The 57671-nt window shown below is 36.3% G+C and carries 54 protein-coding genes, 5 tRNA genes and 1 riboswitch (1 of these 60 running past the window's edge); of the genes, 29 read left to right on the top strand and 30 right to left on the bottom strand.

Annotation, left to right across the window (positions count from 1 at the left end):
• On the top strand, window positions 1–1521 hold the 3' portion of the coding sequence (locus ACYIAM_RS08550) for a carbohydrate porin (RefSeq protein ID WP_483747961.1). Its footprint begins 198 nt before the window's first position; the window shows 1521 of its 1719 coding nt (coding positions 199–1719); the start codon falls outside the window, past its left edge; the stop codon is at window positions 1519–1521.
• Between the two features lie 126 nt (window positions 1522–1647).
• On the opposite strand, the gene ACYIAM_RS08545 is transcribed toward ACYIAM_RS08550, so the two are convergent.
• A complete protein-coding gene (locus tag ACYIAM_RS08545) occupies window positions 1648–1869 on the bottom strand; it encodes a hypothetical protein (protein ID WP_483747960.1) in 222 nt (73 codons plus the stop codon).
• 113 nt (window positions 1870–1982) lie between these two features.
• Here ACYIAM_RS08545 and ACYIAM_RS08540 point away from each other — a divergent pair, with 113 nt between their 5' ends.
• The 6 genes from ACYIAM_RS08540 (at window position 1983) to ACYIAM_RS08515 (ending at window position 4370) form a co-directional block, all read left to right on the top strand.
• Entirely contained in the window at window positions 1983–2594 is a 612-nt protein-coding gene (locus ACYIAM_RS08540) for a TIGR04211 family SH3 domain-containing protein (RefSeq protein WP_483747959.1), read from the top strand.
• A gap of 2 nt (window positions 2595–2596) precedes the next feature.
• Complete coding sequence (locus tag ACYIAM_RS08535) at window positions 2597–3694, top strand: tRNA nucleotidyltransferase/poly(A) polymerase-related protein (protein ID WP_483747958.1); 1098 nt, start codon at window positions 2597–2599, stop codon at window positions 3692–3694.
• Between the two features lie 116 nt (window positions 3695–3810).
• Window positions 3811–3887: transfer RNA gene (locus tag ACYIAM_RS08530), tRNA-Met, on the top strand.
• Window positions 3888–3924: 37 nt separating this feature from the next.
• Window positions 3925–4009 (top strand) — tRNA-Leu (locus tag ACYIAM_RS08525).
• Between the two features lie 25 nt (window positions 4010–4034).
• Window positions 4035–4109 (top strand) — tRNA-Gln (locus ACYIAM_RS08520).
• A gap of 186 nt (window positions 4110–4295) precedes the next feature.
• A tRNA-Gln gene (locus ACYIAM_RS08515) sits at window positions 4296–4370 on the top strand.
• Window positions 4371–4662: 292 nt separating this feature from the next.
• Here ACYIAM_RS08515 and ACYIAM_RS08510 read toward each other — a convergent pair.
• Together ACYIAM_RS08510 and ACYIAM_RS08505 are read right to left on the bottom strand one after the other, a co-directional pair.
• Window positions 4663–5463 (bottom strand): YdgH/BhsA/McbA-like domain containing protein, encoded by an 801-nt coding sequence (locus ACYIAM_RS08510; RefSeq protein ID WP_483747957.1) that lies wholly within the window; start codon window positions 5461–5463, stop codon window positions 4663–4665.
• 353 nt (window positions 5464–5816) lie between these two features.
• Window positions 5817–6419, bottom strand: a complete 603-nt coding sequence (locus tag ACYIAM_RS08505; protein ID WP_483747956.1) for an NUDIX hydrolase — start codon at window positions 6417–6419, stop codon at window positions 5817–5819.
• A gap of 101 nt (window positions 6420–6520) precedes the next feature.
• On the opposite strand from ACYIAM_RS08505, the gene ACYIAM_RS08500 reads away from it, so the two are divergent.
• The 9 genes from ACYIAM_RS08500 to ACYIAM_RS08460 all read left to right on the top strand — a co-directional run bounded on the left by ACYIAM_RS08500 (window position 6521) and on the right by ACYIAM_RS08460 (window position 17818).
• Window positions 6521–9025, top strand: a complete 2505-nt coding sequence (locus ACYIAM_RS08500) for a class I adenylate cyclase (RefSeq protein ID WP_483747955.1) — start codon at window positions 6521–6523, stop codon at window positions 9023–9025.
• A gap of 220 nt (window positions 9026–9245) precedes the next feature.
• Window positions 9246–9818, top strand: a complete 573-nt coding sequence (gene rpoE / locus ACYIAM_RS08495) for an RNA polymerase sigma factor RpoE (protein ID WP_483747954.1) — start codon at window positions 9246–9248, stop codon at window positions 9816–9818.
• 50 nt (window positions 9819–9868) lie between these two features.
• On the top strand, window positions 9869–10429 hold the full coding sequence (locus ACYIAM_RS08490; RefSeq protein ID WP_174797575.1) for an RseA family anti-sigma factor: 561 nt from the start codon (window positions 9869–9871) through the stop codon (window positions 10427–10429).
• A 6-nt stretch (window positions 10430–10435) separates the two neighbouring features.
• On the top strand, window positions 10436–11419 hold the full coding sequence (locus tag ACYIAM_RS08485) for a MucB/RseB C-terminal domain-containing protein (protein WP_483747953.1): 984 nt from the start codon (window positions 10436–10438) through the stop codon (window positions 11417–11419).
• A gap of 167 nt (window positions 11420–11586) precedes the next feature.
• On the top strand, window positions 11587–13383 hold the full coding sequence (gene lepA, locus ACYIAM_RS08480; protein ID WP_085247418.1) for a translation elongation factor 4: 1797 nt from the start codon (window positions 11587–11589) through the stop codon (window positions 13381–13383).
• A gap of 47 nt (window positions 13384–13430) precedes the next feature.
• Window positions 13431–14432: a signal peptidase I gene (gene lepB / locus ACYIAM_RS08475; protein ID WP_483747952.1), complete on the top strand. Its 1002-nt coding sequence runs from the start codon at window positions 13431–13433 to the stop codon at window positions 14430–14432.
• Window positions 14433–14440: 8 nt separating this feature from the next.
• A complete protein-coding gene (gene rnc, locus ACYIAM_RS08470) occupies window positions 14441–15118 on the top strand; it encodes a ribonuclease III (RefSeq protein ID WP_446718901.1) in 678 nt (225 codons plus the stop codon).
• Complete coding sequence (era, locus tag ACYIAM_RS08465; protein WP_483747951.1) at window positions 15115–16020, top strand: GTPase Era; 906 nt, start codon at window positions 15115–15117, stop codon at window positions 16018–16020. The genes rnc and era overlap by 4 nt, the downstream gene beginning before the upstream one ends.
• A gap of 1036 nt (window positions 16021–17056) precedes the next feature.
• A complete protein-coding gene (locus ACYIAM_RS08460; protein WP_483747950.1) occupies window positions 17057–17818 on the top strand; it encodes a hypothetical protein in 762 nt (253 codons plus the stop codon).
• A 419-nt stretch (window positions 17819–18237) separates the two neighbouring features.
• Here ACYIAM_RS08460 and ACYIAM_RS08455 read toward each other — a convergent pair.
• A tRNA-Ser gene (locus ACYIAM_RS08455) sits at window positions 18238–18325 on the bottom strand.
• Window positions 18326–18518: 193 nt separating this feature from the next.
• Here ACYIAM_RS08455 and ACYIAM_RS08450 point away from each other — a divergent pair.
• From ACYIAM_RS08450 to ACYIAM_RS08425, 6 genes are read left to right on the top strand one after another with little or no spacing between them, the layout of a single operon-like run.
• Window positions 18519–18836: a TusE/DsrC/DsvC family sulfur relay protein gene (locus ACYIAM_RS08450; RefSeq protein ID WP_174797581.1), complete on the top strand. Its 318-nt coding sequence runs from the start codon at window positions 18519–18521 to the stop codon at window positions 18834–18836.
• A 21-nt stretch (window positions 18837–18857) separates the two neighbouring features.
• Window positions 18858–19154, top strand: a complete 297-nt coding sequence (gene ftsB, locus ACYIAM_RS08445; RefSeq protein ID WP_174797582.1) for a cell division protein FtsB — start codon at window positions 18858–18860, stop codon at window positions 19152–19154.
• On the top strand, window positions 19154–19867 hold the full coding sequence (gene ispD / locus ACYIAM_RS08440) for a 2-C-methyl-D-erythritol 4-phosphate cytidylyltransferase (RefSeq protein ID WP_174797583.1): 714 nt from the start codon (window positions 19154–19156) through the stop codon (window positions 19865–19867). Before ftsB ends, ispD begins: the two co-directional genes overlap by 1 nt.
• Window positions 19868–19871: 4 nt before the next feature.
• Complete coding sequence (gene ispF, locus ACYIAM_RS08435) at window positions 19872–20357, top strand: 2-C-methyl-D-erythritol 2,4-cyclodiphosphate synthase (RefSeq protein ID WP_483747949.1); 486 nt, start codon at window positions 19872–19874, stop codon at window positions 20355–20357.
• Window positions 20358–20378: 21 nt separating this feature from the next.
• The gene (truD, locus tag ACYIAM_RS08430; RefSeq protein WP_342354078.1) at window positions 20379–21401 is read left to right on the top strand and encodes a tRNA pseudouridine(13) synthase TruD; all 1023 of its coding nucleotides are present in this window, start codon (window positions 20379–20381) and stop codon (window positions 21399–21401) included.
• Window positions 21402–21406: 5 nt separating this feature from the next.
• The gene (locus ACYIAM_RS08425) at window positions 21407–22033 is read left to right on the top strand and encodes a protein-L-isoaspartate(D-aspartate) O-methyltransferase (protein ID WP_174797585.1); all 627 of its coding nucleotides are present in this window, start codon (window positions 21407–21409) and stop codon (window positions 22031–22033) included.
• Between the two features lie 103 nt (window positions 22034–22136).
• Here ACYIAM_RS08425 and pnuC read toward each other — a convergent pair whose 3' ends face one another.
• Window positions 22137–22826 carry a nicotinamide riboside transporter PnuC gene (pnuC, locus tag ACYIAM_RS08420; RefSeq protein WP_174797586.1) on the bottom strand — a complete coding sequence of 230 codons (690 nt, stop codon included), beginning with the start codon at window positions 22824–22826 and terminating at the stop codon, window positions 22137–22139.
• A gap of 6 nt (window positions 22827–22832) precedes the next feature.
• Window positions 22833–24065, bottom strand: coding sequence for a multifunctional transcriptional regulator/nicotinamide-nucleotide adenylyltransferase/ribosylnicotinamide kinase NadR (gene nadR / locus ACYIAM_RS08415; RefSeq protein ID WP_483747948.1), 1233 nt, complete (start codon window positions 24063–24065; stop codon window positions 22833–22835).
• Between the two features lie 244 nt (window positions 24066–24309).
• Between nadR and ACYIAM_RS08410 the strand changes: the two genes are divergently transcribed.
• Entirely contained in the window at window positions 24310–25893 is a 1584-nt protein-coding gene (locus ACYIAM_RS08410) for a mucoidy inhibitor MuiA family protein (RefSeq protein WP_483747947.1), read from the top strand.
• Between the two features lie 25 nt (window positions 25894–25918).
• Window positions 25919–27769 (top strand): exodeoxyribonuclease V subunit alpha, encoded by a 1851-nt coding sequence (gene recD / locus ACYIAM_RS08405; RefSeq protein WP_483747946.1) that lies wholly within the window; start codon window positions 25919–25921, stop codon window positions 27767–27769.
• Window positions 27770–27871: 102 nt separating this feature from the next.
• On the opposite strand, the gene ACYIAM_RS08400 is transcribed toward recD, so the two are convergent.
• The 9 genes from ACYIAM_RS08400 to rsfS form a co-directional block, all read right to left on the bottom strand.
• Complete coding sequence (locus tag ACYIAM_RS08400) at window positions 27872–28597, bottom strand: amino acid ABC transporter ATP-binding protein (protein WP_174797590.1); 726 nt, start codon at window positions 28595–28597, stop codon at window positions 27872–27874.
• The gene (locus ACYIAM_RS08395; protein WP_483747945.1) at window positions 28594–29295 is read right to left on the bottom strand and encodes an ABC transporter permease subunit; all 702 of its coding nucleotides are present in this window, start codon (window positions 29293–29295) and stop codon (window positions 28594–28596) included. Before ACYIAM_RS08395 ends, ACYIAM_RS08400 begins: the two co-directional genes overlap by 4 nt.
• A gap of 1 nt (window position 29296) precedes the next feature.
• The gene (locus tag ACYIAM_RS08390; RefSeq protein WP_483747944.1) at window positions 29297–30031 is read right to left on the bottom strand and encodes an amino acid ABC transporter permease; all 735 of its coding nucleotides are present in this window, start codon (window positions 30029–30031) and stop codon (window positions 29297–29299) included.
• 149 nt (window positions 30032–30180) lie between these two features.
• Entirely contained in the window at window positions 30181–31089 is a 909-nt protein-coding gene (locus tag ACYIAM_RS08385) for a glutamate/aspartate ABC transporter substrate-binding protein (RefSeq protein ID WP_483747943.1), read from the bottom strand.
• A gap of 227 nt (window positions 31090–31316) precedes the next feature.
• A complete protein-coding gene (lnt, locus tag ACYIAM_RS08380; protein WP_483747942.1) occupies window positions 31317–32858 on the bottom strand; it encodes an apolipoprotein N-acyltransferase in 1542 nt (513 codons plus the stop codon).
• Entirely contained in the window at window positions 32851–33723 is an 873-nt protein-coding gene (gene corC, locus ACYIAM_RS08375; RefSeq protein ID WP_483747941.1) for a CNNM family magnesium/cobalt transport protein CorC, read from the bottom strand. Before corC ends, lnt begins: the two co-directional genes overlap by 8 nt.
• 100 nt (window positions 33724–33823) lie before the next feature.
• The gene (gene ybeY, locus ACYIAM_RS08370; protein WP_483747940.1) at window positions 33824–34291 is read right to left on the bottom strand and encodes an rRNA maturation RNase YbeY; all 468 of its coding nucleotides are present in this window, start codon (window positions 34289–34291) and stop codon (window positions 33824–33826) included.
• A gap of 13 nt (window positions 34292–34304) precedes the next feature.
• A complete protein-coding gene (gene rlmH, locus ACYIAM_RS08365; RefSeq protein ID WP_174797597.1) occupies window positions 34305–34775 on the bottom strand; it encodes a 23S rRNA (pseudouridine(1915)-N(3))-methyltransferase RlmH in 471 nt (156 codons plus the stop codon).
• Window positions 34776–34779: 4 nt separating this feature from the next.
• On the bottom strand, window positions 34780–35097 hold the full coding sequence (rsfS, locus tag ACYIAM_RS08360) for a ribosome silencing factor (protein WP_065585972.1): 318 nt from the start codon (window positions 35095–35097) through the stop codon (window positions 34780–34782).
• A 1141-nt stretch (window positions 35098–36238) separates the two neighbouring features.
• Here rsfS and ACYIAM_RS08355 point away from each other — a divergent pair.
• Window positions 36239–37195: a hypothetical protein gene (locus ACYIAM_RS08355; protein ID WP_483747939.1), complete on the top strand. Its 957-nt coding sequence runs from the start codon at window positions 36239–36241 to the stop codon at window positions 37193–37195.
• Between the two features lie 403 nt (window positions 37196–37598).
• On the opposite strand, the gene ACYIAM_RS08350 is transcribed toward ACYIAM_RS08355, so the two are convergent.
• The gene (locus ACYIAM_RS08350; protein ID WP_483747938.1) at window positions 37599–38630 is read right to left on the bottom strand and encodes an AI-2E family transporter; all 1032 of its coding nucleotides are present in this window, start codon (window positions 38628–38630) and stop codon (window positions 37599–37601) included.
• A 653-nt stretch (window positions 38631–39283) separates the two neighbouring features.
• Between ACYIAM_RS08350 and ACYIAM_RS08345 the strand changes: the two genes are divergently transcribed.
• Window positions 39284–40669 carry a hypothetical protein gene (locus ACYIAM_RS08345; protein WP_483747937.1) on the top strand — a complete coding sequence of 462 codons (1386 nt, stop codon included), beginning with the start codon at window positions 39284–39286 and terminating at the stop codon, window positions 40667–40669.
• A gap of 1515 nt (window positions 40670–42184) precedes the next feature.
• Here the strand turns inward: ACYIAM_RS08345 and ACYIAM_RS08340 are convergent.
• On the bottom strand, window positions 42185–43123 hold the full coding sequence (locus tag ACYIAM_RS08340) for a hypothetical protein (RefSeq protein WP_483747936.1): 939 nt from the start codon (window positions 43121–43123) through the stop codon (window positions 42185–42187).
• Between the two features lie 143 nt (window positions 43124–43266).
• On the opposite strand from ACYIAM_RS08340, the gene ACYIAM_RS08335 reads away from it, so the two are divergent.
• Window positions 43267–43470 (top strand): heavy-metal-associated domain-containing protein, encoded by a 204-nt coding sequence (locus tag ACYIAM_RS08335; protein ID WP_174797602.1) that lies wholly within the window; start codon window positions 43267–43269, stop codon window positions 43468–43470.
• Between the two features lie 177 nt (window positions 43471–43647).
• Window positions 43648–44106 carry an STY0301 family protein gene (locus ACYIAM_RS08330; RefSeq protein WP_483747935.1) on the top strand — a complete coding sequence of 153 codons (459 nt, stop codon included), beginning with the start codon at window positions 43648–43650 and terminating at the stop codon, window positions 44104–44106.
• 72 nt (window positions 44107–44178) lie between these two features.
• Here ACYIAM_RS08330 and thiD read toward each other — a convergent pair whose 3' ends face one another.
• The 13 genes from thiD to ACYIAM_RS08265 form a co-directional block, all read right to left on the bottom strand.
• The gene (gene thiD / locus ACYIAM_RS08325) at window positions 44179–44973 is read right to left on the bottom strand and encodes a bifunctional hydroxymethylpyrimidine kinase/phosphomethylpyrimidine kinase (protein WP_483747934.1); all 795 of its coding nucleotides are present in this window, start codon (window positions 44971–44973) and stop codon (window positions 44179–44181) included.
• Between the two features lie 11 nt (window positions 44974–44984).
• Window positions 44985–45626, bottom strand: coding sequence for a thiamine phosphate synthase (thiE, locus tag ACYIAM_RS08320; protein WP_483747933.1), 642 nt, complete (start codon window positions 45624–45626; stop codon window positions 44985–44987).
• 12 nt (window positions 45627–45638) lie between these two features.
• Window positions 45639–46424, bottom strand: coding sequence for a hydroxyethylthiazole kinase (gene thiM / locus ACYIAM_RS08315; RefSeq protein WP_483747932.1), 786 nt, complete (start codon window positions 46422–46424; stop codon window positions 45639–45641).
• A gap of 54 nt (window positions 46425–46478) precedes the next feature.
• Window positions 46479–46580, bottom strand: a riboswitch (TPP riboswitch).
• A gap of 39 nt (window positions 46581–46619) precedes the next feature.
• Complete coding sequence (gene trkA / locus ACYIAM_RS08310) at window positions 46620–47981, bottom strand: Trk system potassium transporter TrkA (RefSeq protein WP_483747931.1); 1362 nt, start codon at window positions 47979–47981, stop codon at window positions 46620–46622.
• A 108-nt stretch (window positions 47982–48089) separates the two neighbouring features.
• Window positions 48090–49085 (bottom strand): tryptophan--tRNA ligase, encoded by a 996-nt coding sequence (gene trpS, locus ACYIAM_RS08305; RefSeq protein ID WP_174797609.1) that lies wholly within the window; start codon window positions 49083–49085, stop codon window positions 48090–48092.
• 23 nt (window positions 49086–49108) lie between these two features.
• The gene (locus ACYIAM_RS08300) at window positions 49109–49804 is read right to left on the bottom strand and encodes a phosphoglycolate phosphatase (RefSeq protein ID WP_483747930.1); all 696 of its coding nucleotides are present in this window, start codon (window positions 49802–49804) and stop codon (window positions 49109–49111) included.
• A complete protein-coding gene (rpe, locus tag ACYIAM_RS08295; protein WP_174797611.1) occupies window positions 49797–50474 on the bottom strand; it encodes a ribulose-phosphate 3-epimerase in 678 nt (225 codons plus the stop codon). Before rpe ends, ACYIAM_RS08300 begins: the two co-directional genes overlap by 8 nt.
• A 38-nt stretch (window positions 50475–50512) precedes the next feature.
• Window positions 50513–51334 carry a Dam family site-specific DNA-(adenine-N6)-methyltransferase gene (locus ACYIAM_RS08290; protein ID WP_174797612.1) on the bottom strand — a complete coding sequence of 274 codons (822 nt, stop codon included), beginning with the start codon at window positions 51332–51334 and terminating at the stop codon, window positions 50513–50515.
• A gap of 48 nt (window positions 51335–51382) precedes the next feature.
• A complete protein-coding gene (locus tag ACYIAM_RS08285) occupies window positions 51383–52216 on the bottom strand; it encodes an SPOR domain-containing protein (protein ID WP_483747929.1) in 834 nt (277 codons plus the stop codon).
• A gap of 67 nt (window positions 52217–52283) precedes the next feature.
• Window positions 52284–52805 carry a shikimate kinase AroK gene (gene aroK, locus ACYIAM_RS08280; RefSeq protein WP_065638066.1) on the bottom strand — a complete coding sequence of 174 codons (522 nt, stop codon included), beginning with the start codon at window positions 52803–52805 and terminating at the stop codon, window positions 52284–52286.
• A 186-nt stretch (window positions 52806–52991) separates the two neighbouring features.
• On the bottom strand, window positions 52992–53954 hold the full coding sequence (gene gutQ, locus ACYIAM_RS08275; protein ID WP_483747928.1) for an arabinose-5-phosphate isomerase GutQ: 963 nt from the start codon (window positions 53952–53954) through the stop codon (window positions 52992–52994).
• Window positions 53955–54151: 197 nt separating this feature from the next.
• On the bottom strand, window positions 54152–54775 hold the full coding sequence (locus ACYIAM_RS08270; protein ID WP_483747927.1) for a LysE family translocator: 624 nt from the start codon (window positions 54773–54775) through the stop codon (window positions 54152–54154).
• A 9-nt stretch (window positions 54776–54784) separates the two neighbouring features.
• A complete protein-coding gene (locus tag ACYIAM_RS08265) occupies window positions 54785–56227 on the bottom strand; it encodes an LTA synthase family protein (protein ID WP_174797616.1) in 1443 nt (480 codons plus the stop codon).
• A gap of 571 nt (window positions 56228–56798) precedes the next feature.
• On the opposite strand from ACYIAM_RS08265, the gene ACYIAM_RS08260 reads away from it, so the two are divergent.
• A partial coding sequence (locus ACYIAM_RS08260; protein WP_483747926.1) for a type VI secretion system Vgr family protein occupies window positions 56799–57671 on the top strand: 873 nt, incomplete at its 3' end.

The raw sequence follows: 57671 nt of genomic DNA, 5'->3' as shown, positions 1-57671 counted from the left end.
AATAAACAGCTTGCTCAACTAAATAATCATCTTCAACAACAACAAATTGTTATCAATAATCAGAAAAAAGCGCTTAAAAATAGTCAAAAAGCAACAATTACAAAGCAACAGACGCCTGTTAATGCAGTACAAACAATTAATAATCAACAAATTGTACTTATTAACACACCAAAAGCCGAAACCAGACAAGGTGAAAGCGCTCCAGAAAAGACATCATTTACTTTAGCTGAATTTAAAGACTATATTAAAGATGAAATTGGATTTTCTTATAACGGCTACTTCCGTGGTGGTTGGTCAACTTCAAGTAATGGCAAACCTAAAAATTATGCTGAAGGTGCATTAGGTCGATTTGGTAATGAATATGGCGGTTGGTATGATCTTATCTTTAAGCAAAAAGTCTATGATCAAGAGGGCAGAAGAGTTGATGCCATTGTTATGATTGATGGAAACGTGGCGACCAATAAAGCTGCGGGTTTATTTAATACTCAAGATGATAATCTTATGCAATTTTCAGATATCTATCTAGAAACTAAAGGTTTTGTACCACGTTTTCCTGATGCGAAATTATGGGTTGGTAAACACTCTTTACCTTATAATGAAATACAAATGCTTGATTGGAAAACGCAAAAAACGCCAGCAGGCGGGGGAGTTGGTTTTGAAAATCTTAAATTCGGAATTGGTTCTCTTGATTTAGCTTTAGTTAGAGCAGATGTAAATGTAAAAAATAAACAAGATGTCATTAAAGATGATGGTAATGGAAATAAAATTACCCAATATAAAAAAGAAGAAGTTGATTTAAACGAACTAGAAATCCGCTATCGGGATATTCCATTATGGAAAGATGCAACGCTTGGTGTTAATGCACGTTATTCAGCGCCAAATAAATCTAAAATCCAAGATAATGTATCTGTTAAAAATGCTTGGCTTGGTAGCTTTGTTTTGCGACAAAATCAGTTTTTTGGTGGATTTAATCAGTTTACATTACAGACAGCAACCAATTCTGTAGCTTCACAGTTAGCTAACATTAATACTAATAATCCAGAGTTTGCCAGTAATTCGGATAATGACTATATTGGAACGCATACTGGCGGTAAAGCTTATCGCTTTGTATCAGAAGGTGAAGCCTATTTAAGTGATGATATTATTGTTGCTCATGCTTTGGCGTTAACTTCGGGCAATGATGTTTATTCTTATGATCTTCATCTTGCTCATACCGATTTTACGAGTTTTAAATCAGCAATAAGACCTGCTTATATATGGGATACTTACAATCAAAGCGGTATTGAACTAGGTTACTTTAGGCAAAAAAATAAAGTCAAAAGTAAAACTTATGTTGAAGAGGGCTACAAAACAACACTTTATCATTCATTCAAAGTTGGAAAAAGTATTTTGTCTTCAAGACCTGATATCCGTTTTTATGTTTCTTATATAGAAGCGTTACAAAATGATATTAGTCAATTTGATTTTAATGGTAAAGATCATCAAATTAGTTTTGGTGTACAAACAGAAGTTTGGTTTTAAGTGCAAATTCATAAATATAATATCTAAACTATATTATAGGTGTAAGGTAATACCACTTACCTTACTTAGTTTAGATGTAAAATGAATATTTTGTTGATGTTTACCTACGTTATTCAGTAAATATTATTAATTAATCCTGTTTACTGAATAACACTTAGTTAAGATTGGTATATAGACATTCATTAAATTTGGTGGAATATTTTCTTCTTTAGCAAGCTTTAATAATTTTGCAGCCAGTTTTGCTATTGTCGGTGATGGATAACGGGTGGTGACTAATTTAGGGTGTAAATAACGTGAATAATCCCTACGGTAATTAATATCCCATAAATTGTAAACGATTTCACCCATAAGTAGCTTAATTCTATTTCAAGCTTTAAAACCATTTATTATAAGATCAATATGCGAATTGCCATTTTTTTATGTTATTATGTGATTATTTAAGGGTAATTATTGGTAATATAATGAAAAAACAAAATATTATTGGGCTAATTTCGCTTTTTGCCATTTCGTGTGATGGTTATGCTATAGACAAATATGTGACTGATAATGTTGATATCTATTTGCGACGTGGCCCAGGCTCGCAATATGCGTATTCTAACTCTGTTAAAGCCGGTGAAAAAGTTGTTGAACTTGAAAAAAGTGCGGATGGTAAATATACCCGCATTCAACTTAATAATGGCAGTGCTGCTTGGATCGAAACGATTAAACTAAATGAGCAGCCTAGCTATAAAGAACGCTTTCCTGCGTTAGAAGCAAAACTGGCAGAATACCAAGATAAAATTGATAATGCCGAAGCTAATCAACAAAAATTAGTGAGTGATTATATCCAAAAATTGCAATCGGCTGAAAAATCCATTGAAACACTTCAAACTAGAAATCAAGCTTTAGAACAACAAGTCAAAGAGCAGGGAGCACAAATTGAATCAATGCTAAATCAAGTGGATGATAAACGTCGTGATCTTATTGTAACTTGGTTTACTTATGGTGGTCTTGTTGCGGGCGGTGGTCTTATTTTAGGGCTTATATTGCCAAGAATTATACCTAGCCGACGTAAAAAAGATCGTTGGATGTGATTGTGAGTAAAATCTATCTTGTGGGCGGAAGTGTACGCGATAGATTATTGCATCTGCCCGTTGCTGACCATGACTGGATTGTTGTTGGCGCTACGCCAGACGAGCTTTTGGCGTTAGGGTATCAACAAGTTGGTAAAGACTTCCCAGTATTTTTGCACCCCGACACAAAAGAAGAATACGCATTGGCTCGCACTGAGCGAAAATCAGGTAAAGGTTATACAGGATTTATTTGCGATTTTGGTAAAGAAATCACATTAGAACAAGATCTGATTCGCCGTGATTTAACCATTAACGCCATTGCCATGGATGAAAATGGTAATATCGTCGATCCTTATCATGGTGTTGATGATATCAATCATAAAATCTTGCGCCATGTCTCACCTGCCTTTCGAGAAGATCCACTACGTATATTGCGTGTGGCACGTTTTGCTGCACGTTTTCACCAATTGGGGTTTACAATCGCGCCACAAACGCTAGCATTAATGAAACAAATGGTATCAGACGGTGAGGTTAGTTATCTAACACCAGAGCGAGTATGGAAAGAAACAGAAAAGGCATTGTCCACTTCAAATCCTCAAATCTATTTTCAAGTGTTAAAGCAATGTGGAGCGCTTATGTTACTGTTTCAATCATTAGACTTATCAGCCAATATTATTGATGCACTAAAAAAATCTACTTTGTTAACTGACGATTTAACTATCCGCTTCGCTGTTCTGTGTGCACTGTTAGCTAACAAATCAACGGTTGAAGCGTTATGTAGAAAAATTAAAGCGCCAAACAACTACACTAAAATTGCCATCATGGTTCAGCAATATCATAGCGATTTTGAACGAGTGCAGACACTCACCGCTGAGCAAATTGTTACTTTGCTAAATAGTCTTGATGTATGGCGCAATCCTTTACACCTTGACCAATTAATTATCGCAAGCGAAGCGTTTGTCAAAACAACCTCATTTGCACAAGCAAATTACTTGAAAGAAGCTTATAAAATTGCCAATAATGTCAATGTACAACACATTATTGCGGAAGGTTATACGGGAAAACAAATCCATGTTGAGTTACAAAAAAGGAGAATTGAAGCGTTATTAAACTGGATTTGATTGCATCTTAATCAATCATCACTTTTTTTCAAAATATCTTAAAAAAAGAGTTGACGATTTGGCGTAACACAAGCATAATGCGCCTCGCAGTGTTGCTTACGACGTTGCGAATGAATGGCTACGTAGCTCAGCTGGTTAGAGCACATCACTCATAATGATGGGGTCACAGGTTCGAATCCCGTCGTAGCCACCATTAAGATTAGGTAGTACTTTTACCGAAAGTGTTCAGTGCGGGTGTGGCGAAATTGGTAGACGCACCAGATTTAGGTTCTGGCGCCGCAAGGCGTGTGAGTTCAAGTCTCTCCACCCGCACCATTTAATCTTAATATCTATCCTTTATTGGGGTATAGCCAAGCGGTAAGGCAGCGGGTTTTGATCCCGCCACGCCCAGGTTCGAATCCTGGTACCCCAGCCATTCCAATATGCATAATTTTGGTATTTCATCCTTTGATTTGTATCAATGTTTGGTGTATTAATTATTCACTATTTTTATGTGAGCATAATGGAATTGGTGGACGCACTAGATTCAAGGTCTAGCTTAGAAATGTGTGCGAGTTCGAATCTCACAGCTCGTATCAAAAGTGATTTTCACTTTCTATAGTGGGGTATAGCCAAGCGGTAAGGCAGCGGGTTTTGATCCCGCCACGCCCAGGTTCGAATCCTGGTACCCCAGCCATCCAAAACACTCAAACAATGTAATAAAATCAATAATATTTCTAGCTAAATATTTTTCGACGTGATAAAAACGCGGTCTTGAATTAAAACTAGAATATCAATTAGTCTTTACTGAGTAAGATTTGCGAGATGAGCTATGGTTAGCTTACTGTTGTAGTATAAATGATTGATTTTAATTGAAAATGGTAAAAAAAGACCTAAAAAAGTCAATATTCCACCTGAAGCGATTTTAATCAGAAACCCATGGGGCAAACGAGTTGCCCACATGGGATTTATTTTAGCAATGTACAAGCTTATTTATATAAGTTAACAAAAACAGTTTGTGCTGTGCTTGCTGAGTTGGATGATACTTCTTTTACATAATAAAAATGTGCACCATTAGCAATGGCATGTTTTTGTGCTGCAGCGCTAATGTCGGCAGTATTGTTAAATACACCATGGAAGCTAATCATGTTATATGGGGTCATGTGTTTAAACGCTTCACTACTGATTTCGTAGGCATCTTGACCTTCTATTGCAGTTGTTACAATATAATTCCTAACAGGTGCATCTTGTTTGTATAAAGAAACTTCGATATCTTCTGCTTGGTTTTTGATATCAGCAGGCGATATTGAATCGATATAAAACGCATAGGCATTTTTTTCAGCGGCTAATTTACTCGCTGCTTCGGTAATTTCAGAAGTGTTATTGTAATTACCTTTAAATTTAACAATTTCAAATGGTAAATAGTAAAGGGCTTTTGAACGTTCATAAGAAACCACCCCATTATATGTAGTTTCATCTTTCTGTACGGCTATTGGTGCGTTAGATTGATAAATATTGGCATAAACGATAGCGCGATCAGACGAAGTCCCATTAGCCGGGCTTTCCATTGCTGTAATATGATAATATTTAGCACCTGCTTCGTCGGCAGCACGCGAAATATCATCAGCAGCATTATCGGCTTGTAAATAGCTCCCAGTCACCGAGATTTCTTTAAGTGGTACTAAAAGACTGCTTTCTTTAGCTGTTAACGGCTGAGCAGCATAAAGGTTGGCAACAGGTAAAGATAATAATACAGCTAAAGCAATAGATGTTTTGGTAAAACGTTTCATGATTGAGTCCTTCACTTTTTGATTATTAAAATAGAAAATCACTGTTTAACGCTTATTTAATTCGCAGATTAGTGGTATTGCTTCGAGATTATTCGAACTTGTGGAGCTCCAGAATGCCTTGTCCTTGTCTACTTGTTAAAAGCGTTAAGACATCATATAGTTGTTTTGGCAGGAATGAATTGTAAAACAACTAACTACCTTTATAAGACGTTCCGTAATAATCCTCAAGAGCTTTTAATCAAATGGCAGATTGTCTAGCACAAATTGCTTAAAATGAAATAAATTGTCAAAAAAAGTGTTAATTTCGTATTGATTGAATCTGTTATCATTTTTTAATTATTTAGTCGATATAATTATTCGCCAATTGTTTCGATAAAACGTTTAAGGATCTGTGCGGTTAATCCCCAAATAACCCAATTATGATACTGATAAAAATAGATGGAATGTTCGGATCTTTTTTGCCAATTTGGTGAACGGTTAGTTATGATATCAAAAGGGAAATCATCGGCAGGTTTATGTCCAACAAACATTGTTGCACACTGTGGTGGATTATGAATAAACCACTCGATGGGCACGGTAAAAATTTGTTCAACTTCGGCATGGTTTAGTTGTAAATCATCCAGTGAGTTGATTGTACCTACAAATGGATAAATAATCATGCCTAATGTGGCAATGAATTTGGGTAATTGTCCTAAAATTGTTATTTGATTAAGGGTTATACCTAATTCTTCAACGGTTTCACGTTTGGCGGTGTATTCAGGGGTAATATCAGCTAATTCAACTCGCCCTCCAGGGAAACAAATATCTCCCGGTTGCCATTTTAGTTTTTTCGATCTCACTTGGAATAAAAGATGCAATTGATGATCAATATCCACGATAGGCAATAACACAGCCGCTTTATTATCGACAAACTTAGTGCGTTCTTGTTTTTTAATCTGTTTAACTATATTTTCCATTGTGATCATCATTATTCATTTTATTTAGGGTTTAAAATTTTGTTCTATTTACCTTACACTAATAACATGCTAGATTTACCAAAGGCGTTAGTTTAATACGCGTGTTTTACCTAATTGAAGCTATGCAATATTATATCAATAACATTAAAAAAGAACTTGAAGATCTTGCCAATTTAAAACGTGAGCGTGCACTTATTGGAATGCCTGATGAATTTCAACAGGTATTTTTGTTACTTCCTGCTCTTTTTCATTATCATACCCCTGAATTACCAGGATATATGGAAGGGAATATACCTTCAGGTATTGCTTGTTATCAATTATCTGCTGATGCGAATAAACTGCTTAAAAGCAAATTCAATTTTTTAGCAACTAAAAACGAAACTACAGCCATCGCCTCTCCAGCAATATCAGCTTTATATTCGATGGGCAGTACTTGTTCTATTGGGCAATCGGTTCAATCTGATCTTGATATTTGGATATGTATTGAGAACAGTTTAACCGATCAACAAAAAAAAGTCTTACAACAAAAATGTCGTTTAATCGAAAACTGGGCTGCCAATTTGCAAGTCAAATTAACGTTATTTGTGGTCGATGCTGATCGTTTTATTAATAAGCATCATGAGTGTCTAATGGGCGAAAATTGCGGATCTGCGCAGCATATTTTGTTGCTTGAAGAGTTTTACCGTTCAGCAAATTTATTAGCAGGTAAGTTTTTACTGTGGTTTGCGGTACCTTACAATTTCACCGTGAATAACGTCACTTATCCTACTTATGAAAAGTGTGTTAATGCCATGGTTGATCTTAAGTTAATCGAACGAGATCAATGGATTGATTTTGGTCCGCTAACCAGTTTATCGGCTGAAGAGTATTTTGGCGCAAGTTTATGGCAACTTTATAAAAGTATCGATTCACCCTTTAAAGCAGTTCTTAAAACCCTGTTATTAGAAGCGTATTCATGGATTTACCCACAAAATAAACCAGTTGCTTATCAAATGAGAGAACTTATTCAAAACGGTGAAATACATAAAGGCATGTATCTAGATTCGTATTACATGCTGTTAGACAGAATTAGTAAATATCTCATTGAAATTAATGATTTTCAGCGACTTGAGTTAATCCGTAACTGCTTTTATTTAAAAGTGAATGAAAAACTGTCCATTCCAATACAATCACCGTCATGGCGTCGCACTATTTTGAGTGATTTAGTGAAAGAGTGGGGATGGAATGAGCAACAAATTGCAAAATTAGACGCTTGTCAAACGTGGAAAATAGGGCAAGTACGAGAAATACACGAGATCTTATTGCATACCATGATGACAGGTTATCGAAATTTACTCAATTTTGGTCGTCGTAATAATTTAGATTCATTGATTAGTCCTCAAGATCTGGCGATCTTAACGCGTAAGCTCTATGCCGCTTTTGAAGTATTACCAGGCAAGATCACAACGTTAAAGCTTAATATATCTGATAATTTGCAAGAAGATGCATTAACATTTATTCATGTGTCTGAAGATCGCATTAATCGATCGGGGTGGTATGTTTATAATCAAAAACCCATAATGCAAACAATTATTGGTCATCAATATTTAGAATATAGCAAATACTTAGTAAAACTGGTAGGGTGGTGTTATTTTAATGGCTTAATTGCGAATTCTACCGTATTTTATTATCACGACGGCGAAAATCGTAATAACGCAAAAATTAATCAACTGATCGCAGATCTCAAAAATTACTTTCCTATTGACGTGCCAGCAGCAACTGAAGAACAGTTATATGGTCCATGCGAAATCCGTCACTTAGCCATTATTTTAAATATAGAAGACGATCCGACAGTTAACATTGAATTAGATGATGAAGTGGCCAATAGTGTTCTTAATTATGGCAAATACGAACGAAGTTTGGTAGGATCGATTGATCTTCTGTATCGCAATTCATGGAATGAAATTCGCGTACTCCATTTTAGTGGCAAACTATCGGTACTTGAAGCTATTAAGGCATTATTAAATCGCATGCACAAAGATGCAGACTTGCCCAATTCAATCGAAATTTTTTGTTATAGTGAACATTTAAGCGGTGAAATCAAACAGCAAATGAAAAAGCTTATGGATGAATGTATTGATCTACGTTTAACGACGACCGAAAACAACTCAACGCAAGTCAAACCATTAAGAATAGGGGGCTTTTCGTGGTATCTATTTTTTGAGCGATTAGGCGTTTCATGTCATCAATTTGAAAATGCGATCGATTTTTATGGAGCGGTGTCAAATAACAAAGTACAAGGCAGACCGCTGAACATTTTAGACGAAACCAATGAATTACCGACAGAAATTGATAGCATTGCCTATGCAGGGATCATTCAATTCTTTTTTGAAGATACTGAGTCAGGTTTTGATCTTTACATCCTGAATGAACATAACCAAGTCGAAATTTACCGTAACTGCAATGGATCAAAAGACAACATGGTTAAAGATATCAATGAATTTTATGCTTTATCAGACGATCGCTTTACATTTACGACTAGTAGCTCGGTGAATTTTAATCTACCTCAATTTTATCAAATTACTTATAATAGCTGCAACGAACGTGAAATCATTCCGCTCAATTAAAAGATCGAAAACGATCTTATTTGAAAATAATCATGTCAAAAAGTTTCAGGAAAGTATGTGTTTTAGTATAAAAAGAGTAAAAATTTACAATTAATAAGTAAAATAATTAAATTTTTATTAAAATAATGGGAACTTTTTTTTAATTTAAGAATCTAACTGTATGTCAGCGCAAATTTTGAGGGCGATTGACAGTTATTAACATAATAAGGAAAGGCCTTTAATGGGGGAGCAAATAACAGACCAAGTATTAGTTGATCGCGTCCTTAACGGAAATAAAAACGCATTTAATTTGCTTGTGGTTCGTTATCAAAATAAATTGGCTCATTTGGTTTCTCGTTATGTCTTAGCATCTGAAGTCCCCGATGTTGTGCAAGAGACTTTTATTAAGGCCTATCGGTCATTAAGTCTGTTTAAAGGTGAAAGTGTTTTTTACACATGGCTGTATCGAATTGCGGTAAATACGGCAAAAAATTACTTGACCTCTCAAGGACGAAGGCCTCCATTATCAGATATTGATGCTAGCGAAGCTGAAAGTTACGAAGGTGCGGATTCATTAAAGGATCTTGATAATCCCGAAAATTTAGCACTTTCAGATGAAGTAAAAAAAACCGTATTTGCAGCGATCGAAGCGCTACCTGATGATTTAAAAACCGCAATTACCTTGCGCGAAATCGACGGTTTAAGTTACGAAGAAATTGCTGAAATTATGGATGTACCCGTTGGAACAGTGCGATCACGTATTTTTAGAGCACGTGATGCGATAGATGAAAAAATTAAACCATTACTCAGTTGATGGCTACAAAATCATTGATAAAGAGTAGTCATAAATTTAAGGTATTTACTATGCAAATAGAACGCAAAGAACAACTTTCATTACTTATGGATGGCGAGTTTACAAACGATCATATTATCGATGAAATATCGCATGATGAAAGTTTGCAATCATACTGGCATCGTTATCATATTGTAAGAGACACAATGCGCGGTCAGTTGCATAGTAGTTCATTAACTATAGATATCACTAATCAAATCGCACAAGCGATCGCAACCGAGGATTTATACAATCAACTTGCTGATCAACCTGATATTAACACAACCACGCCACCAAAAGCTGAAAATCTAATTTGGATTCACGTTAAAGATTTTTTTGCCAAAGTAAGCCAAGTCGGACTTGCAGCGTGTGTAACGCTTGGCATTATTGCAAGTGTACAATACCATCAAGGTCAAACAGATAATACCAGTACAAGCCCTACACTAAATACCGTACCTGTTGGTGTGAATGTGGCTCCGGTGGGGGGGATTCATCAACAAAACGATCAGCAATTACTTGAAAAACGACAATATGACAAAATCAGATTGCTGGTGCAAGATTATGAATTGCAAAAAAGATTAAATGCTCGCTAATTCGAAATGAAATTACCCAATTATTTCGTTGAACATTTTATAAAACAGAGTAGAAATATTATATTCGCTCTGTTTTTTGCGTTTTTTTCAGTATCCATTTATGCTAACGATACTGAGGATGCCTTAGCGTTATTAAACAAAATGAATCATGCCGTACAAACACAAGATTATCGAATTTATTTCTTGTCGCAAGATAAAAATCAGTATGCAACCACATTCGAATATTACCATTTAGGTGCTACCACAAAGGAAAATATTAACGCCTATTTGCGCTATCTTGAAGGTTCTGATAAGGAGATCATTTTGCATAATGGTGCAACTAGTTACTTTCAACCTGACAGTCCTGCATTTTCTATTACTAGTTCGCGCATTGTTGAGGCTTTTCCTGATGTTATTTATAATAATTTTAACGAACTTAAAAAGATTTATGACTTTATTACATTGGGCAAAGCAAGAACCGCTAATCGCAGCGCGCAATTGGTCAAAATCATCGCTAAAGAACAGGATCGTTATAGCTACGTGATTTGGATTGATGATGACACCTATTTACCGATCAGGATCGACTTATTAGATCAAAATAGCGATATTATCAACCAGACAAAAGTGCTCAACCTTGACAAAAATTTTGACAAAAAAGGTCTGATGAACAACATCAATAGCCGAACGTACCCGATTTTATTATCGATTGAAAAACAAAATAATGCCCTCGACCAATGGCGACTAGCTTGGTTGCCTAAAGGATTTAAAGAAATAGCCGCCTATAATTTAAATTTTTACAGTTCTGACATTGCGACTAAACTATTTTCAGATGGTGTATTTTCGTTTACAGTTAACATCTCGTCTGAACAAGCTAAGCAATCTCACCAAATTATTCAACAAGGTGGGCAGACCATTTATTCAACTAACTTAGGTCACAAAAATATTATCGTCATTGGTAATTTACCACGTAACACGGTTGAACGTATTGCACAAAATATCATCCAGAAATAAGCGCAAACTTCTCGATATCGCTATGCTTAGTTGCGATAAATGTGTAAAATGTTCCTCTTTCTGACTATATAATTATTTGCAATGCTGGTAATAACCAAAAGGCATTTTAGGTAGTTAATTAGATAGTTAACCGTTAATAACCAAGATACTAATTATAATTTATTAATATGAATAAAAATATCCGCAATTTTTCAATCATTGCCCATATTGACCATGGTAAATCAACGCTTTCAGACCGCATAATTCAGATTTGTGGTGGACTGTCAGATCGCGAAATGGAAGCCCAAGTGCTCGACTCAATGGATCTCGAGCGTGAGCGAGGGATCACCATTAAAGCACAAAGCGTGACGCTTGATTATCATGCTAAAAATGGCGAAACCTATCAGCTCAATTTTATCGACACGCCAGGTCATGTTGATTTTTCGTACGAAGTCTCGCGTTCACTAGCTGCTTGTGAAGGGGCATTATTAGTTGTGGATGCAGGGCAAGGCGTTGAAGCGCAAACACTAGCAAATTGCTATACTGCGTTAGATATGGATCTTGAAGTTGTCCCTGTTCTTAACAAAATTGATTTACCCGCTGCCGAACCAGAGCGGGTAGCGGCCGAAATTGAAGACATTGTTGGCATTGATGCAAGCAATGCCGTTCGCTGTTCGGCTAAAACTGGTGTTGGTGTTATTGATGTGCTTGAACAATTAGTTAGCGACATCCCTCCACCAGAAGGTGACTCAACAGCGCCATTACAAGCCCTCATTATTGATTCATGGTTTGATAACTACTTAGGTGTTGTCTCATTAATTCGCATAAAAAATGGCGAATTAAACAAAGGCGATAAAATCAAAGTTATGAGCACAGGCATGACTTATAACGTTGATCGACTTGGCATTTTCACGCCTAAACAAGTTGACAAACAATGCCTACATTGCGGTGAAGTGGGCTGGGTTGTTTGTGCTATCAAAGATATATTAGGCGCCCCAGTCGGCGATACTTTAACCTTGGCAAAAGCACCTGCACAAACCCCATTACCGGGATTTAAAAAGGTCAAACCGCAAGTTTATGCTGGGTTATTTCCAACCAGTTCTGACGATTATGAAGCTTTTCGTGACGCCCTTGGCAAATTAAGTTTAAACGATGCTTCGTTGTTTTATGAACCTGAAAATTCTGGCGCTTTAGGTTTTGGATTCCGCTGTGGTTTTCTTGGCTTACTGCATATGGAGATCATCCAAGAACGTTTAGAGCGTGAATACAATCTTGATCTCATTACCACTGCACCAACGGTAGTTTATGAAGTGCTAACCACATCGAACGAAACAATTTATGTTGATAGCCCGGCAAAATTACCTGCAGTGAATAACATTCAGGAGTTACGTGAACCGATTGCCGAATGTAACATATTAGTTCCGCAAACTTATTTGGGTAACGTCATCACACTATGCGTTGAAAAACGCGGTGTACAAACCAACATGGTTTATCATGGTAATCAAGTTGCCTTAACGTACGAAATTCCAATGACTGAAGTTGTATTAGACTTTTTTGATAAACTAAAATCGACTTCGCGTGGGTATGCCTCATTAGATTATAGTTTTAAACGATTCCAAGCTGCTGACATGGTAAGATTGGATGTATTAATTAACGGTGAGCGAGTGGATGCATTAGCCTTAATCACCCATAAAGATAACGCACCCTATCGAGGGCGGGAACTAGTTGAAAAGATGAAAGATCTGATCCCTCGTCAACTATTTGATATCGCCATTCAAGCGGCTATCGGTAATCATGTCATAGCACGATCAACCGTAAAACAGCTACGTAAAAACGTATTGGCCAAATGTTATGGTGGTGACGTAAGTCGTAAAAAGAAACTTTTACAGAAGCAAAAAGAAGGTAAAAAACGCATGAAACAAGTGGGTAATGTTGAATTACCACAAGAAGCGTTTTTAGCGATTTTGCATGTAGGAAAAGATTAACTAATTAAAACAAATCCATAAAAAGATTTATATAAAGAGGAAAAAAAATGGCTGGAACATTTGCCATCATATTAACATTAGCAACTTTCATTACGGGTATCTTCTGGTTTTTAGAAAAGTTCAAATGGAAACCAGCAAGACAGCGCAAGGTTGAAGAAATTCGCACCCAAAGTAATGGCGAAGTAGATGGAAAAATACTTGCCGAAGTTGGTAAACCCAAAGGTTGGGTTGAAAACTTAGCGTCGTTTTTTCCCGTTTTGTTTGTGGTATTTGTTATTCGCTCATTTATATATGAACCGTTTCAAATTCCATCGGGGTCAATGATACAAACACTATTAATCGGTGACTTTATTGCGGTTGAAAAATTTTCGTATGGTATGCGTGATCCTATTACCAATACCGTTATCATTCCAACAGGACACCCCAAACGTGGTGATGTGGCGGTATTTAAACACCCAACTATTCCCCAAATGGATCTGATTAAGCGTGTTGTTGGTCTGCCCGGCGACAAAATTGTCTATCTGATAAAAGAAAAGCAAATTTTAATCTATCCAGCGTGCCAAACAACGGATAGCAATTGTATAGGGCAACAATCACAGCCACTTGATTTACATTACAGCGAACCCAAGCCAAGTAACTGGAAAGAAGTTCACGAACAGTTCAAATCAAACCCAAGTTTTTATACTTTAGACCAATATGCCGACAAAGGCATTGTTGATTCTAACTCTATTGTGACATTGAATATGAACATTCAACAAGAAACCCTAGGCGACACACAGCACGATATTTTAACAACTCAAGGTTCGCAAGAAGATCCAAGATATTATTATCATCAAGAAGGTCAACCTATAGCGACTTGGGTTGTACCACAAGGTCATTACTTTATGATGGGTGATAACCGCGATAACAGTGGCGACAGTCGATACTTTGGTTTTGTGCCCGAAGGTAATTTTGTTGGTAAAGCAACAGCGATTTGGATCAGTTTTGAAAAGCAGCCCAACGAATGGCCAACTGGAATCCGTTTTAGTCGTATTGGCGGCATACATTAATAACTATAATCATGAAAAAATTTAGTCAAATTCAACAATCAATCGGCTATCAGTTTCAAGATATTTCCCTACTTGAATTAGCACTTACTCATCGAAGTGCTAATAAACTGCATAACGAACGTTTAGAGTTTTTAGGGGATTCTATTTTAAGCGTTGTCATTGCCGACGAACTCTATCACCGTTTTGTCAAACAAGACGAAGGTGATTTAAGTCAAATGCGAGCAACGTTAGTTTGCGGGCAAACACTTGCCGAAATTGGTAAAGATTTCAAATTAGGCGATCACCTTATTTTAGGGCAAGGTGAGCTAAAAAGTGGCGGATATCGTCGCGAATCAATTATTTCTGATGCCGTTGAGGCCATTATTGGTGCCATTTACTTAGATAGCAACATCGATACTATTCGTCCGCTAATTTTATCGTGGTATCAAAGTCGCTTAAACCAAATCCAACCAGGCATTAAACAAAAAGATGCCAAAACAAGATTGCAAGAATATTTACAAGGAATTCATCGTCCACGCCCATGTTATTTAATTGTCGAAGTAACTGGTGATAACCACGAACAAGAATTCTTAATTCAATGTAAAATCGACAACGATAGCCACGAATATTTAGGTCGTGGTTTAAGTCGCCGAAAAGCAGAACAAGCAGCTGCACAAGAAGCTCTCAACCAATTAGGTATAAAATGACAGAAACAATACAACATTGTGGATTTGTCGCCATTGTTGGGCGACCAAATGTAGGTAAATCAACACTATTAAACCAATTACTTGGTCAAAAAGTCTCGATTACATCACGCAAGGCACAAACGACTCGTCATCGTATCGTCGGTATCGACACACAGAATAACGACCAAATTATCTATATCGACACACCTGGGCTCCATATTGAAGAAAAAAGAGCCATTAACCGCTTAATGAATCGTGCTGCAAGCAGTTCAATTGGCGATGTGGAGCTAGTGATTTTTGTGGTTGAAGGAACTCATTGGAATGACGATGATGAAATGGTCGCCAACAAACTAACAGACTGCAAAAGTCCAGTTTTGCTAGTCATTAATAAGATTGATAATGTCAGCGACAAAACACAATTATTACCGCATATTCAAGCGATAAGCCAAAAAGTTAACTTTCTAGATGTTGTGCCAATTAGCGCTGAAAAAGGAGAGGGTGTTGAGATTATCAAAGATATCGTCAAAAAACACTTACCTGAAGGCGAACACCATTTTCCTGAAGATTACATAACCGACCGCTCGCAACGCTTTATGGCATCGGAAATCATCCGCGAAAAACTTATGCGTTTTTTAGGCGATGAATTACCTTATTCCGTGACCGTTGAAATTGAACAATTTAAAGTTGACGAACGTAACGGAATGTATCGTATTAATGGATTAATCTTAGTTGAACGCGATGGACAAAAGAAAATGGTCATCGGCAATAAAGGCGAAAAAATCAAAAAAATAGGCATAGAAGCCCGCAAAGATATGCAGTCATTTTTTGACAATAAAGTGCATCTAGAGCTTTGGGTAAAAGTCAAAGCTGGTTGGGCGGATGATGAGCGAGCATTGCGGAGTTTAGGTTATAGTGATGATTAAAGATCTTATTTGATCTTTTGTGATTAATCAGGCATATTTATGCCTGATTTTTTAATTCTATTTTAAAATTTTGTGAAAATTAAATAAAATTAATATGTTGATTGGTTTTTCTGTTTTTCAAAGCTTTTAAATCTAGCCTATGTTTTGTCAGGAACAAAGCAAAAATGGTGCGTTAAAATTGCATCCAAATAGACTTTAAACAAAATATCAAATCCGTGAAAATATCTTATAAGCACTTGGTTTTACTAAAAAACTATTAAATAAAAACTTTAATAAAATAAACATTATAACTGAATGATTTTTGAAAGTTCTTCAGGTCTTTCTACAAAGCTATTTGGGACTTTATTATTGTTGCTATTTATTTCATCAAAAGGTCAAAATCTTTGAAAACCTTCTGCTGCAAAATTATTTCTATCAAAACAGAAAATTTTTCAATCCTTTAAACCTTTGCGCAAAGCTTAACAAAACAACCCTTAAAAAATCTTTAAAAAAATTCCTCCAAAAAACTAGCCAAGCTTTTTTTAAACGGTTATACTTTCACCAATTTAAAACAACAGCTTATTTAGTAAGCAAGAAAATACATAAAAGACAAATAAAACAATAATTTACTTGACAGGTGAACCATAATGCATTATCATTTTAAACACCAAACACCAAACACCAGCACTGGCAAACCTATGTCTTGAATTTCGTAAATAATCACATTAGACGAGTTTTTTCTCTCATCTCGTTGATATCCTCGAAGTTATCCTCTAAACAATTATCTAAATTATCTTCAAAAGTTCCGTTGGCATTGTTCTTGTTCTTGTTCTTGTTCTTGTTCTTGTTCTTGTTCTTGTTCTTGTTCTTGTTCTTGTTCTTGTTATTGTCGTCTTCATGGCATTCACAGGCATTGGTCGCCAAAAAAGGAAATCGTAGTGATGCAATAATATTATCGCCATCACCATTTATCAACTTCGTTAGGCCAAATCTGATTTGGTGCGAAGGTGAAAACGCTGGCCCCATTGATATATGGAATCCAAAGAAAGGATTTTTTGTGAAATCAATCAATCCCTCATCATATGCGCTTAATTTTCCGACCACGGGTGCTGATGGATTATATTTTGATTTAGATATAGAGGGCATTGATGCAAGTCAATTGACTTGGGAACCTGTTACGCATGAGGGCATAACTGCCACAGTAAGATGGGAACATATAACAAATGGGTGGGATATGTGGATGGATGGTCCAGAAGATGTGACACGAGTTACCCTAGCAGGTCCTAATCTGCATGATTCGTTGCTAGCAGAGAGTCCATCATACCTAGGTCTAGTTTATAAGCCAAATTTACCGCAGACATTCGAATTAGTGGGTAAAGATAGCGAGGGCAATGGGGTTGTAACATATGGATTTGTATTACAGCAATGGTATCTTGGCCGCGATGTAGACGACAGACCAGATAATATTCCAACCCACGCAGAGTGGTGTGATGGTTTAGGCTATCGACTTCCGAAAGTGAAAGATCTCACCAATGCAGTCTGTCGTAATAACGATCCAGACAACAGTGATTGTTATGGTGCCGTTGGTGCTACGCCGTCATCAGAAGGTAATTATTACCAGCGTCGAATTGGAGCTGGATTCTTCACAGAATGGGGAAAATTGTATTATTACTTCGGAACAACAAGATACAGTAACGATGGCTACCCAGCAAGCGATCCTACTGGTGACAATACGTACTTTGCCGTTGCCCCGTTTGACGGTCAAGTGATGCACACCCCTTTGAATATTGGTTATGAGGGGCTTTGCGTCACGCCTTAGCTTTTGTTTTTTATTCTTAATTTTTAGTCATGGTGCTAATCAAGAATAATCTATCAAAGATCAAAGCTCCTGCGTTATGCGGGGCGCCGAATAGGTTAGAGCCTGCTAGCCTGCACTTTAATGACAGAAAGTCACAAAATGCTCATGACTTTTAACAGCTCTGATTCAGGGTTACCTTCTATTCTTGATTAAAAAGCCGTTAAATCGGCACTAGTGCATCTTGATAATCTTTTTCGTTCTTAGTTGATTTAATTAGTAGCTTTAGCATACCATCAATACATAAGCAAAATTAACTAGTAAATAATTTAGATTAGCTAGCAAAGTACTATTAGCTGTTTGAATGATATATCATATTATATGGTATACTAAGAAATATTTATTTTCTATCTTGTGGAGTTTTAATTGATACATAAAGAAGATGGCGGAAGCGCAGAGATTCGAACTCTGGGAGGGTCGCCCCTCGCCGGTTTTCAAGACCGGTGCTTTCAACCGCTCAGCCACACTTCCGCAATGGCTGTGAATATTAAAGGAGACTTGCTGATTTGTAAATAGCTATTTTAAGATTTTTTATCGTTTGCTTTAAATTTCATCAAATTTTATGGGAATTAAGCAATCGATGAGGTATTTGCCTGCAAAATTAGTGTTGGATTTTGATTAATTGGGTATAATACAACATAAATTAAATAGCGTACTTTGAAAAATGTTAGAACAGATAGAAACCGATGATAAAGGTTATTTAAAAAATTGGCAGGATTGGAGTGTTGATTTGGTTCCTAAATTGGCAGCCAAAGAGTCCATTGAATTAACCGATGCACATTGGGAAGTGATTTTATTTGTTCGTGATTTTTACTTAGAATATAAAACCTCACCAGCTATACGCGCGTTAGTTAAAGCGATGGAAAAAAAGTTTGGTGCAGAAAAGGGTAATAGTCGTTATTTGTATAAGTTATTTCCCGAAGGCCCAGCTAAACAAGCGACTAAACTTGCTGGCTTACCAAAACCAGTTAAATGTATATAGATAAGGGATAAGACTAAATTCATGAGAAGATGGAAGCTCCCTTTATTGCTATTGGTTATACTAGGTTATCTACAGTATTCTTTATGGTATGGAAAAAATAACGTGTACGACTATCAAGGCAATGTAGAAATGTTAGTCAATTTGCGAGCTGATAACGAGAAGTTAAAGGCTCGTAACGAACAGATGTTTGCTGAAATTGATGATTTACAACGTGGCTATGAAGCAATAGAGGAGCGTGCGCGTAGCCATTTAGGGATGGTTAAATCTAATGAATATTTTTATCGAATTATAATTGATTCGGATACAAAAAAACGATAATGCATAACATAAATAATCTTCATGATATCATCGCTATTGTGCCGGCAGCAGGAATTGGTTGCCGTATGAATAGCCAAACCCCCAAACAATATCTAGAAATTGGTTCAAAGACGATTTTAGAACATACGCTGAATAAATTATTAACGCACCCTCAAATTGCGAAAGTTATTGTTGTAATCAGCCCGGAAGATAACTTATTTAATACCCTTTCGATCGCCTTACACGATAAGATTAAAGTTACTTTAGGTGGCAAAACTCGCGCTGATTCTGTGTTAGCCGGATTACAACTGTTAAATGATCAGCAGTGGGCTTTAGTTCATGATGCAGCAAGGCCTTGTGTTGATCATGATGATATTACGCGCCTAATTGAAATGGTAACAAATAAAAAACAAGGTGGCATATTAGCCACCCGTATTAGTGATACGATAAAACGAGCGTATCAAAATAATGACACTGTTATTGATTATACTGAAGATCGAACTTATTTATGGGGCGCAGCAACGCCTCAACTATTTAATGCCGGTGAATTAAAATCATGTTTGCAACAAGCTTTAAATCATCATGTTGCCATTACAGATGAAGCTTCAGCGATTGAATATTGTGGCGGGCATCCTTTATTGATTGAATGCCGCCGAGATAATATAAAAATAACGCGTCCTGAAGATTTAGCATTGGCTACTTTTTATTTGACTAAGCAGATTCCAAATAGGTGAAAATATGAGAATAGGTCATGGATTTGATGTTCATAAGTTTGGTGGTGAGGGGCCAATAACTCTTGCTGGCGTAAAAATTCCTTATCAATATGGCCTTGTTGCGCATTCTGATGGAGATGTCGTATTACATGCAATAACCGATGCCTTAATTGGTGCATTAGCATTAGGTGATATTGGTAAGCTATTTCCAGACACTGATCCTAAATATAAAGGCATAGATAGCCGTATATTATTGACAGAAGTATACAGCCTAGTTCAAGCTAAAGGTTATGAACTTGTGAATCTGGATACTACTATCATCGCACAAGAACCCAAAATGCGGCCTCATGTAGATCAAATGCGGGTTAATATCGCTGAAGATCTAAAAGTGCATTTTGATCAAATTAGTGTAAAAGCGACAACGACTGAGCAATTAGGGTTTACAGGACGTAAAGAGGGCATTGCGTGCCAAGCGGTTGTTTTATTAACCAAAAAGTCCACAGCAGATTAAATTTAAATATAGGCAATACAAGTGTTAGCAAAACTTAATTATTTATATGGAAAACCAACCACGACAGGGCAGTATAAACAGCAACATGAAGATTTTATGGTTACAGAAGATCTTGGTTTTGAGTTGACTGGCGATGGTGAACATGTTTTAGTTTTTTTGCAAAAACGTGATTGTAATACTATTTTTGTGGCTGAGCAGTTAGCTAAATATGTTGGTATTTCAGCCAAGCTTGTGAGTTATGCTGGATTAAAAGATCGTCAAGCGATAACTACGCAGTGGTTTAGCTTACATATGCCTGGTCAGCAAACGCCTGATTTTTCGGCATTTGATTTAGCCGGTTGCCAGATACTAAAAGTCACTCGGCATAATAAGAAATTAAAAATAGGTGCATTAAAGGGTAATTATTTTAAAATTAGATTAAGAAATTTAAATACCCAATCTGAAATCGAATCTAAATTAGTCTTAATCGAACAACATGGCGTGCCTAATTATTTTGGTGAGCAGCGTTTTGGTCGAGATGAAAATAATATTACCCAAGCCATAAAATGGGCTAGTGGCGAGATTTCGGTTAAAGATCGTAAAAAGCGTAGCTTTTATCTTTCTGCTGCACGTAGTGCGATTTTTAATGATATTGTCAGCCAACGAATAGCTCAAAATTTACATCAAATTGTGTTAGATGGCGATATATTACAACTAGCACAGCGTGGTAGCTGGTTTGTTGCACAAGAAGATGAACTCGATTTATTACAGCAACGACTTGAAAATGGTGAAATTAATATTACCGCACCAATGGTGGGAGATTCACCACTCGGAACACGCTTTAAAGCATTTGATTTTGAACAAAAATGTTTAGAAAGTTGGTCTGAATTTAATAATCTATTCAAAAAAGAACGTGTCGAAACAGCAAGACGGTCAATATTATTACGAGCAGATCAGCTTAATTGGCAATGGTTGGATGATAGCACTCTTGAGATCGATTTTTATTTGCCATCAGGTTGTTATGCAACAAGTGTGATACGTGAATTAATAATGGAAAATGAGTAGCCCAAATGCAAAATCTAAAAATGCAATCCCTAATTAAATTCTTGCGTCAGCAAGGAATAAAAGACGAGTATGTTTTAGATGCTATCGCTTCAATTCCACGGGAGCATTTTGTTGATGAAGCCCTTTCGCATCAAGCTTATGATGATCGTCCACTTCCAATAGGCAATGGTCAAACTATTTCTCAACCCTATATTGTAGCGAAGATGACGGAACTATTAAAATTAGAGCCTAATTCTAAAGTGCTTGAAATTGGGACTGGCTCTGGGTATCAAACCGCTGTTTTGGCAAAGTTAGTTGAGCATGTTTGTTCAGTGGAAAGAATTAAAAGCCTACAGTGGAATACGAAACGTCGTTTAAAGCAACTTGATATTCACAACATTTCAACGCGTCATGGTGATGGCTGGTTAGGTTGGCCTGAACGAGGACCCTTTGATGGCATCATCGTTACCGCAGCTGCATCCGAAGTGCCACAAAGCTTGTTAGAACAATTGGCAGATAAAGGACGATTAGTTATTCCTGTTGGTAAAAATACACAGGCTCTACAATTAATTGAGCGTGATGGCAATAACTTTGTAGCCAAAAATATGGGCAAGGTGATATTTGTACCTTTGGTTAAAGGCGATATAGAATAATTGCTGTTGATGTCAAATAAAAAATAGAAAATAAAATACTTATTTTCTATTTTTATACTGAAACATAGTGTTTTCTGAAACTTTTTGACAAAATCTGGTATATTTATTCTTCCTGTTCAGAACGTTTCCATTCACAAATCCCATAAATAGCATTAAACAGATAAATTAAGTACTGTGTTGCGATAATGATATTGTCGGTATAGATATTTAAACCAATCACCAATACGTTTAATATGACCCATAAATACCAGTTGAAATAGTATCTCAACATTAATAATAACTGAGCAACAACGCCTAATCCAAAAATGAAACAGTTAGCCATGAGTTGGTAGCTTGTATTGGTTGCACCTATTTCATTGGTTAAGTAAATATTGAAAAAAGCAGCAACAATCAAAAAGATGAGTGCATATAAAAATGCAGTTTCATTGAGTGAACGGACTTTAACATTTTTATGGTTATCAAGATTTTTTTGCCAAGTGAATAAACCGTAGATGTGTGAACAAAAATAGTAAACAGGCGGTAGTCCTGCACCAATATTGCCTCCAAGAACATTAGCACAACATTCTGCAACTACGGCAAACATACCTAATACATTGCCCATATTTTTACGTTTTGCTAATAAAATGACACAGAGTAGGCCACAAAAAGCGCCTATGTAAGAAGCCGTATAGCGTAAATTAAATTGAGTAAATGGATCGGTGTATAAGAATGCTAGCGTGACACATAATATACAAAAAAATGGATAAAATTTATTGCGTCCGATTGAAATGGTAAGATCGTTTAATTTATTCATAATTTATTACTCTTCATCGTTGATAAGTTGATTAACTAGTTCAATACAGCGTAAATAACGCACTTCGTAATCAGGAGAATCTATTTGTATATAGTTAATGTTGTTTTTTTCTAATAATGTTATCAATAACTGTTGAAAATCTTTGCGCTGTTTGGGACTGCCTAAATGGCGTAAACCATCGGCAACCCATGGTGTGTTATTACCTAACAAAATAACCAAATCAAAACGATAATTATTGATCATCGCCTGTAAAAAAGGATGTTCTTTACCCTCGTATTTTTTACAAAAAGCTTGAGTTGTGACAAAATCAGTATCAATAAACGAAACTTTATTGGCATGTTTTATCGCAAAATCAATATATTGAGCGTGTCCTAGTGCAATTTTGTCATAGTCGGCATATTGCAAGGCGCGCTCATCACCGCCTAAGTGTGAAAATACATAATCGCGTCCATATTCCCACGCACTAGTAGTATTAAATACGTTCGCTAGTTTATTTACTAACGTCGATTTACCGCTAGACTCACCACCTAAAATGGCGACAGTTCTGACAAAAAATGGTCTAACTTCAGTTGGAATGTACTGCCAGTTTTTCAGGGGTGCTTGGCGAATTTGAGTGCCACTGACTTGCATAAATTGTCGTTTTGGATCAATGAGCATTGTGTCTAAATCAAATAAATCTTTATACATCTTAACGTCTTGTGGTTCACTTGAGTAAACACAATCCGGTTTGATGCCTTTTTCTTGGAACAGTTTTTTAACTCGTTCACTCCACTCATGCCACCCATTAGGATAAGTAGGAATGCCGTCTTCTTCTAATAATTCAATATGGATATTTTTTTGATATTTAAAGGTTTGCAGTAGCCAGCGAATTCTATCATTGATTGTGGGTTGGCGAGACATCGCACTTTGTTCAAATAATGCCATATCACGAATGGTATCGGAACAAAGCACGACATACAGTTCATCAACTTGGCTAATTGCGCGCTGAATAAGATAGATATGTCCAGTATGTAAAGGATAAAATTTGCCAAAAATGATGCCTACTTTCTTATTTTTGGTGGATTCTTCGATTTGTAAATATTGGTGGAGCGATTGTAATTTTTGTGCGCTAGGGTTTTTAATTTTATCATTAATGAGCTGACTTAAGTAACCCTTAGTCATTTGGCAAGCATCGGCAACTGTCTGCAATGACATATTTTTCCGTTTTATTGCTTTTTTTAGATAACTGAAGCTATTCATAATAGTCTCCTTATTTTGGTGTTTTTTATTTTAAACAAAATATAAACTATTTTAATTTATTGTTCAATATGTTAAACATAAAATAATTTATTTTTATTTAGCTTTATTAAAATTTATAGCAATTAAGCTGAAAATAGTGAATACTCTTTTACCATTAATGATTTTAGGTAGTGGCTGTTTGTTGTTTGCCTATAACTTAAATATATTCCAATAATTAACTTTCTAATTCGATTGAAAAGAAAATATGAAAATTCAAAAATTAGCTTTTTTTATTGCATTTACTTCTAGCAGTGTCTTAGCAAACAATAATGTCACACTCAATAAAGTAACGCTTTTTTTACAAGGAGCTGAATTGCAGGGGCAATCAACGGTATTACTAAGTAAAGGGGAAAGTGAAATTTTATTGACTGGCATTGCCGATGGTGTCAAAGCAAATTCAATTAATGTAGGATTTGGTAATGATGCTAACGTGAAAGTATTATCAACGTCATTAAATGATAACTATGTTGGCGATAATAAACCAAGCGCAGATATTAAACCTTTACTTGACGAGTTAAAGCAATTACAAGAAAAACATGATACCGTCGAAATACAATTAAAAGCCGTATCTGAACAAGTTACCCTTTTACAGGGGAATCGCTTAGATTTGTTAGTTAAAAATTTAAATAACGATTTAGACGGAATGAAAAATGCGTTGGAATTTGTTAAAACAAATTTAGTGACGGTCTTAAATGAACAAAACAAACTACAGAAAGAAGTCGATCAGATTGATGCACAAATCGCACAATGCCAAAATAAGATTGATAAACAAAAAGCGTTGACCAAGCCTTTGACCAATGCAATTACCGTAAAAGTTTATTCTGATAAAGATATTAGCTTGCCAGTAACTTTATCGTACGTCACCAATAAAGCTGGTTGGGCGCCTGTTTATGATGTGCGCGTTGCGGATATCAATTCTCCATTACAACTCACTTATAAAGCAGACATTTATCAAAATAGTGGTTTAGATTGGCAAAATGTGGATTTTAGTTTATCGACATCTAATCCTAGTGATGGAATAACTGCCCCTGATTTAATGCCTTGGTATATCGATTTGTATACCACAAAAGGTGGATTCTTTTTTTCTAAGAGCGAAAAAGATTATGATGAAATAAGTGCAAAAGCGTCAAGATCAGTGCGTCCTGATGATAATGTATTAACTAAAACGTTAGGTATCAATACCCGCTTTGAGGTCAAATTGCCTTATACCATTAAATCCAATAGCCACAGTAATATTCTTACTTTACAAAACAAAGAAGTGGAAGCGAAATATCATTATATTGCTATTCCTAAATTAGATAGCAGTGTGTACTTACAAGCGCAAATTGCTGATTGGGATAAACTTAACCTTTTGCCAGGAAAGTCTACGGTATTTTTTAACGGTAATTATATTGGCGAAAGTTTTATTACTACTAAAGATATAAAAGAAACACTAGATATCTCTTTAGGAAAAGATAACAATATTTTTATTTCACGTAATCGTAATATTAATGAAACATCAAAACCTTCGTTATTTGGCAATGATATTTCACAAAAATATGCCTATACCATTGATGTAAAAAATGCCAAATCGCTACCCATTGATATTGTTGTTTATGATCAGCTACCAAATATTATCAATAAGGCAGTAGTACTTGATGAGGCTAAATATGATAGTACAAACTATAATAAAGAAACCGGTCAATTAATGTGGCAGTTTAAGTTGAATCCAAATGAAAATAAAAATCTTAGTTTAAGCTTTAAACTGACTTATCCAAAAGATAAAGTTAACGATATAATTGGATTATAAATGAGTGAATCACAGAAAATACAGTATGTTAAACGAATGGTTAAACCAATTTAAACAAGACAATCAAATTAGTTTGCTGGATATTCATTTGGCAGTATTTTTAACGAATAAAGCAAAGCTAAATGATGATATTACGATCAAACGATTCAGTTTTTTAGTGATAACGCTAAGTAAAGAAGTAAGATCTGGTCATGTTTGCTTGGATCTTAGTTACCTAAACCAACCTACGATTGAACCGCAGCTTTGGTTAGCCTTAGGCTCGCCAAACGAGCAAGATTGGATAAACGCACTTAAACAAGCACAAAATAGTCAAATTGTGAGTGATGGAACAAATTTATCTCCGCTTATCTTTATTGAAAATAAACTCTATTTTCAAAGAATGTGGATGGATGAAAAAAATGTTGCTCAATATTTCAATCACACAATCCTTAATAAAAAATCAAATTGCGATGCTGATTTAAATACTATACTTAATCAGCTTTTTACTGATAATCACGCTGAAATTGATTGGCAAAAAGTGGCGGTTGCTGCGGCATTAACGCGTAAAGTCGCGATTATTTCGGGCGGACCTGGTACAGGTAAAACAACCACTGTCGCTAAAATTTTAGCTGGAATTTTGTTAACTGCGCCGAATGCGCGAATTATTACGGCGGCCCCGACAGGGAAAGCGGCATCAAGATTAACCGAATCATTGAGTCGCACAATTGAACAACTCGCTTTTGCATCACTCAATATAAAAGCAGAAGCGATCACTTTACACCGTTTATTAGGTGCAAAAGCAGATAATCGTTCATTCAAGCATGATAAAAATAACCCGTTGCATGTTGATGTGTTAGTCATTGATGAAGCCTCAATGGTGGATTTAAATATGATGGCAAGAGTCATTGAAGCCTTACCCACGTCTGCGCGTTTAATTTTGTTGGGCGATAAAGATCAGCTCTCATCGGTCGAAGCTGGTGCGGTATTTGGTGATCTGTGTACCTTTATTACGCATGGTTATAGTGAGCCACGAGCAAAAGAGCTAAGTCAATTAACGGGTTATGTTGTGCCTGCTTGCGAGCAAACAGCGACAATCACTGACAGTATTTGCTTATTACAAAAAAGCTATCGTTTTAACAAATCGTCTGGTATTGGATTGTTGGCTAATGCAGTTAAAGAGGGGCGCTCAACTGTCGTTAAAAAATTATTAAACGATGAGTCATTAAGTGATATCCAATATCATGCACTTTCATCCCAACAAGCTTATAAAGATGTTTTACATGATAGTATTAATCACTATAAACATTATTTAAATGTCATTAAGCAATATGGAACTAATGATATTGCGGCAGTTTTAGCTAAATTTGCCGAATATCGCTTACTTTGTGCCGTAAGAGAAGGATATTTTGGTGTAGAGGGTTTAAACAAGCAAATTGAGTTGCTATTAGCCAAAAATAAATTGATTCACTTAAAAAGCAAAGAAACTTGGTACGTTGGTCGGCCAATTATGATTTTACGCAATAGTGCTTCACTAGGGCTGTATAATGGTGATATTGGCATTACATTAATGGCCGAAAAGGATAGCGCAAAATTACGTGTATATTTCCCGTTTGCTGATGGATCTATTAAAGGATTTTCGCCATTTCGATTACCTGAGCATGAAACAGCTTACGCTATGACAATCCATAAATCGCAAGGTTCAGAATTCGATGATGTGAATATTATCTTACCGACTGATTATTCGCCGTTGCTTAACCGTTCTTTGCTTTATACAGCAATTACACGCGCTAAAAAAGCCGTTTCAATTTATGCGACTGAAGCAATCTTGTCACAAGCAATTAAATCACAAACACAAAGGCATAGTGGTTTAGTTAGTTTATTGCAGAACAATGGTTGAGTTGATTTTCTAAATGCGCTAATACAGATAATTCTTTATAAAATGATGGATAAATCAAGGAAGAAACACTAAAACAGGGCGATAAGCCCTGTAATAATTAACTTAATGAATAATCTTAGCTAAAAAGTCTTTAGCTCGATCTGATTGTGGATTAGTAAAGAACTGCTCTTTTGACGTATCTTCAATAATTTCACCTGCATCCATAAAGATAACCCGATGTGCAACTTTACGTGCAAAGCCCATTTCGTGCGTAACAACCATCATGGTCATTCCTTCATAAGCAAGCTCAACCATCACATCTAATACTTCATTCACCATTTCAGGATCAAGTGCTGAGGTTGGTTCGTCAAACAACATTACAATCGGATCCATACATAGCGCACGAGCAATGGCAACACGTTGTTGTTGACCGCCAGAAAGCTGTGCAGGGTATTTATCTGCATGAGCAAGTAAACCAACGCGCTCTAACAAGTTAAGCGCTTTTTCGCGAGCTTCTTCATCGGCTCGACCTAACACTTTAATTTGTGCAAGGGTGAGATTTTTTAAAATAGTTAAATGTGGGAATAGTTCAAAATGTTGAAATACCATACCCACTTTAGAGCGTAACTTTGCTAAGTTAGTCGCTTTACTTGTAACTTCAGTTCCATCAATAATAATTTTGCCTTTTTGTACAGGCTCTAAACAATTTACTGTTTTTATCAAAGTTGATTTACCTGAACCTGAAGGACCACAAACCACCACAACTTCGCCTTTACCGACTCGAGTTGTGCAGTTTTTTAATACTTGAAATTGTCCATACCATTTTGATATATTTTCTAAGGAGATCATCGACTTATCCCTTTCTTGAAATAATTAACTAAACATGAAGCAGTGAAACAAATTATAAAATAACTTGCAGCTGCAAAAATAATCATAGAATACTTGACGGTACCACCTTGTGTATTACCGATTTGCGACACACTTGCGCCAAATAGATCAATTAAGCTCATGACATAAACCAAAGAGGTATCTTGAAATAAGATAATACCTTGTGTCAATAACAATGGCACCATAGATCTAAAGGCTTGAGGTAAAATAATCAAACGCATTGCTTGGCTTTTGGTCATACCTAATGCATAAGCTGCATGATATTGACCTTTAGCAACAGCATTGATACCCGCACGAATGATTTCAGAATAATACGCAGCTTCGAACAGTGCAAAAGCAATCATCGCTGATGCAATACGTACATCTGCATATGGTGGCAAGTTAAATAGGTATTTAATGACCTGAGGCAGAGCTAAATAGAACCATAACAACACTAATAATAGTGGAATGGAGCGGAATAAATTGACATAGCATTTAGAAAAAACATTAAGTAGCTTATTATTTGATAAACGCATTAATGCCAGTACTGTTCCCCAAATAATACCGAAAACCACAGCAGTAAGAGTGATTTTAGTTGTTAACCATAATCCACTTAATAATAAGTGATAATTATCTAATACTAGTGAAGGTATATCGGCAATCCAATGAAATAACTGCATTTTATCCTCCGTGATTCATATTAGGTAAACGAGTATGTTTTTCGACAATTCGCATGACAGTAATCACTACATAGTTAATCAGCATAAAGGCAATTGTGACACCGCATAATATTTCGATAATGCTATTGGTTGACTCATTAATGCGATCAATTTCACCAATTAAATCAATTAATCCTATTGTTGAAGCAACCGATGAATTTTTAATAATATTGGTCATTTCTGACGTTAATGGTGGAATAATACGTCGATAAGCATTTGGTAATAAAACGTACATATAAGCTTGTTGATTAGTTAAACCAAGTGCAATAGCAGCATATCGTTGACCTTTAGGTAAAGTTTGAATACCTGTTCTTACTTGTTCTGCTATACGCGCAGATGTAAATAGCCCTAACGCAATAGCGGCAGTGATAAATGCGCTTATATTCGGTGATAAGTCAGATGTAAACCAAGTTCGTACACTACCACTTAATATTACTGGTAGTATCATATACCACAAAAACATTTGCACCAGTAATGGAATATTACGAAATAGCTGAATATAACTTGCCGCAAAGTTATTTAGAAACTGATTTTCTAAAGTTCTACATATCCCTACCAGTGACCCCAGCACAAAGGCGATGATCCAAGCAGTCACAGCTAATGAAACTGTCACAACAATGCCATCTAATAGCCAATTTAAGTAAACTCCATCACCATAAGGTGTGGATTGAAAAAATAGCATCCAATTAAAGCTCATAATGGAGTCTAAAAAACTCCTCAATAAAGCTGTAATAGGTTCAAAAGAGAGTGTCCAATTAAAACTCATAATATATTTAATTCACTAAATTAGATCATGTACTAAATGTAATTCATTTAGTACATTGGATTAGAAAGATAAGAAAAGTATTAATCTAATGCTTTATCATTAGGATTGGCAAATAGCTCAACCATTTTTGGCGAAATTTCAAGACTCATATTTGCGCCTTTTGGCGGAACAGGTTGAGTAAACCATTTGTTATAGGATTCTAAAGCCTTTCCTGATTTTTGCGCATCAGCAATTGTCTTGTCCATCAATTGTTTAAATTGAGTATCGCCTTTTCTCAACATACAACCATAAGCTTCATAAGAAAGCGGTTCACCAACAATTTTCCATTCAGCAGGATTAATTGCACGAGAACGTTCGCCTGCAAGTAGCGCATCGTCCATTAAAAATGCTGCAGCTCGACCTGTTTCTAACGCATTAAACGCATCACCATGATCTTTTGGTGTAATGATTCGAATACCTAAGTTATCTTTATTGTTGATTTGGTTTAAACGGATTTCAGAAGTTGTACCTGCTGTCGTTACCGCATTTTTACCTTTTAGATCTTCGATACTATTGATATTGCTATCCGCTTTAACTAGGAAGCGCGTACCAACAATAAAAATACTGTCTGAAAAATCAACTGTTTTTTGACGTTCAAGATTATTAGTTGTCGAACCACATTCGAAATCATAGGTATAGTTGTTAAGTAGTTGAATACGCGTCTTAGAAGTAACTGGTAAATATTTTACTTTAAGATCAGGTAAGTTTAATTCTTTTTTAACCGCATCGACGATTAAATTAGAATAATCTTGTGAGTAACCAATAACTTCTTGATTATCACCATAATAGGAAAATGGAATAGAAGATTCTCGATGACCAACAACAATAACACCACTATCTTTAATTTTTGCCAATGTACCACTCAGTTCTTCTGCAACAGCCGAACCAGTCATTAGTCCTAACATTGCAAATGATAATACTAATTTGGTTAATTTTGTCTTTTTGTTCATGCTTGTCTCCTACTGTTTAGTTTGTATCATATTAAATAATTTTAATATTTTTACAAAGGGCGTATATTATAACTTATTTTTTACCATAAAAGTACTTTTTACTGTTTATTTATCTATCATTGGAGCTAGATGTAACCAATAATTAACGCAATATTACGATGATTGATTACACCAATACTTAGTTAAATCCAATTATATTTAAGCAATAATTATGCCAGTATCGTTAATTATGAACGTTTTTTTATAAAAAGTGAGATAAGCATTAGTGCCATCATAGCAAAATAAGGCCAATTTCCCCATCTTGCATAAGGCGTTAAACCCGTTGTGGGCGATACAGTTGCCGATAAAACCGCTGTTTTAAATTGTGGTAACTGTTTAACAATATTGCCGTGTGGATCGATAATTGCGGTAATGCCTGTGTTTGTGCTACGGATTAAAGACCTACCAAATTCTAATGCTCTAGCTTGCGCCATTTGCAGATGTTGCTTAGGACCAATACTATCACCAAACCATGCATCATTTGATACGGTCAGTAAAAAATCGCTGTCTGCGGTAAAATTTTGCCACATTAAATGTGATAAAATCACTTCATAGCAAATGGCCGTGGTAAATTTAAAGTCTTTTATTTGTAATTGAGGCTGTTTTGCTTCGCCAGATTTCATCGATGACATAGGAATATTGAGCAATTCAGCAATTGGTTCAAGTACTGATTCTAGTGGTGTAAACTCTCCAAAAGGCACTAAATGGTGTTTTTGATAACGATTAGTTGTTGGATATTGATAAGGTTCTTTTTCACCTAATACCAACAAAGTATTGTAGAGATCTCCGTTAGCTTGATATCCTGTTTCACCAAAGCGATAATCTATAATACCTACAGCGATTTCAGTATTATGAGCTCTAGCTTCATTATCGAGATATTGTAAAAAAGATTGCTGATTTATTTCGTAATCGGTGATACTGGCTTCTGACCAAATGATAATTTTATCTTTTTCAATGTTTTCTTGAGTTAGTTTTGCATAGGTTTGTAACGTGTCATTGAGTTGCTCTTTTGTCCAACGAATTGACTGCGAAATATTTCCTTGAATTAAAGCAAAATTAGCCGAACGAGTATTATCTATCGTAGTCCAATTAATATTCTTGAATGAAATTGGTGCAAAAAAGATCGTAAACAGTGCAATAATTGCACCAAGTGCGTGCCGCTTTGGTGTTTTGCTGGTTATGGTCTTTATACAATAAACGAATAACCCACATAAAATAGTTAACAATAAATTAACGCCATCTATCCCAATTAGAGGGAAATAGGCTCGTAAAGAACTATCAAGCTGGCTATAACCAAGTTGCAACCAAGCAAATCCGGTTAAGATATAACCACGTAAAAATTCGGTTACTTGCCAAAGTACTGGAGATACAAGCACAAGCTGTTTAAATGAAAATTGCCCAGTAAAACGATTTGCTATGCTTAACAAAACAGTAAATAGCATCGGGTAAAGCGACAAATATACAATTAAAAGGCCTAAAACGATAATGGCAACCAGAGTAGGTAACTCGCCATATTGTTGAATACTAACATAAACCCAGTGTATCCCTGCCGTAAAATAGCCAATGCCCCAACTTAATCCGAGTAACATGGCTTGTTTTTTCGTTTTGTCGGCAATAAGCCATAAAAGCCCAGCAAACGAGACAAAAGCTAAAGGCCAAATATGAAATGGGGCATAACTAAAAACCGCTATACCACCAAAAATTAGGCTTAATAAGATTTGTTTAAACATTTTCAGGTAGCTCTAAATTGGGCACAGTTGCTCCTTCAGGAATAGTTACATGCAATTGGATGATTCGCCTTCGGTCTGCAATGGTGACTTTAAATTGATAACCATCAATAGTAATGCTTTCACCGCGTAAAGGTAATCGTCCAAAATGTTGCATCACCAGCCCGCCAATGGTGTCCATTTCGTCATCACTAAAATCAGTGGCAAAAATTTCATTAAAATCTTCAACTGGTGTAAGGGCTCGCACTGTATAAACTGAAGGCGTTAAGCGGCGAATATCCCGATCTTCTACCTCATCATATTCATCTTCAATATCGCCAACAATAAGTTCTAAAATATCTTCGATAGTCACAAGTCCTGACACACCGCCAAACTCGTCGATAGCCATCGCCATATGGTAACGCTGCATACGAAACTCTTTCAACATATGATCGACACGTTTACTTTCTGGTACGACAACGGTTGGTCTAAGGATTTTTTTGAGATCGAAATTATCAACACCTTGGCGAATAAAAATCAAAAGATCTTTAGCTAATAAAATGCCTTCTATATGATCTCTATCTTCACTAATGACAGGATAACGTGAGTGCCCATGTTCAAAAATAATATCAAGACATTCATCAAGCGAATAATTATCTTTGATCGTCACAATTTGAGAGCGGGGAATCATAATATCGCGAACGCGCTGCTCTGCTATATCCATTACGCCTTCAATCATATCAAGGGTATCTGGATCGATAAGTTCGTTTTCTTCGGCTTCGCGAATCACCTCGATAAGTTCTTCTTTATCTTTTGGCTCTGAATTAAATAACTGACTTAACCATAATGCAAACCCTTTTTTAGGTCTCCGGTGATTATCATCACTCATTTGCTCTTTTCCTTTCTTGCTTTGTTATTAATGTAACTTATTTTATATGCTTGTTGAGTTAGTTAAATTGCCATTTAACTAAACGATTAATTGCATATTTTTATTCGTCAATCGGTTGATAAGGATCTTCAAATCCTAATTGCTGCATAATAGCAATTTCAATATTTTCCATTTCTTCGGCTTCTTCGTCAAGAATATGATCATAACCCAGTAAATGTAAACAACCATGTACAATCATATGGGCCCAGTGTGAAGTTAATGATTTATGTTGTTGCTTGGCCTCGGCTTCAACAACTTGTTTACAAATAATGAGATCGCCCAATAAAGGAACATCAATCTCAATGGAAGATTCAAAGGGAAAAGATAATACATTGGTGGGTTTATCTTTATGACGATAGGTATTATTTAATTGCTGGCTTTCTTGTTCATCAACAATACGGATAGTGAGTTCGGCATTATCCATAAATTGAGGTATAATAACATTTAACCACTGCAAAATTTGCGCTTCGGTTGGTAAATTTAGTGTATCTTCTGTAGCAATTTGCAAATCTAAAATAATGGCGCTCATTTTATTACCTTAATTATTCACGATGATAAGGATGATTAGTGGTTAAACTCCATGCACGGTAAAGACTTTCAGCCACAATGACGCGTACTAAAGGGTGGGGAAGGGTAAGTGGCGACAGCGACCAACTCTGCTGTGCTGCCGCTTTGCAAGCAGCAGATAAACCTTCAGGCCCGCCGATTAATAAACTCACATCACGTCCGTCTATTTTCCAACGTTCTAATTGTTCAGCTAAATTATGCGTTGTGTAAGGTTTACCTGGAATATCAAGAGTCACAATGCGATTGCTTTTACCGCAAGCATTTAACATCAATTCGCCTTCTTTATCCAAAATTCGGGCAATATCAGCATTTTTAGTGCGCTTACCTGCGGGGATTTCAACAAGTTCTAAAGGCATATCTTTAGGAAACCGTGACTGATAATCATCAAAAGCAGTCGTAACCCAGTTTGGCATTTTATTGCCAACAGCAATAAGCTGTATCTTCACGCAATTAACTCCAAAGCTTCTCAAGTTCGTAAAGCTGACGGCTTTCTTCTTGCATGATATGCACAATCACTGAATCCATATCAACCACGACCCAATCAGCATCACTTTGCCCTTCACTGCCTAACACCAAATGGCCCTGTTTTTTGGCTTCATCAAGCAAATGCCCTGCGATAGACGAAACATGACGGTTTGAAGTACCCGTACAAATAATCATATAATCGGTAATACTTGATTTACCGCGGACATCAAGGGTGACAATGTCTTTGCCTTTTAGATCATCAATCTTATCAATAATAAAATCTTGTAACGACTGCTGCAAAATAATCTCTCTTTTTATTAAAAATAAAGCACCATTATAGCATATATTTCAAAAATAACGGCGATGAAAAATTTACATGTAGGAAAACGTCGGGTTTTTACATGTCATGATTAAAATAATCTTCTAAAAACTCATAAGATGTTTTACCGAAAATGGTTTAAATTTTTGTTTTTTATCTTTTTAATCACTAATGATTTGCTGATTATGCTACATTGCCATTAAAGTACATATTACTCTTTCGGCTTACCCATTCATTTGAAGGCTGGCTGTTTTCGTGAATTTTTGCTGAATAAGATAGTGATCACTCTGTTTTCTCAAATAGCTACTGTGAAGTTTCAATTAATGACCAAACGGTATAGATTCCTGAATATTTTTTACAAAAAATATAACCTAAAAAGTGAACCGTTGTGTAAATACTTCATAGTGAATACACGATTCATGTACCAAATTATGCTATCAGTTTTCGTGTTTTATATGCAATGGGAGTCATGCAATTTAATGTCTCATGAGGCCTTTCGGTGCTATAAATGGTTGGACGACTGAACATAAAATGTTTAGACAAATCGGTAACGGTTATTTTTTTTATGATATAAACGCTATATTTATTGTCTGTGATAGGGCGTTAGTTTTGTTTTTTTATGTATATTCATTGCTGTCGTTTCTCAAATTACTGTAAACAACGCGAGTAATTCCTACACTTAATAAAAATGGATATATTGGGTTGTCACTTACAGACAGATAGATCCTAAATGATGCAGCTTCCGTAATATTTGCTTTAAATAAAGAACAAACATTTCAATTAATTAAATCTTTTTATAAAACCTAATCAAAGTTACGCCTAACAAATTTTTCCAAAAAATACCCCAAAAAACTAGCCAAACTTTTTTTAAACGGTTATACTTTCATCAATTTAAAAAATAGCTTATTTAACAAGCAGGTAAACAAGCAAAATATAAATAAAACAACAATTTACTTGACAGGTGAACCATAATGCATTATCATTTTAGACACCAGACACCAGACACCAGACACCAGACACCAGCACTGGCAAACCTATGTCTTAAATTCCCAGAATAGCCCTATTAGACGAATTTTTACTCTCATCTCGTTGGTATCCTTGAAGTTATCCCCAAAAGTTCCGGTGATGTTGGTACTGTTCTTGTTATTGTCGTTTTCATGGTATTCACAGGCATTGGTTGGCAAAAAAGGTAATCGTAGCGATGCAATCATATTATCGCCATCACCATTTATCAACTTCGTTAGACCAGATCTGGTTTGGGGCACAGAAGATTATTACGCAGGTCCCGTTGACATATGGAATCCAAAAAAAGGATTTTTTGTGAAATCAATCAATCCCTCATCATATGCGCTTAATTTTCCGACCACGGGTGCTAATGGATTATATTTTGATTTAGACATAGAGGGCATTGATGCAAGTCAGTTGACTTGGGAACCTGTTACGCATGAGGGTATAACTGCTACAGTAGAATGGAAGATAGGAATACGGGATGAGTGGTTTGATGGTCCAGAAGATGTGACGCGAGTTACTCTAACAGGTCCTAAGCTGAATGATTCTTTGCTAGCAGAGAGTCCATCATACCTAGGTCTAGTTTATAAGCCAAATTTACCGCAGACATTCGAATTAGTGGGTAAAGATAGCGAGGGTAATGGAGTTGTAACATATGGATTTGTATTACAGAAATGGTTCGTTCTCCGCGATGCAGATGACAGATGGCCTGGTGTTCCATCACACGCAGAATGGTGTGATGGTTTAGGCTATCGACTTCCGAAAGCAAAAGACCTCACCAATGCCATCTGTCTTGATTACGATCAAAACCCAGACAATGATTTATGTAGAGGTGTTGTGGGCGCTACGCCGTCATCAAGTGGTAATCATTATCAGCGTCGAATTGGGGCAGGATTTTTCACAGAGTGGGGCAAAATGTATTATTACTACGGGGCAAGATTCGGTAACGATGGCTACTCGGTAAGTGATCCTTCAACAGATAACAAAACGTACTTTGCTGTGACCTCGTTTGACGGTGAAGTGTTGCGTACCCCTTTGAATGTTGGTTATGAGGGGCTTTGCGTCACGCCTTAGCTTTTGTTTTTAGTTCTTGATTTTTTGGGCTTCGGGTGGGATTATGGTGCGAATTAAGGATAATTTAGCAAAGAACAAAGCCCTTGCGTTAGGCGGGGCGATGAGGCTAGCTATGCGCTTTTGCTACTAGATAGTAAAAGCGCTTATTCCAGAAAAATAAATCCCACCGCAATAATAAACAGAAATAGCCTGTAATTTATTGATTTTATTAAAAAAATAACAAGAAAAACCTAAATAAAATCAATTTTCTACCTGAAAGAATTCGAAAAGATTCTAAGGCTTCTTTTCGCCCGCTTAGTTTAGCCGATTAAGTTAATTTACATAGAGCATTTAGCTAGCAGCCAAATTCGCTTTGGCTGCACGTTAATGAATTACATTATTGAAGTTCAATATAGAAATTTGTTTAAATAATCCGTAGTTCTTTTAAAGATAATTTAATAAATGCATAAAAAATAGGTGCAAAAATTAAACCAATAACGCCAAAAAGAGTCTCTAAAAATAGCATCGCAATTAATAATTCACAGATACCAGCGTGAATTTTTGTTCCTACTATTTTAGCGTTAAGTACATATTCCATTTTATGAATTAAAATTAAATAAACAATAATTACCATTGCAACGGTGAATGATACTGTAAATGCAACAAAAAAGATTAAGACATTGACAATTAAATTGCCAATAATTGGAATAAGGCCAAAAATAAATGTTGCTAGTACTAAACTTTTGCTAAACGGTAAATGAATACCAAACACAGGCAAAATAATAAATAACAAAATGGCGGTCATGATAGTGTTAAACAATGCAATCACAACTTGAGACATCGCTACATATTGGAATACTACCACTAATCGATTTAAACTGGTTTTTAGGGCTTTAGTTAATGCTCTTTGTTTAATTTGATTATCACTGCTACTGCGTTGATTTTCTTTATAACCTAAGATTAATCCAATAATCATTCCCACAATTAATATAACTAAATCATGGAATACTTTTTTGATGATAGATTGTAGATAAAAGACATGATCTTTAAGATAAACCATTATAGTTGATTCAATTTCATCAATATCATCAGGTAAATAATGGGTCACGCTTGACGGCAGACTGTTTACTACATTATTTACTACTAATTTCATATTTGTTAATGTTTCGGTAGGGTGCTTCGCCATATCAACAAACCAAGCAAATAAATACCAAAAACCACCAATAAAAATACTCATAATCAGTGTTGTGAGTACTAGTACCGAAACTAATTTTGATTGATGGCTAAAACGTATCATTTTTCGTGATAAAAATTCATCTAATTTTTGCGTTAATGTATAGGTTAATAAACCGGCAATCACAGCTGGCATTAAATGAACTTGCATTAAAATAATAAAAAAAACGGAAAACAGCGTGAGGCAAAATAGGCCTAATTTTTGATTATTACTTAGTGGCATAAAGAAAATTTTCCTTTAATAAAAAATTTATTTAATTAAAACACGATACGTGGTAACGGTAAAAATTGACAGAATTATAGCAGATAGTTCATTGTTTGTCCTTTTTTGTTACTAATTAAACATGAAGTGTTCATAATTTAGTTAAGACTTTTTAACAGGTTAAAAAAGACTCTTATACAACCTAGGCAAAACGCTAACAACTAACAAACCAGCAAACTCAAGAATAGCGAGCCTTAATAATTGTCATCTAATCAACCAAAAATATGTCATAAAAGTTATTGATTTAATTAAAATTTTATTGTTTTTTGTTCAAAAAACACTATCAAAACTATTCCCAAAAATACACCAACAAAAGCTTAACCTTACCTATTTAATAAAAATTTACAAAATTTTAGCAAAAAAAAGTAGCACATTATTAATCAATAGTTTATGATTCAAACGCCATTTAAAGCAATGGAATGTTCGCTAATTGAGCAGATAATTTTAAAAAATTAAATAAAGACATAAATTTACTTAACGGTGCAATCGGAATGCGTTATCATAACTATCATAGCTGGTATAAGGTCTGCCAAACCTACGCCTTAAATTTTTTTCATTTTGGTCATAGTCAAAATCAGACTCATTTCTTATTTTTATCACCAAAGCTCTTGAAGTTGTCTAAATTACCTAAATTTTCGTTGTTGTTATTGTCGTATTCGGAGGGTTCGCAGGCATTAACAGCGCATACATCAAAGATAATTGAGGGTAGTGCGCCGTATTTAACGTTTGATGAGGGGCTGACAAAAGAAACTTCAACGGATAGTTTATTGTTTATCAAGTTGCAGAATGGTCGAGTTATTACGCCGTCGACAAATACATCAAGTGCGACAAGTCCAATAAGTTTGCCTTATGTGGGAAATACTTTGGGGGATATAGATATGTTAATTCCATCATCAGTCAGTTCAGTGAGTTTAAATGATTTAGTGAATAGATATAATTATTGGCGGGATGATGATGGAGATGGGCAGGGTACAAATGGAGTAACGGCTACTGGGAATATATCGGTATCATTTACGGATAGAGATGGTAGTGCCGTTAGTCGTAGTGATGGATTAAGTATATGTAGTGCGCCTTATAGGGTAAGGTTAGAAAGTTCTGGTGGAACTTTAACAACACAGTATGGCGTGCCAAGGAGTATTAGTTTCAGTGGAGGGACGGTAGATTATTATATTAATCCGAACTCACCGCAGCCAGTTATTTGTTCAGTAAGGCCGAATCTAAAATTTGGTACAGACGACTACGCAGGTCCATCTAATATATGGAATCCTACTAAGGGCTTTTTAGTTCAGTCAACGAGTTCATCATCTTACGACCGAAATTTTCCTACAACGGGCGCTGATGGGTTGTATTTTGATTTGCTCATAGATGGAGTTGATGCAAGTCAGTTGAGTTGGTCAGTTATCACGAGTGGTAATATAACGGCAACGGTGAGTTGGACAAGGCCACGTTCTGGTACATTCACATCCCCAACAGGAAAGACCATACAAGCTGATGAATGGATTATAGATAAATCTAGTTATGTAACACGGATAACATTAAGAGGTCCTAGTGCGGATAGCACTCAAATGCAGTCAGCTGATCCTAGTCCGCTTATAAAGCCATCTTTGCCGCAGACATTTGAATTGGTGGGAAGGGATAGTCGTGGTAATAAGGTGAGCTATGGATTTGTGTTGAGGCAGTGGTTCGTCAATCGGGGTAGTGAATTCAAAAAATCTTCAGCTCATAAAACATGGTGTAATCGGTTGGGGTATAGCATGCCAAAGGCAAGGGATTTAAGCAATTCGGTACGTGGTGTCAGCCGGTACAAGCGCTACATAGGAGCAGGGCTTTTCACGGAGTGGGGCTACATGAAAGGTTACTCTGATGCGGGCTTCGTCGGCTCATCCTACTTTGCGGACGGTTACTCAGCTGTCCACTCGAGCACCGGCATCATCGGTAAAGACGACAGCAACATGATAGGCATAAGGCGCAGCGGCTATGGTATTTGCACCGCACCTTAGCTTTTGTTTCTTAATCCTGGGCCACGGGGGCGGTTATGGTACAAATAAAGGATAATCTATCAAAGAATAAAGCCCCCGCGTAAGTTGGGGCATTTTCCCTTAGGGCTGCGCTGTTGCTGCGAAGCCACAATCGTGCCGCCCCCGCCGTCCATGCTGAAAGCGTGGTTGGAAATCTTGGTGATTACGCTGTGGCGGTTTAAATTCGTGGTCTATTTATAGTAGGGCAAAGTTTCGGACGTTTTGACCTTAGGTGAACAAAATAGCCACAGTGACCACGTCCGAGCAAAGGGAATTAAAGCGAATTCCCTTTGCAATCCCACGCTTTGGCTACAGAATGTGGCCTACGGCTGCCCTCCGCAATTACTTGTATCATCCTGATACTCGCCTCTTAGAGGCCATCTTCGCTTTGCTAAGATGTTCAAATTTGTTCCAGACAAATTTGTCAGACGCAGCACAAACTCGCCAAACATCCTTGTTTGGCGTGCTAACCTCACTCTGTTGTCGGCACATTCCGACGCCGGAACAAGACAAATAACATAATCTTAGGTGTTTTTTGTGAGTTGTTTTTGTGTTAAAAAGCAATGAAATTGCATCCAAAAAGTGGTCAGGAAAGGTATTGATTTATTGAAGTTTTTATTTTGTGTTTTCAAAGAAAATCAAACGCTTACACAACCTAAGCAAAGCACCTGCATGCAGCAAATCAACAAAACCACGAATAGTGCCTTAATAACAGCAATTTAACCGCTCCAAACCCTTTTTTTACGATAATTTAAAATTAAATAAAATCAACATATTAAAAAACAGCTCAAAAAAAGGGTTTTCAAAGATGAAATTGTTGTTTATCTTTATATAGCAAGATTTATCAAATCTTGAGCTCTACCTTAACGCCGTGCAGGCGGTTTAGAAATCAAAATAATAAATTTCACGCCATTTGTAGTGCCTTAACGCCGTGCAGGCGGTTTAGAAAAGTGCATAACTTGATTAAGTGAATCGATCGGACCTTAACGCCGTATAGGTGTTTAATTTAAATAAAATCAACCATATAATTATAAAACCACAATATCCCATCCCAAAAACAATGGTTATGTTGTTTGTCTTATTCCGGCGTCAGAATGTGCCGACAACAGAGCGAGGTTAGCACGCCAAACAGGGATGTTTGGCGAGTTTGTGGTGCGCTTGGAGCGCGTCCACAAACGGTGCGTTAAGACCGAGCGCCGGCGTCGGGCAGCCGTAGGCCACATTCTGCAGCCTTGCGAGGGGTTTTTAGGGGATTTCGCAAAAAATCCCCTAAATCGGACGTGGTCGCAGTAGCTATTTTATTCATCCAAGGCCAAAACGTCCGAAACCACCACACCCAACCCATCCTATTCAGCAACCCAAAAAGGCCTGATTTTCCGCTCAAAAATAGGTCAATAAAGATATTGATTTTATTAAAGTTTTAATTTAACAACCTTTACTCAAAAACAAAAAAAGGCTGCAAAGCAGCCTCTTTCCAGTAAAATAATACCACCAATACTATTTAATTACATAAAAGTTCACATCACGAGTATTTCTGAGAGCATCAACAAATTGCCTCAATTCTTTTCTATAAGTTTTCTCAGGATCGTTTTCTTCTGTACATTTGTCTTCTGAACCATAGCTTTTAGCCATTGCATCATTTGATGCCAAATTGTCGTACGGTTTTGTAAAATCACTACCTTTTAATGTCATAAGGTGATTCCAATCATTTAACAGACTTTCCATATATTGGCGACCTTCTTCGCATTTTATGCTATTTAAGTCAATCTTAGGAATAACATATTGGCTTATCTCACTGAACTTTTTAGGTTGGTAAGGGAAACTAATATCGCCTTGCTCATCTTCTTTTAATAACTCAATAAAGTCACCTTCACGATATAATTTTCTTAATCGTTCTTGATAAGATTGGTTTTTCTTTAATCCTAGTTCTTGAGTTATTTCTTTTGGGAAAGGCTGATCATAAGAATAATCCCAATGATATTGGCTTTTTTCAATAAATACATCATTGATTAATTTTGCTGGCATCTCTATTTCTTGCTCTTTACCATCAATAATGGCTGGAATGTTATTGATTTCTCTGTTTTCTCTTAAGATCTTTTCGTATTGTTCATTATTCATCTCAGACGTTGAATAGATGACTGTGTATAAGTAGTAGTTGCTTTGTGTTGGGTTAATCAGACCTGATTCTCCAAATTGAGCCGGTTTTACGACAAAATTGAAGTTGTCATTATTATACGATAAGGTATGTTTGCCATATTCAAATGTATAATTAACACCTGATTTAGCTGGAATAGTTAATTCATTGCCATCAATTGTGACTTTTATTTCGTTAGCGGTAGGGTTATCAATCCAACGGTCGATAGAACTAGGTTCAGAACAGCCAACAAGGATTAAACTGCAAACTAACAATAAAGAATATTTTATTTTTTTCATCATAATATTTTGTTATAAATATAAAAAGGAAGTAAATATTATCATGTTTGTGAAAAAAAATTAAATGTAATCAAATAAAATAGTGTTATAAATAGGCATATTACTTGGTTATTTATTAAATATACGTTAGAAATAGAGAGATTTTTATGAAATTAATAGTCGATAATATGAGTTGTCAGCATTGTGTGAAAATGATAACAAAAGCGATTAATGATATTGACCCAAATGCAAAAGTGACCGTTGATTTAACCAAACGAGAGGTTGATATCGAAAATAGTTTTATTTCGCAAGAAGCTGCTATCACTGCTGTTAATGAGGCTGGTTATAAGTTTGTTAGGACTGCATACTGACTATCTCTATATTTGATGACACTAGGTTTTTTGGGGACTTCTTTGTTATGCTACCTTATTGAAATTTCAATTTAAAACAGAAATAACAAAAAATTTGTTTAAGATATTGGCATATTTTGGGGAATGCTAGAATGCTTTTATCTGTTTATTAAAAAGCTATTGTTAGAAGGATATATTATGAAAGGTAAAATATTGAGTGTTACTGTGGCTATTATGACTTGGTTTGGTGCGGTTTTTTTTGTTAATGCTTATCAGATTGATTGCCCACAAAAAATCAAGGTTAAAGAAGAGGTTGAAAACATGCCTGATGGGTGGGAGGTTTCTGACGATATAAATAGTTTGACTGTATCGTTTAGCAGCATGATTGTTTATTACGATAATCCTTCTAGAATGGGGGCTTTAAAACCAGCAAAAGGAACGGTTGATGGTAAGAAACATGAGTTAATATGGGAAGTTAATCACTATACGGACGCTGAACCTTATTATGTTGTTTGCTCTTATAATGTAAGAAGAATTGAGTTAATAAAAAAAATTGATTTATCAATGAAAAGTTGTTGGGCTGACTATTCTAAAAATGAACAAGGAAAAAAAGGGACACTTACCTGTAGCACAAATGAAGCAAAGAATCTGCATTAGTTAAGGTATGGGATTGGTTGTTATATACAATAGGTGACAACTTAAATCCCATTTAGTTTGTTTATTGTGCGATTACCACCAACGGTAAAAATGGTGTGTTGGTCCAATCCCTTTCCCTATATTTAAATCGTTAGCATGACTAATTGCGCCATGTAGATAATTTTTGGCTTGGGCTATTGTCTCTGATAAGCTGTTTTTAGGTAATAATGCGGCAATCGCTGCGGATAATGTGCAGCCTGTACCGTGGGTGTTTTTTGTTTGAATGCGTGGAGCGGTTATTTTAACTGTGTTATTTTGAGTGATTAAATAATCAGGGCTTTCATTGCTGGGCAAATGTCCTCCTTTCATTAATACCGCTTTACAGCCTAACTTGAGTAATTCATGCCCTTGCTTTTGCATATCATCTTCGTTTTTTGCTTCGTCACAATCAAGTAGTGCAGCGGCTTCTGGTAGATTGGGAGTGATGATGGTCGCTAGGGGGAGTAAAAGTTCACGAATGGCTGTGATGGCGTCAGGTTTTAGTAGCGAATGTCCCCCTTTGGCGACCATGACGGTGTCTAAGACGATGATCGGGATTGGATTGGTTTTTAGCAGGTGGTGGACGGTTGTGACTATTTCTTTATTCATGAGCATTCCCATTTTTACGCTATCAATTTGAATATCTTGATAAAGCGTATTAAATTGGGCTTCAATAAATTCGGGCGAGATCGCTAATACCGCATCAACCCCTTGTGTGCTCTGTGCCGTTAGGGCCGTGATGACCGACATGCCATAGGCGCCAAGTACAGAAAAGGTTTTTAAATCGGCTTGAATACCTGCACCACCGCTAGGATCAGATCCTGCAATGGTCAATGCAATTGTTGTCATAATAGTATTTCCTATTTAACCTGCTTGATTTTATTAATAAGCGATAACGTTGCTTGTTGAATATCTTTTTTGCCACATATAGCCGAAATCACCGCAACACCGTCAATACCTGTTTGGATAACATTAGTTACATTGTTTTCATCAATGCCTCCAATAGCAACCGCAGGGCGCTGCTTTAGTACTACTAACTTGGTTAACTGTTCGATTCCCAGTGCTGCCGTTGCATCTTTTTTGGTTGTTGTTGGAAAGATAGGACCAATACCAATATAATCAACCAGTTGCCAAGGAGTAGTATCAAGTTGTTGGCGGTTAGATACTGAAAACCCTAACCATTTGTCTGTGCCAATAAGTTGGCGAGTGACATCAGCTGGTAAATCACTTTGTCCAATATGTACGCCATCGGCATTAACTGCTAAAGCAATATCCACATGATCATTTATAAATAGTGGGACAGGCGTATCACTTAGTGTTTCTTTCAATGCTAATGCTGCTTGATACCAATCTTTACCTGCCAGTTCTTTTTCTGATCTTAACTGTATAGCGGTTACGCCGTTTTTGACAGCAATTTTTGTTGTATTGACCATACCACTAATACCACCACAGAGTAGTGGATCGAGCACTAAATAAAGGGTTAAATCCAGTTGTTTTTTCATCTTCTATCCTTATTAAAGCGATGGGTTAAATAGTGAGAGTTGATCTAATAGAGATACTGCAAAGGTGCCTAATCCTTGCTGTTTATTGGCAAGTTCAGCGGCCTTTTTCATCATAAAACATGCCGAGGCGGTAGCAGATAAAATGTCAGGCGAATTGGCTATAAAGGCTGCTACCATGGCGGATAACGAACATCCTGTTCCAGTCACTTTTGTTAACGCTATATCACCACCTATTATGCTATAGATGATGTTGCCATCGGTGATGTAATCGATATCTCCTGTCATTGCAACGATAGTTTGATATTTTTGCGCAAGCTCTTGGGCAGCGGTTAAAGCTGATTGGGTTGAGTCTTGACCGTCAGGTCCTTTTGCCGATGAGTTTTGACCGTTTAGCGCTAATATTTCTGAGGCATTACCACGAATTACCGTTGGTTTTAACGACAATAATTGATATGCAAATTCAGTACGATAATTAAGCGCAGGTCCTACAGCGACAGGATCGAGTACCCATGGGGTTTGTGTTTGCTGAGCTTTAGCTGCTGCTAATAACATACTTGTGGCTATGCTGCTGTGAATGGTGCCAATATTAATCAGTAAACTATCGGCAATGGTAACAAATGCCGCAACTTCTTGCTCGGCAATAACCATTGCCGGTGATGCACCAATAGCAAGTAGTACATTGGCGGTGAAATTTTGGACTACATCATTGGTTATGCAATGCACGAGTGGGCGTTGTTGTTTAATGTGATGGATAAAAGCAGTTGCTTGGTTGGTTTTGAATGACTTGACTGCTGGCATATTTCTCCCCTCCTTATATTTTATATATGTTGGGAAGAATTGACCAATTTAGTGAATTTATGGCTTAGACTTCCCTACGCTGGCATAATCCAGATCAGGTTCAACGGGTAAAATCTCAGTTTTTTGTTGAAACAAAAAACACCCCGAGTCGAAATTTATTTAATTATTATGGACTGATGATCTATTTTTAACAAGTTATTGTAATAATTTTTCAATGTCCGTAATTGCCTTTCTATCTGGCAAAAATATGATTAGATGATCATTGTCTTCTATCATTAAATCGGTATTAACGATAATGACATCTTCACCGCGCACTACAGCTCCAATGGTTGCACCAGAAGGCAGTTTTAAGCCATTAATATTTTTGCCAACGAGTTTTGATGTTTCACTACGACCAGTGGCAACAATTTCGACAATTTCGGATTCACCTTGTCTTAATGATACCACTTTAACAACGCCTGTTTGTCTTACATGACTTAACAGCTCTGAAATCGTAGCGTGCTGTGGGGAAATTGCAATATCAATCACACTATCATTAATCAGTTCAAGATAGGCTTGGCGTTGAATCAATACAATCACTTTTTTAGCTCCCATCCTTTTAGCAAGCATGGAGGACATGATATTGGATTCATCATCATTGGTAACAGCAATAAACAGATCAGTAAGTTCGACTTGTTCTTGTGAAAGTAATTCTTGATCTGATGATTCACCATGTAATACTGTTGTATTAACGAGTTGCTCAGCGATTAATTCGGCTCGCTCAGCATTTCGCTCAATTAATTTGACGTGATAGTCATTTTCTAAACGTTTTGCTAAAGCGACAGCCACGCCACCACCACCACTAATAATGATACGTTTATAGGGCTTTTCTAACCGTTGTAACTCACTGGTCACCGCTTTGATATTGACGGGTGGGGTTATAAAGTAGACCATATCACCGGCTTCAATAAGGGTGGAACCAAGCGGGCGGATAAAGCGATTTTTACGATAAATTGCCACGACACGAGCTTCAACATGTGGTAAATGCTCTTTAAGTCCAGATAATTCACTGCCAACTAACGCACCGCCATAATAGGCAGTCACAGCCACTAAACAGACACGATTATGATAAAAAGACGCAAATTGTAGCGAACCAGGATATTGTACTAATTGACTAATATGATTAGTGATAAGGTTTTCTGGGGCAATGATATGATCGATATTAATACAATCTTTATTGAACAGCGGGTAATTTTCGTCATTGTATTCAGGCGCTCGAATGCGTGCGACCTTTTGTGGGATTTTAAACATAACATGACCAATTTGGCAGGCCATCATATTGACTTCGTCAGAATTCGTTACAGCGACAAGCATATCCGCTGATTCAGCACCGGCATTTTCTAATACTTGAGGATAGGATGATTTCCCACAAATCACCTGTAAATCGAAACGTTCTTGTAGAGATTGTAATTTGTCATGGTTTTCATCAACCACAGTAACATCGTTTTGTTTTTCGGTAACGAGATATTCAGCAAGCGCACTACCTGTTTGTCCGGCACCAAGAATAATAATCTTCATAACTAACCTGTATAGTTAAATGGCTTTAATTGTTGCCAATTTATTTAGTCTATTAAAGCCATTGCATACTGTTTTATTTTTAGTAATAATCAATTATTGATTTGGCAATTATACAAAACCGATTGCATCATAGACTTTTTTCAAAGTTGGTTCGGCCTTTGAACGTGCTTTTTCGGCACCTTCTTGCATGATTGAAAACAGATAACTTTCGTCATCCCGGTACTGATGATACTTGGCTTGTAAAGTAGTTAGCATATCGATGACTTGCGTTGCAACTTCGGTTTTGAGATGGCCATACATTTTGCCTTCAAATTCTTTTTCAAGCTCGGCAATCGGTTTACCTGTCACGCCAGTTAAAATATCAAGTAGGTTTGAAACACCAGCTTTATTTTTTATGTCGTAACGTACCACTGGCGGTTCGTCAGAATCGGTCATCGCACGTTTGATTTTTTTCTCAATATCTTTAGGATTTTCGAGTAATCCAATCACATTATTGCGGTTTTCATCTGATTTAGACATTTTTTTAGTTGGCTCTTGCAGTGACATAACGCGGGCGCCCACTTTGGCAATAAATGGCTCAGGAACAGTAAATATATCGCCATAAAGTGCATTAAAGCGCATAGCAATATCACGCGATAATTCAAGATGTTGTTTTTGATCGTCGCCAACAGGTACTAAGTTGGCTTGATAAAGCAAAATATCGGCAGCCATCAGCACTGGATAATCAAACAAACCGGCATTAATGTTTTCAGAATGACGAGACGATTTATCTTTAAATTGAGTCATACGACTGAGCTCACCAAAATAGGTGTAACAATTTAATGCCCAGCCTAATTCGGTATGTGCTGGGACGTGTGATTGTACAAAAATAGTGCTCTTTTGGGGATCAATGCCGCAAGCTAAATAAAGCGCTAATGTATCTAATGTGGCTTTGCGTAGTTTGTCGGGATCTTGGCGTACAGTGATCGCATGTTGATTGACGATACAATAAACGCAATCATATTCACCTTGCAGAGCCACCCAATTTTTTAACGCACCTAAATAGTTGCCAAGTGTTAATTCTCCTGAAGGCTGAGCGCCACTAAATACAATCGGTTTACTCATAATTTGTTCCTAATTTATGCTAATTATTTTTTTGCATCAGCTTTTGGCTGAGGTAATAATGTTAATATGTCTTTAAAATCATCTAATAAAAAATCAGGGTTGCTGGTTGCGATCGAAATACCATAGTTATAGCCATAGCTTAAGGCGATGGTTGGACAGTTAGCATTTTGAGCGGCGGTAATATCATTTTTAGAATCGCCAACAAAAAGTAACTGATCACTAAACAATCCAAATGTAGCCATTACTTGATACAACGGCGCTGGGTGTGGTTTTAATTTAATCACATCACCACCACCAAGTACTAACGAAAAGTACTCTTTTATACCTAAGGAAGTCAGCAAGGCCGGTAAAAATTGAGCAGGTTTATTGGTCACTAATGCCAGCGGATAATGATTATCATGAAGCACTATTAGGGTTTCTTTAACATTGGGAAACAGTTTCGTTTCTGCATCAATAACTTTATCATAATGCTGGTTAAATAGATTTTTAGCTTTTGCAAGTAGCTCAGTTGATGGATCAACTTGAATTGCTTGAAATACTCGCTCGAGCATGATATCAATACCATTACCGACAAAATTTTTGACTTGTTCATTGCTAATTGTCGGTAGATTCAGCTCTGCCAACATATTTTGTGTAGCCAGTGCCAGCCCCGGCACACTATCAACCAATGTACCATCTAAATCAAATGCGATTGCTTGAATATCTTTTAGTTTATTCATGTATAACTCCTGCTAACTCTTTACGCATGGCATCAATGACGGTTTTATAATCAGGCTGGCTAAATATGGCGGAGCCTGCAACAAACATATCGGCACCTGCTTTGGCTATTTCCGCAATATTTTCAACTTTTACGCCACCATCAACTTCTAAACGAATATCGCGCCCAGATTCAATAATACGCTGTTTGGTTTGTTGTAATTTCTTAATTGTGGAAGGTATAAACGATTGTCCTCCAAAACCTGGATTAACACTCATTAATAAAATAATATCAATTTTATCAATAATATAATCTAAACAATCAAGCGGTGTGGCAGGGTTAAGCACAATACCTGCCGTGCAGCCGTGATCTTTAATTAATTGTAAAGAGCGATCCAAATGAATAGTCGCTTCTGGGTGGATAGAGATATTGGTTGCGCCAGCTTTGGCAAAAGCGGTGATGAGTTCTTCAACCGGTGATACCATTAAATGGACGTCAATAGGTGCGGTAATGCCATAGTCTCGCAGTGCTTTACAAAACATAGCTCCCATGGTTAGATTTGGTACAAAATGGTTATCCATGACATCAAAATGGATAACATCAGCACCAGCATCAAGCACTTTTTGAGTGTCCTCACCAAGACGAGCAAAATCAGCTGATAATATTGATGGGGCAATAATAAATTTTTTCATAACCTACCTCTAATAACTCACCTTATATTCAAGCCTGATTATGACTTTTTATATAATGCTAAGATCTCGTCGATTTTTTTACGACCTTCACCTGCACAGCTAATTGAACGTCGCATTTCTGCTTGATAAAGATGACTTGCTTTACTATAAAGGCTCATTGTGTAATCAGTATAATGATTAGACACTAATACCGGTATATCTTTTTTATATGCCATGGTTTCAGCCAATTGTGACAAGTTTTTATGTTCTTCAAATCCAAAAATATTTGAATAATAAGCAGTAAAACCCGCTGATTCATTTGGAGATACATAGGGCGGATCACAATAAATGACCGAATTTTTTTTCGCTTTCTTCATCACCTCGTGATAAGGTGCGCAAATAAACTGTGCTTTTTGCGCTTTTTCCGCAAAAAAATAGAGTTCTTTTTCAGGAAAATAAACGGTCTTGTAACGCCCAAATGGTACGTTAAATAGTCCTTTGTTGTTATAACGACATAAGCCGTTATAACCATGCCGATTTAGATAGACAAATAATAGTGATCTAAAATACTGGTCTTGGCTGCGATTAAATACTTCTCGAAGCTGATAAAACGCTTCAGGTTGATTATTTTGAGCGACAAATAGCAATTTCAAGTCATGGATAAATTGATCAGGACTTGATTTTAGCAATTTGTATAATGAAATTAAATCATGATTAATATCCGCTAAAATATAACTTTTGTAGTTGGTATTCAAAAATACGGAACCAGCGCCGACAAAAGGTTCAATCAGTTGATCACCTTCTGGCAGATATTGTTTAATTGTTTCCACTAGCTCATATTTTCCTCCAGCCCATTTTAAAAAGGCTCGGTGCTTCTTCAACGGATGCTCCTATTTGTCGTTGATCGGATAAATAAACGATATTCTTTGCTATTTTGATGCTTTTTCTTTATTAATCGTTGCACCCGATTTAACCCATGGTTTGTCTTTTTGTAGTGCACTTGGTAAAGCCTTGATTGCTTTATGTGCTTCATCTACTGATGAATAGTTGCCTTTGATTAAAATAAACCATGAACCATCTTTATGTTTAGTTTCATAAATATGGTAATCCGTTATATTGTTTTGTTTAACGAATTTTTTTAAACCTTCAACTGATTTAGATGCACTAAGCTGAATGACATAACGATCATTTTTTATCTTAATGTTTTTTCCTAAATCACTATTTTCATCTTTACGACTAGCTGAGTTTTTATTATGGCTATTTTTTTTTGTATTGGTTGATTGTGTAATATTTGTATTACTAGACTTATTAGTATTAGCTCTGCTATTTAATATTGTCGCAGAATGACCATTTACTCTATAACCCCTATTTTGATTATTTGCTGATGAAGTTAGGCTATCATTTGTCTCATCATCGGATTCAAGTGGCTGTTGCATATTCGCTTGATTTAATGCATTGTCTGAAAGCACTTCCTCTATCGAATCAGCAATTCTAGTTTGATTTTCACTAAACCCAACTGCATTATTGGTTTCTTCTGTTGAAGTGACACCATTAACCTCTGGTGGCGTTAATGGTGTTGCTTCTTTTTTACGAGCAGAATGAAAGATAATCAAGCTAAGCAATAAAAGCATCACAATAGCTAAACAGAAAATAATTAATTTTTTCTTTGGAAAATCTTTAAAAAGGTTTGGCAATTTTAATGAGAGCGTAGAGTCCTTACTAGGTTGTTCTGATATATAACGGTCATCTTTATCTACACGCATACTTACTCCTTAACCTATCAAAAGATTTATTGCTTTATGATTAGCCATTATCCCTAAAATAAATGACTTAAATCTGCTCTATTTTATCAATAATATAACTTGCAACACCTTTAGCACTTTGTTCATCGGTTTTAATTGTAATATCGGCAATTTCTTCGTAAAGTGGTTCGCGCTCACCGGCAAGCTCTTCGTAAAGCTCTCGAGGTGTGTTACCGCCTTGTAATAAAGGTCGACGTTTATCTTTTTGTGTTCTTGCCATTTGTTTTTCAATGGTTGTTTCAAGATAGACAACAATTCCTCGAGCGGATAATCGATTGCGTGTCTCTTTAGATAAGACAGAACCTCCGCCAGTTGCAAGAACAACCCCCTGTTTTTCAGTCAATTCATTAATGACTTTTTCTTCTCTGGCACGGAATCCGTCTTCCCCTTCTAGGTCAAAAATCCATGCAATATCGGCGCCGGTACGTTTTTCAATCTCTTGATCCGAGTCAAAAAAATCCATACCTAGTTGTTGTGCAATTTGTCGGCCTATTGTGCTTTTTCCTGCCCCCATAGGGCCAATTAGAAAGATATTTCGCTTTTCTGCCATTGTAGTTTCATCATCTATTAATTTTGGTTAAAATATACAACACAATATCAATTTGATGTGATTCAAAAAACCAAACCAGAATTCAATTGTGTAACTTTTCTTTGATCTCCGTCTAACGACAAAAATTTAGGACGGTAATTATCTCAATAGATAGCACCTTTTGGCAATAGGTATTTATCAATAGTTTTAGCTAATACCAGCTTGATGCAAATCATGGATGTTTAACGCGCCTACTAATTCACCTTCACTGTTAACCACTGGAGCGGCGGTAATATTATGATCATTAAATGATTTTAACGCTTCAACCGCTTTCCATTTTTCAGGGATGCGATGCCCTGGGCTGGTCATAACGTCCATAATGCTATCTTGTAATGTACCATTTTTTAATAATAATCGGCGTAAATCGCCATCGGTAAATACACCCGTTATTTTATTATTATCCTGACAGATTGCAACTAAACCTACACCTGTTCGACTTAATTCTAGCATGGCATCTAACACCGTTGCCGTTTGTGAAACTTTAGGAATCCGCTCACCGGTTCGCATTACATCGCTCACATGATTGAGTAATTTGGCACCTAAGCTACCAGCAGGGTGAGAGCGTGCAAAATCTTCTTCTTTAAAGCCTCGTGCGCGCATGACAGCAATTGCTAGCGCATCGCCCATTAATAACGTGTTGGTTGAACTTGATGTTGGTGCAAGCCCCATTGGACATGCTTCTTTTTCAATTGAAATATCAAGAATGGCTTGGGCTGATTTAGCCAGCGGTGAATCTAATCCTCCAGTAATAGCAATAACGGGTACTTTCATTTCGGCAAGAATAGGTAAAATTAAATTAAATTCCTTGGCTCGGCCTGAGTAAGAAATTAAAACAGCTATATCGTTTGGTGTTACCATTCCTAAATCGCCATGCAAGGCTTCTGATGGATGCATAAAAAATGCTGGACTGCCTGTACTGGCTAATGAAGCCGCAATTTTTTTACCTATATGCCCAGACTTGCCAATACCTGAAACCACAACTTTACCTTTGGTGCTTAAAATAAGCTGGCATGCGTTAACAAAATCCTTGCCCAGTCGATCTGGTAATTTTTGTGCTTCGTGTATCTCTAATTCAAGAAGCTCTCGACCATATTGTAATAATTTATCCATTTCAATTAGCCTATTGAATAAAAAAGTGAACGGTTAATCTATAATCGGTAAATAAAGGCAAAATGATTATAAAGCTAAATTAGTATCAGTTTAACAATTAACGGGAGAATATTCAAAGAAGAAAGCCTATTTGTAAAAAACTTTCAGAAAAGTATGCTTTTTAGTATGAATATCTATCCCCCTTAAACTTTAATCATTTAAACTCCCAAAATAACTTTAATTCCCAAGATAATTAAAATGATCCCAAGTAATTTATCAATTATAAATTGAATTCTAAAATAACGCCGTTGCACGCTTTGTGTTTGAAAAATAAATACCACAAAAGGCCACCAAAAAACGGCTTCAATCCCAATAATCATTGCAACGATAAGCTTATCCATCGTTGAGGATTCGGCATCAAGTACTTGAGTAAAAATAGCTAGAAAAAATAAGGTTGCTTTAGGATTAAGTAAATTACATAAAAATCCTTGTATAAAGGCTGATTTTGCCGAAATTGACGGTTTGTTTTGTTGCTTACCTATATAGGTCGTATTTGGTTTTGCGGCAATTAATGCCTTTATACCAAGCCATATTAGATAAGCAGCACCTGCATAACGTAAAGCATTATAAAGTAGCGGTGTGGTAGTGATGAGTACTGCAATGCCTGCAACACAGTAGCTCATATGAACTAAAATGGCTGTGATGACACCTAAACAGGTGAGTAAAGCCAATTTACGGTTATAACTCAAACTATTTTTTAGTATTAAAAAGAAATCAGGTCCAGGTGAAATCATTCCTAAAAAGCTGATTGTGGTGACTAAAATGAATGTATCAGACGTCATTTTGTTTGCCTATTTGAACACTTGGGCTGAATTATTGATTGTTGCAATGGTGGATTTATTTTGTTCAATAAACTGTTTTTTATCAAAATTAGGCTCGGTTAAATAGTCTGTCAAAAATTTGGCGTTACTTTCAACTTGTGCGCCGTTTAAAATTAAACGCGGCAAATCTATTTGATAAATGGTTTGATCAGACGTTTTTTGTAGATCTTGTGTGCGTGCATTTGTTAATAAATAAAGTTTGCGCTCTTTTTTTGAAAGACGATTGATTGTTGGTGTGCCAGAACCCATCATTAAATGATCTGGAAAAATGTAAAATACCGTGTTTTCCAATAATCCTTTATCTTTTAATTGTTGGATAAAAAGTCCTAAGTTATGATCTAACGAAGCTGCAACAAACGACATATTATCCGTCTTTGGTGAAATAACCGATCGCATTCTTTCATCAGCAAAACCATTTGGTGCATGGGTTGAAACAGTTGAAACAAACAAAGCAAAGGGTTTGTTTGTTTGGCGCATTTCGCTAATTTGTTTTTGTGCAACATCAAAAATATCTTTGTCATACAACCCAAAAGGTGCCGGTGGATATTGTCCAACATAGTTTTTTTCGGAAATAACTTGCATACCAAACAGCTCAGCAGTATGACCAATGCCAGCAAAATCAGGGCTTGCCATGACATAACGGGTTTGATATCCCGCTTGTTTAAGTACATCCCCCAAACTGACTAAGTTTGTTTTATCTGCACGCATTAATGGTGATGTGGTATAGCCGCCAATTAAAAAAGGCATACCGGTCATATAAGTGTACATTGATGCGGTAGTCCAAGTGCTACCAGAACTCATTGGCATATTAGCGAAAAAGGTATAATTTTGACGTAGTTGTCGTAAATTTGGCGTTATATCTTCAACATCAAAAAAGCCTTGTTCAAACGATTCCAAAGATAGCACAATAATATTTTTACCCTGATGGCTAACAAGCTGATTTTTGTTGGTATAGTTAGTCATATTGAGTGATTGTAACGCTTGTTCAAATGGCTTACGAGGTGCGCTCGTGACTTGATAGATTTCGTATAAACGGCTGAATGGGCCATTGTGATAACTAATTGATGCTATTGCTAAAAATGCTAATAACAAGCGGACTGCTAAATGACATTTGCGTTTGCACAAATCAGCGAGTTTTGTTAGCAAAAATATAAGGGTAAAAAAGACAACAATAACCAATACAGCTTGCAATTTAAAAATAAATAACCCTTCGATGATGTCATTAATGTTTAAATTTACATAAAACTGATAATCAATAAAGCCACCACTAAAGTAGATAGAAGTGAGCTCCATTACAATAAAAACCGTCAGCAAAGTTATGGTTAAAAGTTGCCATTTTTTCTGTTTAAAAAGCGAGGCAAAAACAATTGTAATAATAAAAAGGGGTAAAATAATTAATGTCGATAATGGCATACGATCTGTTACTCAATCTATTCAAAAATCAATTTTGCCAAAGTATATACTTAATACACAAAAAATAAAAATATCGGCTAATGTGTAGAAAAACACCGAGTTGTTTACTCTGTATGATTAAAATAATTTGCTAAAACTGCATAAGACATTTTATTCCCTCCGTCGCTTAAGCAAATTTTTCATTTATAGAAGGATTATCCCCTATTTTATTGGTGCAAAATTAGAGTATTTTTTGTAAAAAATATTCAGGAATCTATACCGTTTCAGCGTAAAATTATTTTAAATTTAATGATTTAATAAATCTGATTGATAAGTCATCAAGTTGCTTAAATCGTTTGTTCGACAAAGGGATTAAGCCACTATCACTTACTGGTTTAACTAACATAAACCAGTAATATTAAACAAATATATTAAAAAAAGACTAAATTTTACACTAAAAATAGTGTATGCTTTTTAGCTAAAATGTCTGTTGTTTGCACTCAGTAATGCTGAGTATAAGATTAAATAATAACTAAAATAAAAATAACACCGATTAATTTTTATAAACTGGATATAAGGGGGGGAGGAAAACATGTCAAATGAACTTAATCGTCTTTTGGGGCAACTCGGGGACGGGTTTAGCGATTTAATGGCGGGGTTGAGTGGGGTTAGCCATAATCGCTATACCTTAACGGTTGACGGGCTGGGCGTGCCGATGTCGGTTTTGCATGTTGAGGGTGATGAGTCGTTAAACCAGCCTTGGCGTTATGTGATTACTTTTACCAGTACTGATAAAACCTTATCGCCTGATGCCTTTCTTAACCAAAAATCGACCTTCTCTTTTAATCCGGTTATCAATAAACCATTAACTTCCGCTATCCGCTCATTAAGTGATTCACCCACGTTGACGAATAAACGCACCTTGCATGGGGTGATTACCGAATTTAGTCAGTTATCGGTCAATAAAGATGAAGCGCACTATCAGGTGGTGTTATCTTCGTGCTTAGCACGGCTGGCTGTCGGGCAACATAATGCCATATTTCAAAATCAAAGTGTGGTGAGTGTGGTTGAAGAAGTGCTGCGTAGTCATGGTTTGACGGGCATTGATTACCGTTTAGAACTAAAAGATAGCTACCCAGAGCGGGAGTTTATCACCCAATGGCAAGAAAGTGACCTTGCCTTTATTCAACGCATTTTAGCTGATGTTGGTATTTGGTTTCGCTTTGAAACGCATGCTGAGCACCACTGTGATGTGATGGTGTTAAGTGATTATGAGCAAGGCTATGCGCAAGTGGCCGATATCGACTATAAACCGCCCAGTGGCATGGCAGATACGGACGTGGAAAGCGTTTGGGATATCAGCCTACATAGTGAAGTGGTGGTCTCCTCAGTCAAGGTACAAGACTATAACTACCGTGATGCCCTCGCCGATTTACAGGGCGAAATAAACTCCCAACCCAAAGAC

The sequence above is a fragment of the Gilliamella sp. X-60 genome, from assembly GCF_057063585.1.
The sequence above is the reverse complement of the archived record's forward strand: the minus strand, read 5'-3'. Positions and strand labels throughout refer to the sequence as shown.

Excerpts from the sequence above, each read along its gene's own strand:
- ACYIAM_RS08545 (WP_483747960.1), bottom strand. The coding sequence starts at position 1,869 with ATGGGTGAAATCGTTTACAATTTATGGGATATTAATTACCGTAGGGAT.
- ACYIAM_RS08540 (WP_483747959.1), top strand. The coding sequence starts at position 1,983 with ATGAAAAAACAAAATATTATTGGGCTAATTTCGCTTTTTGCCATTTCG.
- ACYIAM_RS08510 (WP_483747957.1), bottom strand. The coding sequence starts at position 5,463 with ATGAAACGTTTTACCAAAACATCTATTGCTTTAGCTGTATTATTATCT.
- ACYIAM_RS08505 (WP_483747956.1), bottom strand. The coding sequence starts at position 6,419 with ATGGAAAATATAGTTAAACAGATTAAAAAACAAGAACGCACTAAGTTT.
- rpoE (WP_483747954.1), top strand. The coding sequence starts at position 9,246 with ATGGGGGAGCAAATAACAGACCAAGTATTAGTTGATCGCGTCCTTAAC.
- ACYIAM_RS08490 (WP_174797575.1), top strand. The coding sequence starts at position 9,869 with ATGCAAATAGAACGCAAAGAACAACTTTCATTACTTATGGATGGCGAG.
- ACYIAM_RS08485 (WP_483747953.1), top strand. The coding sequence starts at position 10,436 with ATGAAATTACCCAATTATTTCGTTGAACATTTTATAAAACAGAGTAGA.
- lepA (WP_085247418.1), top strand. The coding sequence starts at position 11,587 with ATGAATAAAAATATCCGCAATTTTTCAATCATTGCCCATATTGACCAT.
- lepB (WP_483747952.1), top strand. The coding sequence starts at position 13,431 with ATGGCTGGAACATTTGCCATCATATTAACATTAGCAACTTTCATTACG.
- era (WP_483747951.1), top strand. The coding sequence starts at position 15,115 with ATGACAGAAACAATACAACATTGTGGATTTGTCGCCATTGTTGGGCGA.
- ACYIAM_RS08450 (WP_174797581.1), top strand. The coding sequence starts at position 18,519 with ATGTTAGAACAGATAGAAACCGATGATAAAGGTTATTTAAAAAATTGG.
- ftsB (WP_174797582.1), top strand. The coding sequence starts at position 18,858 with ATGAGAAGATGGAAGCTCCCTTTATTGCTATTGGTTATACTAGGTTAT.
- ispD (WP_174797583.1), top strand. The coding sequence starts at position 19,154 with ATGCATAACATAAATAATCTTCATGATATCATCGCTATTGTGCCGGCA.
- ispF (WP_483747949.1), top strand. The coding sequence starts at position 19,872 with ATGAGAATAGGTCATGGATTTGATGTTCATAAGTTTGGTGGTGAGGGG.
- ACYIAM_RS08425 (WP_174797585.1), top strand. The coding sequence starts at position 21,407 with ATGCAAAATCTAAAAATGCAATCCCTAATTAAATTCTTGCGTCAGCAA.
- pnuC (WP_174797586.1), bottom strand. The coding sequence starts at position 22,826 with ATGAATAAATTAAACGATCTTACCATTTCAATCGGACGCAATAAATTT.
- nadR (WP_483747948.1), bottom strand. The coding sequence starts at position 24,065 with ATGAATAGCTTCAGTTATCTAAAAAAAGCAATAAAACGGAAAAATATG.
- ACYIAM_RS08410 (WP_483747947.1), top strand. The coding sequence starts at position 24,310 with ATGAAAATTCAAAAATTAGCTTTTTTTATTGCATTTACTTCTAGCAGT.
- recD (WP_483747946.1), top strand. The coding sequence starts at position 25,919 with ATGTTAAACGAATGGTTAAACCAATTTAAACAAGACAATCAAATTAGT.
- ACYIAM_RS08400 (WP_174797590.1), bottom strand. The coding sequence starts at position 28,597 with ATGATCTCCTTAGAAAATATATCAAAATGGTATGGACAATTTCAAGTA.
- ACYIAM_RS08395 (WP_483747945.1), bottom strand. The coding sequence starts at position 29,295 with ATGCAGTTATTTCATTGGATTGCCGATATACCTTCACTAGTATTAGAT.
- ACYIAM_RS08390 (WP_483747944.1), bottom strand. The coding sequence starts at position 30,031 with ATGAGCTTTAATTGGATGCTATTTTTTCAATCCACACCTTATGGTGAT.
- ACYIAM_RS08385 (WP_483747943.1), bottom strand. The coding sequence starts at position 31,089 with ATGAACAAAAAGACAAAATTAACCAAATTAGTATTATCATTTGCAATG.
- lnt (WP_483747942.1), bottom strand. The coding sequence starts at position 32,858 with ATGTTTAAACAAATCTTATTAAGCCTAATTTTTGGTGGTATAGCGGTT.
- corC (WP_483747941.1), bottom strand. The coding sequence starts at position 33,723 with ATGAGTGATGATAATCACCGGAGACCTAAAAAAGGGTTTGCATTATGG.
- ybeY (WP_483747940.1), bottom strand. The coding sequence starts at position 34,291 with ATGAGCGCCATTATTTTAGATTTGCAAATTGCTACAGAAGATACACTA.
- ACYIAM_RS08355 (WP_483747939.1), top strand. The coding sequence starts at position 36,239 with ATGTTGGTACTGTTCTTGTTATTGTCGTTTTCATGGTATTCACAGGCA.
- ACYIAM_RS08350 (WP_483747938.1), bottom strand. The coding sequence starts at position 38,630 with ATGCCACTAAGTAATAATCAAAAATTAGGCCTATTTTGCCTCACGCTG.
- ACYIAM_RS08340 (WP_483747936.1), bottom strand. The coding sequence starts at position 43,123 with ATGATGAAAAAAATAAAATATTCTTTATTGTTAGTTTGCAGTTTAATC.
- ACYIAM_RS08335 (WP_174797602.1), top strand. The coding sequence starts at position 43,267 with ATGAAATTAATAGTCGATAATATGAGTTGTCAGCATTGTGTGAAAATG.
- ACYIAM_RS08330 (WP_483747935.1), top strand. The coding sequence starts at position 43,648 with ATGAAAGGTAAAATATTGAGTGTTACTGTGGCTATTATGACTTGGTTT.
- thiD (WP_483747934.1), bottom strand. The coding sequence starts at position 44,973 with ATGACAACAATTGCATTGACCATTGCAGGATCTGATCCTAGCGGTGGT.
- thiE (WP_483747933.1), bottom strand. The coding sequence starts at position 45,626 with ATGAAAAAACAACTGGATTTAACCCTTTATTTAGTGCTCGATCCACTA.
- thiM (WP_483747932.1), bottom strand. The coding sequence starts at position 46,424 with ATGCCAGCAGTCAAGTCATTCAAAACCAACCAAGCAACTGCTTTTATC.
- trkA (WP_483747931.1), bottom strand. The coding sequence starts at position 47,981 with ATGAAGATTATTATTCTTGGTGCCGGACAAACAGGTAGTGCGCTTGCT.
- trpS (WP_174797609.1), bottom strand. The coding sequence starts at position 49,085 with ATGAGTAAACCGATTGTATTTAGTGGCGCTCAGCCTTCAGGAGAATTA.
- ACYIAM_RS08300 (WP_483747930.1), bottom strand. The coding sequence starts at position 49,804 with ATGAATAAACTAAAAGATATTCAAGCAATCGCATTTGATTTAGATGGT.
- rpe (WP_174797611.1), bottom strand. The coding sequence starts at position 50,474 with ATGAAAAAATTTATTATTGCCCCATCAATATTATCAGCTGATTTTGCT.
- ACYIAM_RS08285 (WP_483747929.1), bottom strand. The coding sequence starts at position 52,216 with ATGCGTGTAGATAAAGATGACCGTTATATATCAGAACAACCTAGTAAG.
- aroK (WP_065638066.1), bottom strand. The coding sequence starts at position 52,805 with ATGGCAGAAAAGCGAAATATCTTTCTAATTGGCCCTATGGGGGCAGGA.
- gutQ (WP_483747928.1), bottom strand. The coding sequence starts at position 53,954 with ATGGATAAATTATTACAATATGGTCGAGAGCTTCTTGAATTAGAGATA.
- ACYIAM_RS08270 (WP_483747927.1), bottom strand. The coding sequence starts at position 54,775 with ATGACGTCTGATACATTCATTTTAGTCACCACAATCAGCTTTTTAGGA.
- ACYIAM_RS08265 (WP_174797616.1), bottom strand. The coding sequence starts at position 56,227 with ATGCCATTATCGACATTAATTATTTTACCCCTTTTTATTATTACAATT.